We start from the raw sequence: 55,793 nt of genomic DNA on the forward strand, positions 1-55,793 counted from the left end.
AACGACAGTTACCTGGCCGCGTTTGCGGCGCAACGCGACGAGGTCATCGGCAAAAGCATTCTGGACGGCGTGCTCAGCAACACCGAAGAAGCCCTCGGCTACGTCGAGGATTACAAGCGCGTGATGTCCGAAAACGAGCCGCTGATTCTCGATCGCTCCCTGCACATCCACGGCAAACACCTGACGATCTATCACTGGATCCTGCCGTTTCGCGATTCACTGGGCAAAGTGCAGGGCATCATCGGCGGCTGGATCGACATCAGCGAACGCCGCCAGTTGATCGAGCAACTGCAGACCGCGAAAGACCTGGCCGATGACGCGAACCGGGCCAAGAGTACGTTTCTGGCGACCATGAGCCACGAGATCCGCACGCCCATGAATGCCGTGATCGGCATGCTCGAACTGGCGCTCAAACGCGCGGACACCGGGCATCTCGATCGCCCCGCCATCGAGGTGGCCTACAGTTCTGCCAAGGACCTGCTGGAACTGATCGGCGACATCCTGGACATTGCCCGGATCGAATCCGGACGTCTGAGCCTCAGTCCTGAACGGGCCAATCTGCGCCAGTTGGTGGAATCGGTGATCCGCGTCTTCGACGGTCTGGCGCGACAGAAAAGCCTGACACTGGTGCTGGATCTGGACGCGCGGACCAACACCGACGTGCTGATCGACCCTTTGCGCTTCAAACAGATCCTCTCCAATCTGATCAGCAACGCCATCAAGTTCACCGAGCAGGGGCAGATCAGGATCAGCCTGCAAACCGCAGACGGCCGCACCGAGCAGCAGATGCGGCTGCAGGTGGTCATTCATGACAGCGGCATCGGCATCACTGAAGAAGACCAGCAGCGTCTGTTCGAACCCTTTGCGCAGGTGGACCACTCCGCGCAACTGGCCCGGACCGGCGCAGGTCTCGGGCTGGTGATCTGCCGCAGCCTGTGCGAAATGATGGGCGGCGCGCTGACCCTCAGCAGTCAGCCGGGCGACGGCACCCGCGTGGAAATGACGCTGGACCTCACCACCCTCGAACCTCTCGCTGCCCAGGCGCTTTCCCGGGACAGCACGCCCGGCACCTCAAGGCAGCTCAATATTCTGATCGTCGACGACCACCCCGCCAACCGCCTGCTGCTGTTCGAACAACTGTGCTTCCTCGGCCATCGCTGCGACATGGCAATTCAAGGCGCGGACGGCCTGGAACGCTGGCGTGCCGAACGCTTCGACCTGGTGATCGCGGACTGCAACATGCCGGTCATGAACGGCTACGACCTGACCCGGGCGATCCGCGAACTGGAACGCAGCGAGCCACGGCCGCCGTGCACGGTGCTGGGTTTCACCGCCAATGCGCAGCCGGAGGAAAAGCAACGTTGCCGTGACGCGGGCATGGACGACTGCCTGTTCAAACCCATCAGCCTCACTGCGCTGAACGATCGCTTGAGCAACGTGGCGCCGCTGCCCCCGCTGCCGCCACCCGCCGAGACCAGGGAAACCGAGGTCTTCGATGCATTGAGCGTTGAAACCTTGACCGGTGGCCGCCAGGAAATGACTGACAGGTTGATCGGTCAACTGATCGAGAGCGCCCGTGAAGACCGCGCCGAACTGGCGGCACTGGTCCCCGCCGCACATCGCCAGCAGTTGCTGGATGTCGGTCACAAGATTCGTGGCGCAGCCCGGATCATCAGCGCAACCGACGTGATCACGTGCTGTCAGGCACTGGAAGAGGCCTGCGAGGCCGACGGGAACGATGGTGACATCGGCGCCCGTCAACACGCCCTTGACCTTGCGATGCAGACACTTGAGCGTGCACTCATCGCCTACAAGGCGAAAGGCAATCCACTGGAAAAAGGCCCGCAGCAATGATCCTGACGCCCATGACCGAGAGCGACTTCGAAGCGTTTCTCTCACACTCGATTGCAGGCTATGCGCAAGACGTGCAACGCACGTATCACGTGCCCGCGTCCTATGCGCTCGACAGCGCAACGCAGGCATTCAACGCCCTGCTCCCCGACGGCCTGCTGACGGAGGATCACCACCTGTTCCGGCTGGAGACGCTGACGGGACAGCACGTCGGAACGGCCTGGTTCGGCGTGCAGATCGATGCACCGCTGCCGGCAAAGCTGTTCATCTACGATCTGGAAATCCACCAGGCCTTTCAGCGCCAGGGTTTTGCAAGTCTGGCATTGCAGGCCATCGAGCGCTGGGCAGAGCAACGCGATATCCGGCGTCTGGAACTCAATGTGTTCGCCCACAACGAAGCGGCGCAGGGCCTGTATCGGCGTGCGGGAATGCAGGTCAGTGAAATGACGATGGGAAAGGATTTGCGGGGGGTGGCGAGCGCCGAATGAAGAACATTCAAAGGCCGGGCATTCAGGCCCGACGACGGGAGCAGGCCCATGGCCTGCCCCCGCGATGCATCAGGCTGCCGGATTGATCGGCTTTTCCGGATACCAGGCGTCCAGCAACGGGCTGACTTCAACCTTGGTCAGTTCGCTGCGGGCCTTGAGCCAGCTTTCAACGGTGGCGCGCTGCTCTTCGGTGACCGAGCCACGCTCAGCCAGGCAAACCAGACCGTAGTCATCGCCGCCTACGTAATCCAGACCGTTGGCATCCATCGCTTCTTCCAGGAAGGCGTCGAGGAATGCGTCAATCGCCGCGTCGTCCAGGTCTTCCTTGAACTCCAGGTTCAGTTCAAAGCCCAGCTCCTGGAATTCATCCACGCAGAGTTTTTTGCGCAGACGGCGGGAACGGTTAGTCGCCATGGAAACAATCCTCAAAAGTAAATATCGGGCGGCACTTTACCAGCTTGGCCCGACAAAAGCCCGAAACCGCATCGCGGGCCGGACGACATGCCGCAGAAAATCGCGTTTTAACGTGACAATCGGCTGACAACTGCAAAAAATAGCGGCGTTTGACGGCTGCACCCCGGCGCAAGTCACCAAAGCTTGGGGCATAATGCCGCTTTATCGAGGCGCACTGTGCCAGCCTGCCGGCGACGCGGTTTTTTTCAGCCTCCGTTTTTTTGTTGCGAGGGAATCCATCCCCTCTTCGTCTCCCTCTTTTCTGCAGTAGGGTTTACTGAATGATCAAGTCTTTGCGTCCGCTGTTCCTTGCCACCCTGCTCCTGCCGATTTCACTGTCCGTTTCCGCCGCCCCTATCAACACCGCGCTGCCGCCCAAGGTTCAGGAAGCCCTGAAGGCGAGCAAGCTGCAGAACGATGCGCTGTCGCTGGTCATGCTGCCGGTCAGCGGCCCGGGCACACCCACCGTTTTCAACGCTGACGTGTCGGTCAATCCGGCCTCGACGATGAAGCTGGTTACCACCTATGCCGCGCTGGAAATGCTCGGCCCCACCCATCAGTGGAAAACCGAGTTCTATACCGATGGCACGCTGAGCAATGGCGTCCTGCGCGGCAACCTGTATCTGAAAGGCGGCGGCGATCCGAAGCTGAACATGGAAAAGCTGTGGCTGCTGATGCGCGACCTGCGCGCCAACGGCGTTCAGCAAGTGACAGGCGATCTGGTGCTGGACCGTAGCCATTTCGTCCAGCCGCAGTTGCCGGTCTTCGATGACGATGGCAATGACAAGAACAAGCCGTTTCTGGTGCGCCCGGATTCGTTGATGGTCAACCTCAAAGCCCTGCGCTTCGTCACCCGAAACGACGGCGGCAAGATTCTGGTGTCGGTGGAGCCGCCGATTGCCGCGATTCACATCAACAATCAGGTCAAGGCGCTGTCCTCGAACAAGTGCACAGGCGATGTCCTCTATAACCCGGTGCCGGAAGCCGATGGCGGGATCACCGTGACCGTCTCCGGCCAGCTCGGCGACGGCTGCAACTCGCAGACGTATCTGTCGCTGCTCGATCACCCGACCTACACCGCAGGCGCAGTGCGTGCCATCTGGCAGGAGCTGGGCGGCACCATTCTGGGCAAGGACCGGCTTGATGTGGTGCCCGGCAGCGCGAAACTGCTGGCCAAGGCGTACTCGCCGGATCTGGCGGAAATCATCCGCGACATCAACAAATTCAGTAACAACACCATGGCGCAGCAACTGTTCCTGAGCCTGGGTTCGGAGTTCCGCAACGAAGCGGACGGTGATGACGCCAAGGCCGGGCAGCGCGTCGTGCGTCAGTGGCTGGCGAAGAAAGGCATCATTGCAACGCACCTGGTCATGGAGAACGGCTCCGGCCTGTCCCGTGCCGAACGCGTCAGCGCCCGGGAGATGGCGCAGATGCTTCAGGCCGCCTGGAACAGCCCCTATCAGGCCGAGTTCATGAGCTCGCTGCCCCTGGCCGGCATGGACGGCACCATGCGCAAACGTCTGAAACGCACCGCGTTGCGTGGCGAAGCACACATCAAGACCGGCACACTGAACACCGTACGCGCGATTGCCGGTTTCAGCCGGGACAGCAACGGCAGCACCTGGGTCGTCGTCGCGATCCTCAACGATCCACGTCCATGGGGCGCCTCATCGGTACTCGATGAAGTGCTGGTGAGCATGTTCAACCAGCCAAAACTGGCGAACACCACCATTTCCCTGCAGCAATAATCCGCTCCGAACCTGCGCGCCGCCGTCACTCACGGCGCGCGCAGCCCTCGCCTCACCAGCTCTCGCCCAACCCCAGCAACCCCAGAATCTGCTTGCGCAGATCGACCAGATACGGGTCATCGCGGTGCCGCGGATAAGGCCGTTCGATGGTCAGCTGGGCCTTGATCTTCGCAGGCCGGTCGCTGAACACGATCACCCGATTGGCCAGCAGCAAGGCCTCTTCAACGTCATGTGTCACCAGCAGCGCGGTATACCCCTGACGCTGCCAGAGATCGATCAACTCCTGCTGCATGGCGATCCGCGTGAGGGAATCCAGCTTGCCCAAAGGCTCATCGAGAATCAGCAGTCTCGGCTCGTTGATCAAGGCCCGGGCCAGCGCCACGCGTTGCGCCATGCCGCCGGACAGCTGACGTGGATAGGCCCGGGCAAACTGGCTCAGACCCACTTTGGCCAGTGCCTCGTCGACCTTGCCCTTGGTGGTTTTCAGCAAGCCCTGTGCTTCGAGCCCCAGGGCGACGTTGTCCCAGACCCTGCGCCACGGGTACAGCGTAGGGTCCTGAAACACCACGACCCGACTCGGGTCCGGCCCGGTGATGTCTGCCCCGTCGGCGGCCAGGGTTCCGCTGTCCGCGGATTCCAGCCCCGCCACCAATCGCAGCAACGTCGACTTGCCGCACCCGGAAGGCCCCAGCAGCGCGACGAATTCGCCCGGCTCGACGTTCAGCGAGACACGCTCAAGCACCGGCAACGTGTGCCCTTCGAGGGAAAACCCGTGGCTGAGGTTATCGATGCGCAGCGACAAACCCGGGCTGCCCCCAGCGTTCAATGCGCGTGCCGTACTCACCATTTCATTGCTCCTTGCTGCCAGGCCAATAGCCGGTCACGCACCAGAAAAAGCGCTGAAATCAGCCCCGAACAGGCCAGCGCCATGATCAACAACGCGGCGTACATGTTGGCGTACGCCGCCCAACCCTGCGCCCATTGCAAATACCAGCCGATGCCGGATTTCACGCCCATCATTTCCGCCACCACTAAAGTCGAGAACGATGCGCCCAGGCCCATGAACAATCCGACGAAAACGTGCGGCAAGGCAGCGGGAATGGCGACCTTGAAAATCAGGAAGCGCTGACTGGCGCCCAACGTACGGGCCACGTCGTAGTAGGCCTTGTCGACGCTGGACACACCGGACCACGTCAGGACGGTGACCGGAAACCAGGTCGCCAGGGCAATGAGAAAGACGCTCGCGCTCCAGCTGCTGGGGAACAGGAAAAAGCACAGCGGCAGCAACGCCGTCGACGGCACCGGTCCCAGAATCCGCAGCACCGGGTGAAGCCAGTAGCCGATGCTGCGCGACCAGCCGATGGCGACCCCGGCGATAAAGCCGGTGATTGCGCCCAGCGCCACGCCGCTGCCCAACAGGATGGCCGAGTGAAACAGGCTGTCGGCCAGTCGTGGCCAGTCTTCGACGTAGACGTCGAGCAATGCCTGGGGCGGCGCGAAGAATGGCACGGGCAACCAGGCGAGCTTGGCCGTGAGCAATTCCCAGAGGCTCAGCACCACGGGCAAGGCGATCAGCCACGGCCCAAGGTGTCGGGTCCGCGTCGACAGCCGTTGCGACCAGCGTGCGACGATGACCGCGAGCACGATCAGACCGGTCACCGCCAGACACACATTCGCCAGGCCCTGAGTCATCGGCCAGGTGCGCGTAGCGTTCGGCAGGTAAACGATCAGCAGCGCGGCGGCCAGCCAGAAGGCGGCGGCAACGAGCCCTTGCAGCCAGAGCCCGGACGTCGGGGATTCAGCCCGCGCCCGGATCGCGGACACCTCAACTGAAGACATCGGCAGTGATCTCCCCGGCAAAGGTATTGGCATCGGTGCTCTGGCGAATCACCTCGACCGTCTTGAGGTCACGCACGTAGGTGGCGATCTCGGCGGTCAGCGCGGCGCCGACGGCGTGATGCCCGTGGGTGTGATCGTGAAGAATGGCGACCACCTCCTCGGTCGTCGTATTGAGCGCGTAGGCCTGGAAACCTTTGGCCACTTCCTCCGGGTGCTTCACCGAGTAATCGTGGGCTTCGAGGATCGCCTGGGTCAGCGCCGCCACCACGCGCTTGTCGTCGCGCGCCAGTTTGCCGGTCACGCCCACCACGCAGCAGCTCAGGTTGGCGTACTCCTCCACAAGATTCGTCGACAACTCGCGGGCCTTGCCGGCCTTGATCAAGCGATACATGAACGGGTCGCTGCCGCTGACCGCCTGAACCTCGCCACGCTCCAGCGCCGTGCCGAGCAAATCGGCCGGATAGAGCCGCCATTCGACATCGCGGGTCGGATCGACACCGTGCTTCTTCAGCAAAATGGAAAAGAAATTGCGGTCAGGGCTGGCCATGTCCGTGACACCAATGGCCTTGCCTTTGAGGTCTTCAAGCCTGCTCACGCCGCCATTCGCGGCGCTCAGCAGACGAAGGCAGCCGCCATGAGTGCCTGCCGTCAGCTTGACGTCGAACCCTTGTTCGAGGGCCTTGAGCCAGCGCAGCGCCATGCCGATTCCCGCATCCGCCTTGCCAGTGGCAATCGCCTCGAGCAGCACCTCGGTGGAGTTGCCGAAATTGACCAGTTCGACATCCAGATTGTGCTTCTTGAAAAATCCCTGACCGTGGGCGATGACCACCGGCGCCAGACACACTGCATTGAGGTTGATCGCCAGCTTCAACGCACGCGGCTGGTCGAGCCGGATGAATTCGCCGGTGCCGGCCGGCTCCGCTGACGCCTCTGCGCCATGCGCTGCATGATCGGCATGCTCGTCGATGGCCCAGACGCTGCGTGGCAGCGACAGCAGAAACGGTGATGCCAGTGCGGCGCTTGCCAGCCCCAGCACACGACGACGGCTCAGATGATCGAAAACGGCCATGGGTGTTCCCTTACCAGATGAATGAAATGGACGCGTCAATCTGGAAGGTTCTAATAACCAATTCTAAGGTTCCAGCGACTGCTTAAAACCTTATCACCCGATCTTTAATTACTTAAATTCATTTTTATTCTATATGACTATGCAAACAGTCTATGTAACGCGGCAGTACCCGCGGCATGATGCGTAGTGTGGCCCATCGGCTTCGGAGGTTTCTGACAGCGATGTCATCCAGCGCATGCACCGGTGCGGCTAAGCTGGTGAACCAGAACAACCACTCGGGAATGTGAGACCCATGAGAACCCAGACTGGCAAACGAAAGCGCGACACCCTGCTGATTCCAGGCCTGCTGGCGGCTGCACTGTTCGCCTCGGGCGTGTCCTGGGCGGACGATGCCAAACCTACGCGTGTGCGCGGCGCGATCACGGCGGTTGAAGGCGACCATTTGAAGGTCCACAGCAACCGTGGCGAGGATGTTCAGGTCAACCTCACGCCGGACACCCAGGTACGCGGCGTGACGCTGGCTCAGGTGTCGGAAATCAAGCCTGGCAGCTACATCGGCTCGGCCGCCGTGCCAATGCCGGACGGCACGTTGAAAGCGCTGGAGGTGCATGTCTTTCCCCCGGAGATGGCCGGCACCGGCGACGGCCATCGGGCGTTCGACCTTGCCAAGGACAGCACCATGACCAATGGGTCGGTGGGGGATCTGGTCACCAGCGAAGGCCGCACCATCACGGTCAATTACAAAGGTGGCCAGAAGAAGATTCTGATTCCGGATGACGTCCCGATCGTCAACCTCGTGCCGGGTGATCGCAGCCTGCTCAAGCCTGGCGTAAAGATCGTGCTGCAGGCACAGAAAAATGCAGACGACACCCTGACCGCGCTGTCGGTTTCTGCCGGAAAAAATGGCGTGACGCCGCCGATGTAGGACCTGAAACCGTTGCGCGTGGTGTGCCAGTGATGCACCGTGCGAAGGTGCCTTTGCAGGGCGCCTTCGAACGGTCGGTCAACTGAGGCTGATCACAGACAGGTCGCCAGCACTGCGCCGCGCTGGTCGACCACTTTGGCACCCGGTTTGGCGTAGAAATTGATGGTGGTTGAGCCGCCCTTCCCCAGCACGTCGGCGAAATACTCGCCTTCGGTGGTGTAAACGGTGAACTCGCCCGGCTTGCCCGTTTCCATGAATACGTCGGCGACATCCCCGAACAGCTGCACATTGGCCCAGGTGACTTTGATGCATTCAGCCACCGCAGCGGCCGGTTTCTGGCTCGCGTACACATGCGCAGGTCCCGCAGACCGCGTTTGATTCAAGCTCATGCAGCCGGCCAGCATCATTAGCGCAACCGCGCCCGCCCAATGTTTCATGACATTCCTTATCGCTAAAAAACCGCGATCTTAGCAGCATGCCTGAGGATTCCCTACCGCCACGGATCAACATGACGACCCTCGAAGCGTGGCTGCATGATGCTTGTCGTGCAGCCACCAGGCGAACCGTTGCAGGGTCAGTCATCCAGCCCGGCAGGCGGAGCGGCGGGCGCGTTTTTGCCGGCCTTGCCTGGCTTGCCAGCCGGCGCTGCCGCCTTGGGTTCGGCCACCGGCGCGCTTGGCGCGGCAGCCGCTTCTTTTTCAGCCATCGGCATCTGGTCGATGGTGCTGAAAATTTCCTTGGGATCGATCGAACCTTTGTGGTCGATCTTCGTTTCGCCGTCCTTGCCGACGAGAATCACCTGCGCCTGATCGCCCGGCCGCGCACCCAGCTTCAGATCACGAATCAGCGACATGGTCGCCTGCGCGTCCATGTCCTTGCCGTTGCGCTGGCCGATCATGTTCACGACCGTATAGAGGACCATGTTGCGCTTGGCGAAGGCTTCTTTGTTGGCAGGTTCGTCGAGGCTTTTCTTGAGGCTCACCAGCGTCGGGTCGACCGAGCTGGAAGCGATGATGATCAACGGACGAGACTTGCCACGCTCCTGAGTCAATGGGGTATCGCCGTCAGCGGCAAACAAAGGGCCTGCAACGGCGAACAGAATGGCAAGGGTCAGCGACCGACTAAACATACACACCTCCTTTCGATTTCCATGCACTGATGATCGCGCATCGTGGCAAAAGGTCCAGCCGATAGCTTGAAAAATCAGGAATTTTTTTCGTCGAGAGCCAGGTTTGGTGAGTGGAACGCGAAACCACACGCCGGGAATCCGGAGAGGAATGAAGGACGTGCTGGCCCATTTAGGACGGTAAACGGACACAAAAAAAGGGTGACCCTCTCGGATCACCCTTTTCGCACCGCCCAGCAGAGCGGATTTTATCTGGTAGGCGCGATTGGACTCGAACCAACGACCCCCACCATGTCAAGGTGGTGCTCTAACCAACTGAGCTACGTGCCTGCTGTGGGTCGGCATTCTACGGATATTCAAATGTGTGTCAATGTCTTTTTCGCGCCTTAAGCCTATGAATATGCGAATTTTTTACGAGGCGTCGCCGGACAAATGCCGCTGGTCGCCATGATGGCACGATGTTCGTGTCACAGATGACCAAGTTCAGGTAAGGACCACGACAAGGAGATCACCTGATGAACAAATCAATTGCGGCACTGGCGCTTGGCTGCGCCCTGACCTGCACTTCATTCATGGCTGCCGCAGGTTCGACCGCTCCGGGCATGGGGCCGCCACCCTCGCAGACGGGTGTAGACCCTCGCCAGCAGGGTCAGGATCCAGCCCGACAAGGCACCGACATGGACAGCGGCTCGGGCGTAGGCATCCGCAGTGGCATGGGCACCTCGATGAGCAATGGGACAGGCAACGACAACGATGCCGATCTTCCGGGCGGCGACACCACGGGCGGCGGTTCGGCAGGCAGCTCGAAAGGTTCGGGCGGCAGCTCATCCAGTGCGGGCGGCGCAGGCGGCTGATCAATCTGAAGTTCCACTCTGCGACGGATGATCCACAAAGGGCGCTCCACGAGCGCCCTTTGTCATATCCGCACGGTTATGACTCGACTGTTATTGCTCGACTGCTATTACCCAAGCCGTCATGCCGCACGCCACCTCGAGGCTTTGCTATATTCCGCGCCAACTAGGGCGACGAGATGAACGCCTTGGAACGAATGCAGGCTGAAGGAGAGCAATACCGTGGGGATGAAGAAATCGGCGCTGGAACTCAAGCGCGACCTCAATACGATCGCCGGCAATCTCGAACGTACGGCCGGGGAGATCAGTCGCCTGGCAGAGCGCGTGAAAGACGTTGACGTGGTGGCGGTGCTGCACCTGATGAACCAGCAGTACAAAGACGCCGATCGGCTGCGCGCTTACGTGGATGAGATCAAGGCCGGCCGGATCACTCGCGCCAGGTCCGAATAACGCCAGGATTGCCCGGGCAACGCAACGGTGGTGAAAAGGCCAGACGCCTCGGGCTCGTCCGTTGCAGCTGCATTGCTTGCAAACAAAAAAGGGTGACCCTTTCGGATCACCCTTTTTTGTTACCGCCCAGCAGAGCGGATTTATCTGGTAGGCGCGATTGGACTCGAACCAACGACCCCCACCATGTCAAGGTGGTGCTCTAACCAACTGAGCTACGTGCCTGCTGTGGGTCGGCATTCTACGGATATTGAAATCCGTGTCAACACGAATTCTCGCTAACCTCCTGAATATCCGAAGTTTTTAGACACCCATCGGTTTCTCTTCTGCGGGATGTGCGCTGCTGCCTGGCTGGTGGCCGATTTTCTTCTCAGGTACGATCGGCGGATTCGTAAAAAATATAGAACGGGAGTTTACAGGATGACGAACACTCCATATCCACAGTCCTATTACGCCGCGTCGGCCAATTCCGCACCTGCCCGCCCGGCGTTGCAAGGCGACGTCCAGACTGACGTGTGCATCATCGGCGCTGGCTACACCGGACTGTCCAGTGCTCTGTTTCTCCTGGAAAACGGATTCAACGTCACTGTGCTGGAAGCTGCAAAAGTCGGCTTCGGCGCTTCGGGCCGCAACGGCGGACAAATCGTCAACAGCTACAGCCGCGACATCGACGTGATCGAACGCACCGTCGGCGGCAAAGAAGCGCAGCTCATGGGGCAAATGGCATTCGAGGGCGCAAGCATCATCCGCGAGCGCGTCTCCCGATACGGGATCAAGTGCGACCTCAAGGATGGCGGCGTTTTTGCCGCGCTGACGGCCAAGCAGATGGGCCATCTGGAATCACAGAAAAAGCTTTGGGAACGCTACGGCCACACGCAACTTGAGCTGATGGACCAGCGGCGCATACGCGAAGTGGTCGCATGCGATCAGTACATCGGCGGCATGCTCGACATGAGCGGCGGCCATATCCACCCGCTGAACCTGGCGTTGGGCGAAGCGGCCGCGGTCGAGTCGCTGGGTGGCGTCATTCACGAACAGTCGGCAGCCGTTCGTATCGAACGCGGCGCCAACCCTGTGGTGCACACCGCCCAAGGCTCGGTGCGGGCGAAGTTCATCATCGTCGCCGGCAACGCCTATCTGGGCAATCTGGTGCCGGAACTCGCGGCCAAATCGATGCCCTGCGGGACGCAAGTGATCACCACCGAGCCACTGAGCGAAGAACTGGCCAGCACCTTGCTGCCGCAGGATTACTGCGTCGAGGACTGCAACTATCTGCTCGATTACTATCGACTCTCAGGCGACAAGCGTCTGATCTTCGGTGGCGGCGTGGTGTACGGCGCGCGCGACCCGGCGAACATCGAGGCGATCATCCGCCCGAAGATGCTCAAGGCCTTCCCGCAGCTCAAAGACGTGAAGATCGATTACGCCTGGACCGGCAACTTTCTGCTGACGCTGTCGCGCCTGCCCCAGGTCGGCCGGCTGGGCGACAATATTTACTACTCTCAAGGCTGCAGCGGTCACGGCGTGACCTATACGCATCTGGCGGGCAAGGTGCTGGCCGAGGCGCTTCGGGGTCAGGCAGAACGTTTTGACGCGTTCGCCGGGCTGCCGCACTACCCGTTCCCCGGCGGACAATTGCTGCGCACACCGCTGACTGCGCTGGGCGCGTGGTACTACAGCCTGCGGGACAAACTGGGCTTCTGACTGAGAGCACCTTGCCGACAGCGCACCTCATGCGCTGCCGTCGGCAAGTGTCACAGGCCTCAATGCGCGTTGTTGATCGCTTTGACTGCCTCACCCGCTGCCTGCTCCTGACCCGCCTGGGCCAGTTCGTTGGCGGACTTCAACCAGCGCTCCCGATCCACGGGCGCAGGCAGTTGACGCGGCCCCTGCACCAGCACCGCCCAATTGTCGGCGCTGTTCCAGTCGGAGGTAAACTCCTCGAAACTGACCGTCAGACGCCCCAGCCCGGTGTAAATCAGCACCGTACGCTTGTTCTGGTTGTAGCCCACCAGCACGCCGTAGCGTTGCTCTTTCCACCACATCGACCCTTCCGAAAAGCGCACCATCACTGGATAACCCGCAGCGACCTGGGCCAGCAAATCGGGCAGTTGATGATCGACCGGATAGACCACGAAGCCGTATTCACGCGCCAGATCGAGCATGCTGCGCTCCAGCCGGTCCTCGGCCCCCGGCAGTTTCAGCGGCTTTTCCAGCAACCCCGGCGTGGTCTGTACGCCATGCACGGTCAGCATGCTGGCGAGCGCAAAAGGCCCGCTCTGATAATCCTTGCCCCGAAAGAAAGGGACCGCATTGATCTCCACCCGGTCCGGCAAGCGTTTGTATTGCGCGGGATAACCCGGCTTCCAGTCAGTGGAGCTGGAGCAACCGCCAACGGTCAGTAACACCGCGAGCGCCAGCCATTTGCGTTTCCCTGCAGCGACATCCAACCGAGACAGTACCGACACGTTGTTCACTCACTCATCTGACACCGGGCAACCCGCGACCCGGCCTGGACGCCGATCATAGAGCCGCGCTGACCTTGGGTATAGCCTCAATGCGCAGTCCGCGTGCGCGCATAGAACAAAACGGTCATGGGTTTAATACCATCGGTCAATTTTCAGCAACAACCCACGTACTAGACTGTCGATTACAGAGAGACGAAGAGCAGAAGACCGGAGGAACCCATGAGCCTCGGAATGACCATTGTGATGTTGATCGCTGCCTGGCTCGCCGTCGCTGGCGCCATGTTGTGGGGTGTGATGCGGATTTCCCGCCGTCACCATCCGCACCACAGGCAACAGGCAGATACCGCCAAACCCGCCCGCGCGCTGGAGCGCAAGCACCGTCACGCCACGGCGCACTGACACTCGGCAGAAATAGCGGCAAAAAAAAACGGTCGGTGATGGAGTCCCCATCCCGACCGTTTTGCATTGCGTCAGCTGTACCGGATGATCAGCCCTTCTGCGTCTCAGCCCCGGCCTCGGCCTCCAGGCGTTTCTGACGAGCGCGGCGTACCAGCATGTTCAGGCCCTCGATCAAGGCAGAGAACGCCATGGCGGTGTACACGTAGCCTTTCGGCACGTGGGCGCCGAAGCCTTCGGCGATCAGGGTCATACCGATCATGATCAGGAAGCCCAGGGCCAACATGACGACGGTCGGGTTATCGTTAATGAACTTCGCCAGCGGTTCCGACGCCACCAGCATCACGACTACAGCAGCAACGACGGCGATGATCATGATCGGCAAGTGTTCGGTCATGCCGACTGCAGTCACGATGCTGTCGATGGAGAAGACCAGGTCGAGCATCAGGATCTGGCCAATTGCGGCGGCCATCCCCAGGCTGACGGTGTTGGAGACGGCTTTCTCCTCCTCGCTCTTGATGTCCACGCTGTGATGGATCTCAGTCGTGGCTTTCCAGACGAGGAACAGACCACCGGCGATCAGGATCATGTCCTTCCACGAAAAGGTCTGCCCGAAGACTTCAATGACCGGCTCGGTCAACTGGACAATCCAGGCCACGGTGCTCAACAGGCCCAGACGCAGAATCAGCGCCATGCTGATGCCGATACGCCGTGCTCGGGTGCGTTGATGCACCGGTAATTTGTTGGTCAGAATCGAAATGAAGATCAGGTTATCAATGCCCAGCACGATTTCCATCACCACCAGCGTCGCCAGCGCGATCCACGCAGTGGGGCTTGCCACCAATTCCAGAAGGTATTCCATATAACGGTTCGTCCAGGTTCAGTTCAAAGAAGACAGTCGGCATTCTAGGGACGGAAACACTTCAGCAAAATTCGTATTTTCAAGGTGTATACTTCGGTTTTCCCGAAGTGTTCATCAGCATGCTCAACTACCGTCAACTGCACTATTTCTGGGTCGTCGCCAAGACCGGCAGCATCGTGCGTGCCTGCGAACAGCTGAACCTCACGCCGCAAACCGTCAGCGGGCAGATCAGCCTTCTGGAGCAGACCTTCGGCGTGGAGCTGTTCAAGCGCGTCGGTCGCCAGTTGGAGCTGACCGAAACCGGGCGCGTCGCCCTGCCCTACGCCGAACAGATGTTCCAGCTGGGCGGCGAACTTGAGGCCGTGCTGCGTGCGCAACCGGACGAACAGCAGATTCTGTTTCGGGTGGGCGTAGCGGACGTTGTGCCCAAGTCCATCGTCTATCGGCTGATCGCGCCGACCATGGCCTTGAGCGAGTCGATCCGTATCAGTTGCCGCGAAGACCAGCTCGAACGGCTGCTGGCGGACCTCGCGATCCAGCGCCTTGACCTGGTGATTTCCGACAGCCCCATGCCCTCTCATCTGGACATTAAAGGCTACAGCCAGAAACTCGGCGAATGCGGGATCAGCTTTTTCGCCACGCGAAGCCTGGCGCAGACTTATGGCCGGGATTTTCCCCACGGCATGCAGGGCGCGCCGTTGCTGATTCCGGGGCAGCAGACCGTGGTGCGCAGTCGTTTGATGCGCTGGTTTGCCGAGCAGAACGTGCAACCGAAAATCGTCGGTGAATTCGACGACAGTGCGCTGATGAAGGCATTCGGTAAATCCGGCAGCGGGATCTTCATCGCGCCCAGTGTCATCGCCGACGAGGTCATGGAGCAATATGACGTCGAGCTGATCGGCCAGACCGACGCAGTGACCGAGTCGTTCTACGCGATCTCGGTCGAGCGCAAGGTCAAGCATCCCGGCATCGTCGCCATCACCGAAGGTGCCCGACGCCAGCTGTTCACCGACTAAGCCTCACAACGCCGGGCGGCCGGTCTTGCGGCCATGAGCAGCAGCGCCAGCAGAATTGACAGCAGAATGATCCCGGCAGCCGCGAACCCCAGGCTGCCCAGGCCCAGTCGATCAATGACCCGCCCGCCAATGATCGCGCCAATGCCGATCCCCAGGTTGGCCCCGGCGATGTTCAGCGAGGCAGCGAACGCAGGCGCCTCGGGCGCGGCTTTCATCAGCCGCACGTGACTGACCAGAAACAGCGCGGCCTGGGTCACGCCCCATACCGCCAGTGCCAATGCCAGCGCAGGCAACGAGTGCATGCTCGGCACCACCATCACCATGCCACCGATCATGAACGTGCAGAACGTCAGGCTGGCGATCAGTGGATGACGATCAACCAGCCGACCGCCCAGCGAATTGCCCAGCAGGCCGACCGCGCCGAACCCCATCAGACACCACCCCACCACCGTGCCGTTGAAACCGGCCAGCCGTTCGAGCATGTCGGCCAGGTAGGTGTAGGCCGTGAACATGCCGCTGAAAACCAGCACCGACAGCAGCACGTGCCCCTGCATCAGCGGGCTGCGCAGGATGCGGAACTGACTGCGAAAAGAAGCCTGATCCTTGTGCACGCTGCGTGGCAGATAAATGAACAGCAACAGCGCCTTGGCAAACGCCACCACCGAGAGAATGGCGAACGCGCTGCGCCAGCCGAAGGCATCGGAAATCAACGTGCCCACCGGAATGCCGAAGACCGTGGCGCAGACGATGCCGAATCCGATCTTGGCGATCGCACGACCGGCGTGATCGGGGCCGACGATGTCGACGGCGGTTTCGCTGGCCAGCGCCCAGAACACAGGCAGGCCAAGGGCAGGAATCAATCGCGCGATGGCCATGACCCAGATATTGGGCGCTATCGCGGCCACGGCGTTGGCGACACCGAACATGATCAGCACCGAGATGAACAGGCGCTTGCGCTCGAATCGCGAAAACCAGGCTGTCAGGAACGGGCCGAAGCAGGCGACGGTAAACGCGAACAGGGTGACCAGAAGGCCGGCCTGCGGGATCGTCACGGCCAGATCGCGGGAAATCGCCGGGAGCAACCCGACAATGACGAACTCTGTCGTCAGCACGGTGAAACCGGCAGCCGATAACAGGTAAATGGGAAAGAACATGAACACTCCAGAACGACGAAACGACCAGTCCTTGCGGAGCGGCCGATCGGGGATGACATACAGCAGAATGCGGATATTAACAGAGACCGGCGACAGCATCGCCATCGCGCGGCCTGCAAGCAGGACCGCCGCCTGAACAGTCAGACGGCGGCGAGGATCAGGCGTTCACGCCCGTCCGGGAATCGGCGATCAGTAAGCGCCCATGTAATCGCGTTTGCCGACTTCAACGCCGTTGTGACGCAGCAGGTCGTACGCCGTGGTCACGTGGAAAAAGAATTGCGGCAGCGCGTAGTGAACCAGGTAAGTCTGGGTACTCAGACGCTTCTCCTTGTCGGTGCCGGGGCGCAGCACGATCTCGCGCTCTTCGTTGCCGTTGATTTGCTCAGGCGTCAGGGTGTCGAGGAACGCCAGGGTCTGGGCGAGCAAGGCCTGCAGATCGGCAAACGTGGTCTGCGCGTCGGCGAAGGTCGGTTGTTCGACGCCCGCCAAACGAGCGCCGGCGCCCTTGGCGAACTCGACGGCGATCTGGACTTGCCGGGTCAGCGGGAACATGTCCGGGAACAGCCGCGCCTGCAGCAGCGCATCGGGCTGGATATTTTTCGCGGTGGCGTGGGCTTCGCCTTTGGCCAGCACATTGCCCAGGGCAGTGAGCATTTGTTTGATGACCGGAATCGAAGCGGCGTACAGAGAGATCGTCATGGCAGTTCCTGAAAAGAGGGGCGTGTTGAGGCGCATGTCGCGCATGCGAACGCGGCTTGTCTTTTACCTCATCCAGCCCCTACCCTCATAGCCTTTTCAACGCGTGGGGAAACGACCATGTCCGCCGATCTGGATTCCGGCAATACCGCAGACGCAGCCGATGCGCTGCAACTCGACAGTACCGAAGTGCGCATCCTGGGCTGCCTGATCGAGAAGCAGGCGAGCAACCCTGAAACCTATCCCCTGACCCTCAACGCGCTGGTGCTGGCATGCAATCAGAAAACCAGCCGCGAACCTGTGATGAACCTGACCGCCGGCCATGTGGGTCAAGGCCTTCGCGCCCTTGAAAGCCTGCAACTGACACGGCTGGTCATGGGCAGCCGCGCCGATCGCTGGGAACACCGTGTCGACAAAACCCTCGAGCTGGTCCCGGCGCAGGTGATTCTGACCGGCCTTTTGCTGCTGCGCGGTCCGCAGACGGTCAACGAACTGCTGACCCGCAGCCAGCGCATGCACGATTTCGAAGACGGCGAAGCGGTCGTCCATCAGCTGGAGCGATTGATCGGCCGCGGCCTGGCGCTGATGATTCCAAAACAGGCCGGTCAGCGCGAGGACCGCTACACCCACGCACTGGGCGATCCGGCCGACATGCAGGCGCTGCTGGCGGCGCGGCAGCAGTCGCCGGAACGCTCCAGTGGCGGCAGCGCGGCCCTGACGGACCGGGTTGAAGCACTGGAAGCGCGGATTGCCGCACTGGAAGAACGGCTGGCGAAACTCGAAGGCTGAGGCCGCAGCGACCCTCGGCTCAAACTGCGCTGGCAAAACAGCGCCATTCGGATGCGCCTGATTACTAACGTAAATCGGGTGGCCGCTGTGATCGAGCCAGCGGCTTTATCCCCGGGCAAACGCGGCGGCGGCTTGATATTGCTCCTCGGTCGGCGTCACCCCGGTGTACAAAATGAACTGTTCCAGCGCCTGAATGGCCGCCACTTGATCACCTGTGATCAGACGCTTGCCGGCGCTTTCGGCGTGAACAATGAACGGCGTGCGTGCGGGAGTCGCCACGACGTCAAATGCGGTGTCCGCGGCCTCGATAGCCGCTTCTTCGAAGGCCAGGGCGTCGGCCTGATCGCCCGCCATGCCGAGCGGCGTGACGTTGACCAGCAACGGCGGGCGCTCGCTGCCCAGTTCCGCCTGCCACTCCAGGCCACAGGTGCTCGCCAGCGCGCGACCGGCCGCCTCGTTGCGCGCCACGATAAGACCCTCGGTGAATCCGGCATCACGCATCGCGCACGCCACCGCCTTGGCCATGCCGCCACTGCCGCGCAAGGCAAAGCGTGTGCGCGGAACGGCGTGCGCCTCCAGCAACTGCGCGACAGCGATGTAGTCGGTGTTGTACGCCTTGAGATGGCCGTCAGTGTTCACGATGGTGTTGATCGACTGAATCGACGCCGCCGACGCATCCATTTCATCGATCAGGGCGATGCTCGCCTCCTTGAACGGCATGGACACGCCACAGCCGCGAATACCCAGTGATCGCATGCCGGCGATGGCAGCCGGCAGGTCATTTGGCGCAAAAGCCTTGTAATAAAAGTTAAGTCCCAACTGCTGATAAAGATGGTTATGAAAGCGCACGCCGAAGTTGCCGGGCCGCCCGGCCAACGACATGCATAACAGTGTTTCTTTACTGGCAGTGACCAACATGAAATCTCCCGAACGGTATTAGGTGGCGCCTCAGGAAAGGCGTAGAATTGCGTCGCTTGTGGTGGTTAGAACAAGCAATTGTCAGCAAAGTTGTCGAAGACCTTACACAAAATTTACCCAACGGCGCCGCAGAAATTTCGCAACCCGTTGTCTGAGTAGTTATCCCGTGGCAGTGCCTGAGCGTAACGCAGGCCCGCGACAACGGGACTGAACACCGAGGAACAGTCATGATTCGTCACATCCCCAAGGTTGCCTTGTTGTTAGGTGCCCTCGCCCTTGCAGGCCAGGCTGAAGCCCATGGCGGCGGCCCAGGCTGGGGTGGAGCGGCCGTAATTGGCGCAGTCGTTGGCGGCGTGGTCGGTGCAGCCGTCGCGTCGGGCCCGACCTACGTGGCGCCCGCTCCGGTGTATGCAGCCCCGGCTCCGGTGTATTACGCACCGCCACCACCGCCACCGGTTTACTACCAGCCTGCTTATGTCGTTGAGCGTCCCGTGGTTTACGGTCCACCCCGCTACTATGGCCCGCCACGTTACTACGGCCCGCCACCGGGCTATTACCATGGCGGCGGTCGCTGGTAACAGCGAGCCGACCCTGACATGAGCGCTGCTGCTTACAGCGCCGCGCTCGATACCAACCCCGCCGATCAGGCGGGGTTGTCGTTTCCAGCCCGCCGAAGATGTACAGAATACGCGGGTGAAGTTTCTCCAAGGCCTCACGGGTAGGCATTGCGATAAAAGAGGTCGTTCCCGGAACATTAACGCCTGCCCAAACGTACATACTTCAGGCATCGTCTTACTGGCGACTGTCGCGTCAGCCTTCAATAACAACAGGTACGCCCAATGCCGACACAGAATCCGCACCGCACCGCCGGACTTTGCACTTCTGGCAAGGTCTACAACGCGCTCACCGAACTCAAGAGTCTGGAAGGTCACCGCACGGCGAAGTTTCTGTCGCTGCTGGCGCAGAACCTGGTGGAACAGGGCCTGCTGTCAGAGGAAGAAGTGGTCGCCATGCTTGATCAGGTCGTTGACTGACGCGCCGCACGTCGCGCAGTTGCAGCCACGCCTCGCCTCCCTTGCGCACGCCCCGCCCTGCCGCCACCGCTGACGGCTTCAGGCGGCTGCACCCGTCCCACGTCAATGACGACTATCGAGAGCAGTGATTTCTGCCTGCGGACCCGGCCCCGTAAAGTAGCCCCATAGATTGATGGAGGCACTTATGACCAAGGTTCAAATCATGTCGGTAATCGGCAGCGCAGTTCCCGCTCAACTTCGTGAACGTGGCCTGTTGGCGTGCTGGTACTTGATGCAGGACGGTGAGCCCGTCAGCGGCCCGCTGCTGTCGCTGCCAGCCGCACAGGCGCTCTCGCAACAGATTGAAACCCGTCAGCTCAATAGCTGAAACCGAATTCGCTCTTCCCTGAAATCGTGCGTTGCTCCGCACTTCCCTTTAGCCCGCATCCCCTGACGCGGGCTTTTTTTTGCCTGAAATACCTGGCCGGATTCAGCCTCGTTCAGCGAGGGCGACATTGACCTGGCACCGATGGGCGAGCTTCTGCAAGCGCTTTTCCAGGGCAGCAAGCACGACGCGATCCGAGCGACCGCTTTCCATTTCGTCGATCAGGTCGTTGGCGACCAGACGCAGTTCATGGGCGATGACGATGCGGTCGTCGTTCTGATCCAGCTTGTGCGACTCGAACAGCCGATGCAGGAAGTCGTCGAGCGTGCGTTGCTGGCGGTGCCGGTCGCTGGCGCGCAGATGCACCAGATTGACGGTGATGCGTGCCACCAATTCGCTCAGTTCGCCACACAGGTATTGCATGCGCCGGGCATAGCCGGTCTCGCGGTCACGCACCTGCTTGCGCTGGAATGCAAGGTCGTCGCGCTTCTGAATGGCGGGCACGGCAACGGCTGCCATCAGCCCTGCAATCAAGCCGATGGCCTGAACCCAACCGGCCCAGTCCGAAGACCTGGCGAACAGACCGATCGCAAGCAAGAGCACCGCGACGATCACTGCGGCGAACACCGACACGGTGTAATCCTTGCTGATAAACCCCTTGGGCATTGCACAACTCCTGATCAAATGTGGCAAGACGATTCAATGGCGTGGAATGCTAATCGGTGGCTGTCGCGAGTGCCATGAATATTCGATCCAACCCTTTTAAATACAGGCTTTTTTAACCGGTAACCTGAACGCCACCCATACGAGCTGCTTTTATTGACGAAACGGCACGGAGCCCCATCGACATCTCTGGAAACATGCTCCTAAAATGCGCCGATCTTGTTGTCGTCCTTTAATAAGTACGGCGTTCCATGGTGTTTCCATCAATAAGTGAGCTCTGCTCTTGAAAATTCGCACATCACTCATCGGCCTATTATTTGCACTTACAGGCTCGGCACTTTCCACCGGTGCCCTTGCGAACGAACCCGCCGCTTTCAATCGCGACCCTGCCAACCTTCATCTGGCGTCCGGCAGCGCCATGATCACTGACCTGCAGACCGGTCAGGTGCTGTATTCGAGCAACCCGGACGTCATCGTGCCGATCGCCTCGGTGACCAAACTGATGACCGCCATGGTCACCCTTGACGCCAAGCTGCCGATGGACGAGATGATCAAGGTCGATATCTCGCAGACCGCTGAAATGAAGGGCGTGTTTTCCCGGGTCAAGCTGGGCAGCGAGTTGAACCGCCACGACATGCTGCTGATTACCCTCATGTCTTCGGAGAACCGCGCGGCAGCGAGCCTGGCGCACAGCTATCCGGGCGGCTACCCGGCCTTCATCAAGGCCATGAACGCCAAGGCCAAGGCATTGGGCATGAGCCACACCGTTTACATGGAGCCGACCGGTCTCTCGGTGTTCAACGTATCGACTGCGCGCGATTTGACCAAACTGGCGCTTGCCGCCCGCAACTACCCGATGCTGCGGGAATTGAGCACCACGCCGGAAAAGACCGTGACCTTCCGCAAGCCCACCTACACCCTGGGCTTCAGCAACACTGACCACCTGGTGCGCAAGTCGAACTGGGACATCAAACTGACCAAGACCGGTTTCACCAACCAGGCCGGGCACTGCCTGGTGCTGCTGACCAGCATGGCCAACCGTCAGGTGTCGGTGGTAATCCTCGATGCCTTCGGCAAATACACCCATTTCGCCGATGCCAGCCGCATGCGTCTGTGGATGGAGACCGGCAAGAGCGGTCCGGCGCCGGAAGTGGCGCTGCAGTACAAGAAGGAAAAGAACCTGGTGATGAAGCAGAAAGGGCTCCAGGCGTCGGATTGATCGCCTGCAGTCATTGGCGGCGTGTAGGGCCGGCTTTAGCCGGGAAGATGGCAGTGCGCAGGACATCACGTTTGCAGCGCGGCCAGCTACGCCTTCCCGGCTAGAGCCGGTCCTGCAGGTCTGCGCATTGTCTCGGTAGAGCCGGATAAAGCCGGCGCGCCTTCCCGCGTGGCGATGTGACCTTCACCGGTCCGGTGAGGCCTTCAACTTCAGCTGCGAATCCTGGCCATGCGCTTGAGCACCACCACCATGGCCGTGCCCAGCCCGGCCATGCCGACCAGCAGGGCCGGGTAGCTGATCCACCAGGGCAGCGGCGTGGTCATCATGCTGTATTCGGACATCCCGCCAATGCCCGCCAGCAGGTTCAGCGGCAGGAACACCACGTTGATCAGCGTCAATTTGCGCAGCAGGTTGTTGGTGTTGTTGTTGACCAGATTGCCCCGTGCGTCCATCAGGCTGGCGAACACTGTGGAATAGATGTTCGCCTGTTTATGGCACTGCTCGTTCTCGATGATCATGTCTTCGATCAGCGCCAGGCTGTCACTGGAAAAGTGGTGCTTGTGCGCATGATTGCGCAGCCGGGTCAGCACCGAGCCATTGCTGTCGATGGCGTTGATGTAATAGACCAGGCTCTCGCTGAGGTTGAACATCTGCACCAGATGGCGGCTGTCCATCGAGGCGTTGAACTGCTGCTGCAATTCCCGGGCGATCAGTTTGATCACCTTCAAGTGGCCCAGGTAGTGATGGATATTGTTGAACAGCACCTGCAGCAACACGTCCAGCGGCTCCTGCATTGGCCGATGCTGATCCAGCTCGCCGAGCTGGCGGTCATCGGCGCAGATCAGCACCATCTGGTCGTGGCTGAGCAGCAGGCCGAATGAGGACACGTCAAAGCAGAAGCTGTCCTGCCCGGAATAATTTTCCGGACGCTTCCAGATCATGAACAGCCCGTTGGGGTGAAACTCGATCCGCGCGACTTCGTCCGGATCCAGCGCCGACGCCAGCGCATGGTCATCCAGTTGAAAACGCTCCAGCAGACGCGCCCTCTCCTGCGCATCCGGCTGGCTGAACCAGAGCACAGTAGCGTCCGGCTCGGCACACTCGCGCAACGCGCCCGCCTCAAGGCGATGCCCCTTGATCACGGCATCAGCCCGCCAGGCCGCGACGCTTGACGTCGAGACGGCGGATGAATTCCTCGAGCACCAGCGCGTACAGATCGTCCTGCAACCAGGCGTCTTCGATACCGGCATCAAGGTTGGGGTTGTCGTTCACTTCGATCACCACCACCCGATCGCCCGATTGCTTGAGGTCGACACCGTACAAGCCGTCGCCGATCAGGTTGGCGGTCTTCACGGCCAGCTCCACAACGGCCTTGGGCGCGTCATGAACCGCCAGGGTCCGACACTCGCCGTTGATCTCGGCGCCCTTGGCCTTGTGGTTATAGATCTGCCAGTGGCCCTTGGACATGAAGTACTGGCAGGCAAACACCGGCTTGCGGTTGAGCACGCCGATCCGCCAGTCGTATTCGGTGTAGAGGTATTCCTGCGCCAGCAACAGCACCGACTGCTCGAACAACTGGTCGGCGGCGTCCTGCAGCTGCCGGGCGTCCTGCACCTTGATCACACCTTTGGAGAAGCAGCCATCGGGGATTTTCAGGACCAGCGGAAACCCCAGCCGGCTGGCCACGCGCGTGAGGTCGTCCGGTCGCTCCTTGTACAGAATCTCGGTGGCGGGCATGCCCAGGTTGCGGCGCTTGAGCAAGTCGGTCAGATAGACCTTGTTGGTGCAGCGCAGGATCGACGCGGGGTCATCCATCACCACCAGCCCTTCGCTCTCGGCCTTTTTGGCGAAACGGTAGGTGTGGTTGTCGACGCGGGTGGTCTCGCGGATCAACAGGGCGTCGTATTCACCCAGGCGTGAATAGTCCTTCTTCTCGATCAACTCGACGTCCATGCCCAGTTGCTGACCGACGCGAATGAAGTTCTCCAGCGCTTTGGAATTGGATGGCGGCAGCGCCTCCTGCGGGTCGTGGAGAATCGCCATGTCGTAACGGTAGGTGCGACGCGATCGCGGCTGGCGCCAGATCTTGCGGCTGAAGCTGTCCAGCGACTGGGCGAACTGATCCTGCTGATCGTCACGCAGACGCGTCATCGCCCCCGTCTTGATGCCGACCACGTGCCAGTGCTCGCGTTTGCGAAACTGCACCAGCAGGATCGGCGCGGGAAAGGCTTCGAACAGCTGGCGCGCCAGATCCTGCAACGGCACGAGGTCGGTCTGGCCGAAATACAGGCTCAGCGTGAAGCCCTCGGTCTCGTCATAGGGATGGTCACGCAACGCGTGCTCCAGCCGTTTGTCCAGGTCGTCCAGCGCCAGACCGTACAGCGATTTGCGCGCCAGCTCACTGATGGTCTTCACCGAAGGAATCACGTGATGACCCCGTGCTTCGGCCAGCAGCGAACAATAATAACCATGGCCCAGGTACCGGTAACTGCGACACAGGTTGATGACCTGCACACGCTGTCCGACATGGGTCTGTGGCGGGCTTTCCATATAATCCTGCGCCGTGATCAGGTCATCACTGGGCAAGTAGGAAGACCAGTCTTCCAGGCGCTCGACCACGATCAATAGTTGACTCTGTGTGGAGAGCGCTTTCAGCGGTTCAATATTAAATGTTGCCGAACGCTGAGAGTGTGTCGATACTTCATCGGTCTTCACCGGCACCGCATTCATGAGTAGATCCTTCGGGAACCAAGTCCTTTCTATTAACCATGGCGTTGTAGAAATGTCCCGTTTCGTTACTCACTCTTTACGGTTGTCGACATGAACTTTATTTATCGCCTCGCCGAACTTTCCGATGTAGATGAGTTGTTGGTCCTGGAAAACCAGTGCTTTGAATCCGACCGACTGAATGCGCGCAGTTTTCACTGGATGGTCAGTCGCGCCAATGCCCGGTTGATCGTCGCCCAAGGCGATGGCCATCTGGCCGGCTATGCGCTGCTGCTGTTTCATCGCGGCACCTCGCTGGGACGGCTCTATTCGCTGGCGATCAGCGAGCGTGCGCGCGGCCAGGGCCTGGGCCAACAGTTGTTGGCCCAGGCGGAGCGCCATGCGCGGGAGCGCGACTGCGCCTACCTGCGCCTGGAAGTACGGCCCGACAACACCCCCGCCATTCGCCTGTACGAACGCAACGGGTATCGCCTGTTCGACCGGATCGACGATTACTACGAAGACCACGCCTGTGCGCTGCGCTACGAAAAGCGCATCCGCGAGCATGCCGTCGGCGTCACCCGCCATGTGCCTTATTACGCGCAAACCCTGGATTTCAGCTGCGGCCCGGCCTGCCTGCTGATGGCGATGAAGGCGCTGCAGCCCGAACGCGCGATGCAGCGCCAGGAAGAACTGCAGCTATGGCGCGAAGCGACCACGGTGTTCATGACCTCCGGCCACGGGGGTTGCAGCCCGCAAGGCCTGGCACTGGCCGCGCTCAGACGCGGGTTTGATGTCGGTCTGCAGGTGTCGGTGCAAGGGCCGTTGTTTCTCGCCGGCGTGCGCAGCGAAGAAAAACGCGAAGTGATGCGCCTGGTGCATCAGGAATTCACCCGCGAACTGAGCCGGAGTCCGGTGCGTCAGTTGGGCAATCTGCCCCTCGACCTGCACGCGCTGCAACAGCACAACGGTCTCGCCCTGGTGTTGATCAGCAGTTACCGACTCACGCGCTCCAAAGCCCCTCACTGGGTACTGGTAACAGGTTGCGACAGCGATTTCGTCTACTTGCACGACCCCGATATCGATCACAGTCAGCAACGTCAGGCGATGGATTGCCAATACATGCCGGTCAGTCATAAAGAGTTCGATGGCATGAGCTGTTTTGGCGCCGACAAACTCCGGGCCGCCGTTGTTTTATACCGTCCGGAGGTGGCCGGCGTATAACCCGCATTAACATTATCCAATCATGCGTAAAGAGTTCGTCGTATTCATTGAAGTGTCTCGCTTCAACGCGCATGAATAGGACGTCGGCCGGTGGCCAGTCTGGAATGACTCACGTGGAAAACTCGGAAATCGGCTTCATGATTATTTGCGCGATTGCAGTATTGGGGATGACAGCGTTTTATTTCGACTTCGTGCATCCGCGCACGCGACGCCCTCGGCACAGCCGCGAAGAACATGACAAATGACAACGGTTTGCATCCTGCCCGGTGCTTCGTTTCTTTCATCTTGCCGGGCGCGCATTACGCCAGCCACCCGCTACGCTTGCTCTGTTGAAGTTCGCTTCAGAAACGGCTCGGGGGAGTTGCGCCATGGTCATCAAGTGGGTACTGGCTGCTTTGCATTTACTGGCGTTCGGGTTTGCGTTGGCAGCGGTACTGGCTCGGGGGCGAGCACTGCGGCGACTGCGCGCCGACGATCCCCGATCCTTTCGCGACGTGTTCGTGGTGGACAACATATGGGGCGTTTCGGCGGGCATCCTGCTCATCACCGGCGCCTTTCGCGCGTTCGGCGGGCTGGAGAAAGGCTCGTATTACTACCTGCACCAGCCGCTGTTTCACCTGAAAATGACCGCCTTCGTCGCCATTCTGGCGCTGGAGATCGTGCCGATGTTCGCCTTGATCAAATGGCGCATCGCGTTCAAGCGGCAACAGACCATCGACATGTCCCGGTCACGTCGCTTCGCCCGCATCAGTCACATGGAGGCAGCGCTGATGGTCATCATCGTGATCGCTGCCACCGGCATGGCCCGGGGCATCATGCTGAGTTGAGGCACGGCGTCCGCCCCGGCACCCGTGTACGCGCGGCGGCGAGCCTGTCGCCGCTCAACTCACCCAGAAGTACATGAGCGCCAGATTGGCCGCCGAGATCAGGCCGAACAGCCCCCACGCCAGGATTTTGGTCAGGGTGCTGTTGGCGAACGGCCCCATCAATTGCCTGTCGCTGGTGAAGCGAATCAACGGCCAGAGCGCGAACGGCAGCTGCAGGCTGAGCACCACCTGACTGAGCACCAGCATCTTGCCCACGGCGCCGTCGCCGAACCAGATCACGCCCGCCAATGCCGGAATCAATGCCAGTGCGCGTGTGATCAGACGGCGCTGCCAGCACGGAATCTTGGCGTTGAGAAACCCTTCCAGCACCACCTGGCCGGCAATCGTCCCGGTGAACGTCGAGCTCTGCCCGGCGGCCAGCAATGCCACGCCAAACAGGATGCTGGCCAGCGTGCCGCCCACCAGCGGATCGAGCAGATGATAGGCGTCCTGAATCTCCACCACGTCGGCGTGGCCGCTGCCGTGAAAGGCTGCGGCGGCCAGAATCAGGATCGCCGCATTGATCACCAGCGCCAGGCTCAGCGAGGCGATGGTATCGACCCGCGCGTAGCGGATGGCGCTGGCCTTGCTCTGTTCGGACGTGCCGTTGACCCGGGTCTGCACCACTGACGAGTGCAGGTAAAGGTTATGCGGCATCACGGTTGCGCCCAGAATGCCGATGGCGATGTACAGCGGCTCCTGATTGCTCAGCACGTCCCACGAGGGCTTGAGGCCGGCCGCGACATCCGGCCAGAACGGCTTGATCAGCACCAGCTCGATGAAGAAACACGTGGCGATCGTGGCAATCAGGCCGAGCACGATGGCCTCCAGGCGCCTGAAATTGGCGCCCTGCAAGGCCAGCACGATGATCGTGTCGAACGCCGTCAGCGCCACGCCCGTGGTAATCGACACGCCCAGCAACAGATGAAAGGCCAGCGCGGCGCCGAGCACTTCGGCCAGGTCCGTCGCCAGAATCGACAGCTCGGCGAGAATCCATTGCCCCATGCCGACCCGATGGCTGTAGCGCTGCGCAGAGAGCTGCGCCAGATCGCGACCGGTCGCGATGCCCAGGCGCGAGCACAGATTCTGCAGCACCATGCCCGACAGGCTCGCCAGCACCACGACGAACAGCAACGCGTAGCCAAAGCGCGAGCCGGCCTCGATGGCGGTCGCCCAGTTGCCGGGGTCCATGTAGCCGATGGAGATGAGCAGCCCGGGCCCGACGAACAGCAGCAATTTGCGCAGGAATGACGCATTGGCCGGGATGTCGACGCTGTCGGTCACCGCGGACGGACAGAAAGGTGCAGTGGCGGTAGTGGGGAGTTTGTACTTCACAGGAATCCGATACAGGGTGGCGTTCAGCCACGGAGCTTAAACTCGCAGAAATGTTTTGTCTTGAATCTCTGTCGCTCTAACATGCGTCGTCCCCTGGATCCGGAAAAACAATAATGCATTCCCCTACTCACGTTTCAGACACCGCCGACGCCACCGCCGACGGCATCGACCCGATCCGCGCCGCGCAGATTTCCGCCCGCATCGACCGGCTGCCCGCCGTAGCGACCCTCTGGAAGCTGGTGGCGTTGTTGTCCATCGGCGGCTTTTTCGAGCTGTACGACCTGTTCCAGACCGCCTACATCAGCCCCGGCCTGATCCGCAGCGGGCTGTTTGCCACCGGCGCGCAAGGCGTATTCGGCTTCTCCGATCAGGCCGCGTTCGCCTCGGCGACCTTTCTCGGCCTGTTTCTGGGCGCCAGCCTGCTCAGCCCGATCGCCGACCGCTTCGGCCGCCGCGCGATCTTCACCTTCGCGCTGATCTGGTACACCGTCGCGACCGTGCTCATGGGCCTGCAGACCACGCCGCTGGGCATCATCTGCATGCGCTTTCTGGTGGGGATCGGTCTGGGCATCGAGCTGGTGACCATCGACGCCTACCTGTCCGAGCTGGTGCCCAAGCGCATGCGCAGTTCGGCGTTCGCGTTCGCTTTCTTCGTGCAGTTTCTGTCGGTGCCGTCAGTGGCGCTGATGTCGTGGTGGCTGGTGCCGCAGGATCCGTTCGGGATCGCGGGCTGGCGCTGGGTGGCGTTTGCCAGTGCCGTGTTCGCGCTGTTCATCTGGTGGCTGCGCTCGCGCCTGCCGGAGTCGCCGCGCTGGCTCGCCCAGCAGGGCCGCTTCGCCGAAGCCGAAACGATCATGGATGACCTGGAGGCGCGCTGCCTGCGTGACCACGGGCAGGCGCTGGACGCCCCGGAAACCCACAACGTCGCAGTCGAAGGCAATGGCCGTTTTGCCGACATCTGGCAGCCGCCTTATCGACGTCGCGCACTGATGCTGATCGTCTTTCATGTGTTCCAGGCGATCGGCTTCTTCGGCTTCGGCAACTGGCTGCCAGCGCTGCTCTCAGGCCAGGGCGTCAGCGTGACGCACAGCCTGGCCTATGCGTTCATCATCACCCTCGCCTACCCGCTGGGCCCGCTGCTGTTCGTCAAGTTCGCCAACCGTTTCGAGAACAAATGGCAGATCGTCGGCTCGGCCCTGGGCGCGATGATCTTCGGCACGCTGTTCGCGCAGCAGAGCACGGCGGCAGGGCTGATTTTCTGCGGGGTCATGATCACGTTCTGCAACGCCTGGCTGAGCTTCAGCTACCACTCGTATCAGAGTGAGCTGTTCCCGACCAACATCCGCGCCCGTGCCGTGGGCTTCTGCTATTCGTTCAGTCGCCTGTCGACCGTGTTCAGCAGCCTGTTGATCGGGCTGTTTCTGGACCATTTCGGTACGCCGGGCGTGCTGACGTTCATTGTCGTCAGCATGCTGATCGTGATGATCACCATCGGCGTGTTCGGCCCGAGAACCCGCAACCTGGCGCTGGAAGACATCGCCCATCGCTGACGCGGCGCGCAGAGACCTGTGAACGGCACAGGTCTCTGGCGCCCTCCAGCCAGACAGCGGACGTCAGCCGTTCAGCGAATCCCCAGTCGACGGGCAAGGCGGCTCAGGTTGGCGCGGTCGACGTTGAGCTCGCGGGCGACCTGCGCCCATTTGCCCTGATGGCGGTTCAGTGCGTCGTTGATCAGCACCGTCTGAAACGCGTCGACGGTTTCTTTGAGCCCTTCTCCCGGTTTGATCACCGGTGCAGGGCCGATCACCTCGGGCGTCACCACGCCAGACGTCGGCAACTCGTCCAGGCCGAGCGCCTGAGGTTCGATGGTGAGGATGCGCGGCCGCTCGGCGTGCGCCGACAGCGCCTTGAGCACGGCGCGGCTGATCAGGTGTTCCAGCTCGCGAACGTTGCCCGGCCATGGGTAACCGAGCAGCACTTTCTGCGCATCGGCGCTCAGGCGCAGGCTGCGCAGGCCCATGCGTGCACGGTTCTCTTCAAGAAAATACCCGGCCAGCAGCAGGACATCGCGCCCGCGTTCGCGCAGCGGTGGCACCACCAGCGGATAAACGCTCAGGCGATGGTAGAGATCGGCGCGGAAACGCCCGGCACGCACTTCTTCGGCCAGGTCGCGGTTGGTGGCGGCGATGATGCGCACATCCACATGGTGTTCCTGATCGGAACCGACCCGTTGCAACTGGCCGCTCTGCAGAACGCGCAGCAGCTTGGACTGGACCGGCAGCGGCAGTTCGCCCACTTCGTCGAGGAAGATCGAGCCGCCGTCGGCCAGTTCGAACTTACCGCTGCGCCCACTGACCGCGCCGGAAAAAGCGCCTTTGACGTGGCCGAACAGTTCGCTTTCTACCAGCAGTTCCGGCAGCGCCGCGCAGTTCAGGCTGATCAGGGGTTTCTGCGCGCGGGGTGACTGCAGGTGAATGGCTTCGGCAACCAGCTCTTTGCCGACGCCCGTTTCACCGGTGATCAGGACGGTCAGCGGACTGTTGCCGACCAGCTGGATCTCCTGCTGCAAACGCCGGTGCACGGCGCTCTGCCCGATCAATTCGCGGGGGCCGCGCCCGCCGGCTGCCCGCTTGTAGACCTCGGCCAACTGGCGCTGGTCCTCGACGTTGCGGGCGAGCTGGCTGATCCGCTCACTGGCCATCACGGTCGCCGCTGCCAGGCTGGAAAACGCCTGCAGGTTATCCAGATCGACGCTGCCGAACCGGGCGGGATCGAGTGAATCGAGGGTGATCAGCCCCCAGAGCTTGTCCTGCACATAGAGCGGGCAGCCCAGGCAGTCATGCACTTCCAGGTCCCCGTGCACCCCTTCCACCAGGCCGTCGTAAGGGTCCGGGAGGTCACTTTCGGCACAGAAACGTGTGGGTTCGCGGTTCTGCACGATGATGTCCAGCCGCGGATGCTCGCCCAGCCGGAAACGCCGACCCAGGGTATCCGGGCTCAGGCCTTCGACCGACAGCGGCACCAGCACATCGTCTTCGAGCTTGAGCAGCGCCACTGCGTCGCACGGCAGCAATTGCCGCAGAGAACGCAGCAGCCGGCGATAACGCTCGTGGTCAGGCAAGTCGCGAGACAGGTCGGCGACCAGCGGTATGAGTGCCAGCAGAAGCGGATTGGTCATCGAGACTCCAGATGCGGACAAGCGAACGGGTGAATAAAACGCGGTCATTATGACTGCGATTGCCGCTATGAACGACAGCCTGTTGCCCTGTTTTTTTTGCCCGCTATACCTGCCTCGAAGGGAAACCCCTGAATTCAGCACACTTTCACGCAGTCATTAGTTGGTCGCCAATTAACTGGCATCCTACTGTTTCAATATCGAAACAACTTTGATCGAGAGAACGACTTAAACCGTCTTTTTATTCTGGCGCCAAGTGCCCGACGGGGTTTGTACAGCCCTTTAATTTAAATGAAGTTGCTGAAAATCAATTTTGTTTATAGTCGGCTCGACCCTAAAGGAGCACTCGCTATGGCCAGAATTCAGGGACGAGTTCTTGAAACTTTCCCACCCTTGGTTGTCGATCTGGACGGTACGTTGTTGCGTTCGGATCTGCTCATGGAAACGGCAATGGCCTTTGTCCGAAGCCAGCCGCTGAAAGCGTTCAAGTTGCTCGGCTGGTTGTTCAAAGGCAAGGCGGCGTTGAAGGAAGGCCTGGCGCTGAATACCGAAATCGATGTGTCCGTCCTGCCTTACGACCCACAGATCATCGAAATGATTCAGCGCGAAAAAGCCAGCGGACGCATGGTGGTTCTGGCCACCGCGAGCCATGTCAGTCTGGCCGAGCGTATTGCCGAACACTTGCAGTTATTTGATCTGGTGCTGGCCTCCAATACCAATCGAAACTTGTCCGGGCCGCATAAACGCGACTTGCTGGTTGCCCACTTTGGCGAGGGCGGATTCGACTATATCGGCAACTCCAAAGATGACCTGCCGATCTGGAAAGTGTCGCGTCAGGCGTATGTGGTCAATCCCGATTCCGGCGTCGAATCCCGTGTTGAGGCCATGACCCAGGTCGAGCCGACCCTTCACACCAACACCCCGGCGCTTCGGGACTGGCGCAAAGCATTGCGCTTGCACCAGTGGCTGAAAAACGCGCTGATCTTCGTTCCCCTCCTCGCTTCGCATCGTCTGGCGCAACTGGAGCTGATGAGCGACGGCGTCATTGCATTCCTCTGCTTCGGCCTGTGCGCCTCCAGCGTCTACGTGCTCAACGACCTGCTCGATCTGTGCGACGACCGCCACCACAAGAGCAAATGCAACCGTCCCTTCGCCAGCGGCCGGCTGTCGATCAAGGCCGGGCTGATGCTGGTGCCGACGTTGCTGATCGTCTCTTTCGGCGCCGCTCTGTTGCTGCTGCCCTGGCAATTCGCGGCGGTCATGGCCGCCTATTACGGCCTGACACTGGCGTACTCGCTGAAGCTCAAACGCCTGATGGCCTGGGACGTGATCGTCCTGGCGATGCTCTACACCGCGCGGATCATCGCAGGCGTCGCCGCCTTCAACCTGACGCTGACGTTCTGGATCCTTGCGTTTTCAATGTTCATCTTCCTCAGCCTGGCGATGGTCAAGCGTTATGCCGAACTGCGCGATGCGCGGGCCAGGGAGGTCAATACCTTCGCCCGCGGTCGCGGCTATTACCCCGGCGATCTGGACATGATCGCCTCGCTTGGCGCGTCATCGGGGTATCTGGCGGTGATGGTCCTGGCGCTGTACATCCAGGACGCCAAGACCACCGAGCTGTACGTGACGCCGCACGTGATCTGGCTGGCGTGTCCGCTGCTGTTGTTCTGGGTGACGCGGGTGTGGATGCTCACCCATCGTGGGCAGATGAATGAAGACCCGGTGGTGTTCGCCATCCGCGACCGCACCAGCCAGTTGATCGGCCTCGCCTTCCTGCTGATGTTCTGGATCGCCGCATGAGTGCGCCGCTGTATTCCTGGGGACGGTTTCCCCGCAGTCCGCAGCGAGGTCACAGCTGCGTGTGGCTGGACGAATTGCCGAAGCATCTTGACCGCGTGATTGGCGACCACCGCAGCAGTCTGCCCTATGGCAACGGCCGCAGTTACGGCGACAGTTGCCTGGCCGCCAGCGACCAGGTGCTTCACATGCGTTCGCTGGACCGCCTGATCGAGGCCGACTGGGCCACGGGGGTGATCAAGGTGGAGGCTGGCATCACCTTGGCCGAAGTGCTGGCCGTCGCGATTCCGCAGGGCTGGTTCCTGCCGGTCACGCCAGGCACGCAATTCGCCACGGTGGGCGGCGCCATCGCCAACGACGTGCATGGCAAGAACCACCACGTGCGCGGCACCTTTGGCCGCCACGTGCTGAGTTTCGGCCTGTTGCGCCACGGCGAGCCCCAGATGACCTGCGCGCCCGGCACCAATGCCCCGCTGTTCAGCGCCAGCATCGGAGGCCTCGGGCTTACGGGGATCATCCATTGGGCGCAGATTCAGCTGATGCCGATCCGCGCCAGTCAGATCGACACCAGCACCGTGCGCTTCGCCAATCTGGCGGAGTTTTTCGCCCTGTCGGCCGAACTCGACGATCATCACGAATACAGCGTGGCGTGGATCGATTGCCTGGCCAAGGGCGCCGACACCGGACGCGGCGTGTTCATCGTCGGCGACCACGCGCAGTACGGCTCGCTGGAAGTCGGCCAGCGCAAGAAACTCAGCGTGCCGCTGACGCCGCCCGTCTCGCTGATCAACAAACTCTCCCTGAGCGCCTTCAACAACCTGTACTGGCGCGTGCACCCGAGCCAGCGCACCTGTGGCCGCAGCGCCTACGAACCGTTTTTCTATCCGCTGGACCGGGTCCTGCACTGGAACCGCATCTACGGCCGGCGCGGCTTTCAGCAGTACCAGTGCGTCGTGCCACAGGCCAGCGCGGAGCCGGCCATGGCTGAATTGTTGCGCGCCATCGCCGACGCCGGACAAGGCTCGTTTCTGGCCGTGCTCAAGCGCTGTGGCGACCTTCGCTCGCCGGGCTTGCTGTCGTTCCCGATGCCAGGCACCTCGCTGGCACTGGACTTTCCGCAGAGTGAACAGCTGGAGAACGTCGTGTTTCCACGCCTGGACGACATTGTCCGGGCTGCGGGAGGCCGCTTGTATCCGGCCAAGGATGCCCATATGAGCGGCGCCGACTTTCGTCAGGCGTATCCCGCCTGGGAGCGACTGGAAGCGCTGCGCGATCCGTCCCTGATGTCCCGTTTCTGGAGCCGTGTGATCTTATGAAGCAGATAGCCGTAAAGAAAGTCCTGATCATCGGTGCCACGTCGGCCATCGCCAGCGCCTGCGCCCGTCTGTGGGCCAGTGAGGGCAGCGATTTTTTCCTGGTGGCGCGCAATGTCGACAAACTTCAGCAGACCGCCGCTGACCTCAAGGCGCGTGGGGCGAGCAACGTGACGTTGCATGAGATGGACGCCAACGACATCGATGCCCACCCGCTGATGCTCGGCCGTTGCCTGACCGCGCTGGGCCAGATCGACATCGCCCTGATCGCCCACGGTACCCTGCCCGATCAGAAGGCCTGCGAACGGGACGTGAACCTGGCGCTGCGCGAGTTTGCCAACAACTGCACTTCGGTGATCGCGCTGCTGACCTGTCTGGCCATGCAATTCGAAACCCAGCGTTGCGGCAGCCTGGCGATCATTTCGTCGGTGGCCGCCGATCGCGGCCGGCCGTCGAACTACCTCTATGGCAGCGCCAAGGCGGCGGTTTCCACGTATTGCGAGGGCCTGCAGGCGCGCCTGTTCAAGGTGGGCGTGCACGTCACCACCATCAAGCCGGGCTTCGTCGACACGCCGATGACCCAAGGCCTGTCGCTGCCGGCGGCGTTGCTCGCGCAACCGGCCCAGGTCGCGCAGCGGATCGTCAAAGGCATCGCCAACAAAGTGCCGACGCTTTACGCGCCGGGCTTCTGGGCGCTGATCATGTGGGTCATCCGCTCGATCCCGCAGCCGGTTTTCAAGAGGCTCAACCTGTGAACGGCTCGCCGCATCTGTCCGGCTGGCGTTACCAGGCGGTGGTGCTGTCGGTGGTCGGGTCGGCGCTGGGCTATCTGGGCTTTTCCCTATGGGGCGGCTGGCAGGCGGTGGGGGCCGCCGTGAGCGAGGTCGGCCTGATAGGCATCCTCATCGCGCTGTTCATGTCCTCGGTGAATTACGGCCTGCGCTTCGTCCGCTGGCAGGCGTACCTGAAGGTGCTCGGCCATCCGATGCCGTGGCGCCCGAGCCTGAATATCTACCTGGCCGGCTTCGCCCTGACCACCACGCCCGGCAAGGCCGGCGAAGCCCTGCGCGGCGTGCTGCTCAAGCGCTGGGGCGTACCGTATCCGCAGAGTTTCGCGGCGTTTTTCAGCGAGCGCCTGTCGGACCTCTTCGCCGTGGTGCTGCTGACCCTGTTCGGCCTGTCGCTGTACCCCGAAGCGATGCCGATGATCGTCGTGGGCGTGGCGCTGGTGGTCGTCGGGCTGGTGGTGCTGTCGCAGCGTCGTCTGCTGGAACGTCTGACGCTGATGGTGCCGACCGAGGGCGGCAAAGTGATCAGCCTGCTGCGCCATCTGTTGCAGGTACTGATGCACGCCCAGCAATGCCATCGACTGCGCCTGATGCTGGGCCTGACGATCCTCAGCGTCATCGCCTGGAGCGCCGAGGCGCTGGCCTTCGACTGGATCCTGCAATGGATGGGCGCGGACATTCCGCTGACGTTCGCGGTGTTCGTCTACGCGCTGGCGATGCTGGCGGGGGCGGTGAGCTTCATGCCCGGCGGCCTCGGCGGCGCGGAAGCGGTGATGGTCGGCCTGCTGGTCTGGAAAGGCATGAGCAGCGCCGATGCGGTCGCCGCCACCGTGTTGATCCGCCTGGCCACGCTGTGGTTCGCCGTGGCCATCGGCGCAGTGATGTTACTCAAGCTCAAAGGCGAGGCAACGCCTCAGGGCCAACCGGTTCAGTAACGCTTCCAACGTAAAAAAGGGACAAGGAGTGCAAGTCATGGTGGCAGTCATGCGTTATCGAGCGTCGGTACTGATTCCCGCGCTGTTGGTGATCGGGGCGATCGTCGCCAGTTTTCTCGCATCCAGCGGTCCGATTCAGTGGATGGACAACGGCATGTTCCTGGCCGACGCCTCCGAAGGCCGCTATTTCAGCCAAACCCTGGGGCCGCTGGATCACCCGCTTTACCTGTTCGTCACCACCGCGCTCTTCGCAGGCTTCGGCCCTTATGTGCTGAGCCTGATGAACTCGCTGCTGCTGATTCCGCTGGGCTGGGCGATCTTCCGCCTGGCCAGAGGCGTCGGCGCCAACACCCGGCAGGCGCTGCTGGCCGTCGCTGCCGCCGTGCTGTGTCACTGCGTGTTCTGGGTCTCCACCAAGGCCGAGGTCTACCTGCTGCATACGCTGCTGGTAACGCTGGCGTATATGCTGCACTTCTGCGACCGGCAACGCCTGGGCGCGCTGCCTTCGCTGTTCGTCATCGGCGTGCTGACGGGCCTGGCGGCTGGCATCCATCAACTGACGTTCATCGTGCTGTTCCCGCTCTACCTGCAGCTGCTGTGGCAGCACAAGGCGCGAATCCTGATGGCCGTTCCGGGCTTCGCGCTGGGCTTTGCCGTGGCGATTCCGGGAATCCTTCACGAGATGCAAAGCGGTCTGGGGCTGATCGATATCGCCCATCGCTACCTGATCGGCATTCCCGACAAGACCACCGAACAGAGCTGGCAGGGGTCGCTGTTCCGCTTCGATGACATGTGGCACGAGAAAAATTCCGTGGCCCTGCTGATGCTGTCGCTGATCGGGCCGCAGCTGGTGGGTCTGCTGCTGTTCCCCAAGCGCCCGCAGCTGCGGTTGCTCTGGTGCGCGGCGATGATGAACTTCATCTTCGCGGTGTCGTACAACGTCACCGACCGCTTCACGTTTTTCCTGCCCGGCGCGGTGTTGCTGAGCATTATCGGTGTGGTGCAACTGGACGCCTGGCTGCAGCGCAGAAACGCAGACGGTCTGAGCAATGCCGCGCCGCTCAGCGGGCCGGTGACGATTCTGGCGGTGTACGCGATCTACGCCAGCGGCATCGTCACGCTGCCCACGCACAAGGAAGCGCTGCCGTTCCGCGACGACATTCACTACTTCATGGCGCCGTACTTGCGCGACCGGTCGGCCGAGCAGTTCGTGCGCAGTTACGAAAAATCCGCCCCGGAAGGCGCGCTGATCATCGCCGACTGGACGCCCAACGGCGCCCTGCGCTCGGCACAGGCCAGCGGCCTGCTCAAAGGGCGGAATTTCGAGTCGTGTGAAGAAGTGGCCAACATCGATGCCTACCTCAACGGGCCGGGCGCGTACCTGGCGCGAACCAGTTATTGCGGGATGATCGCCGACCGCTTCACCTTGGAAACCCTGGCCGTCGGGTATGAGCTGAGGGCCAAATAGACCGGGCGAAAGACGGGCGCGGCGCTCGGGCTAGACCTTCTCCAGCGCCGCTTCCTTGTGCAGCGCCGAATGCCCGGTCTTGTCGCTCTTCACCTCGTATTGCGGCTCGTCTTTGGAAGCGGGGCGATGGCGCCCCATGAATTCGACATCCTGGGTGTGCACCTTGGTAACTTTGCCGACGACGTGGCCGACGTCCGAGTTCCAGCGCACGTGGTCGCCGACTTTAAAAGCGTGAGGCATGTGAGATCTCCTTGCTTCAGGGCTTGTGGTTCAGGGGCTCAGGGCTGCCAGAGCGTCTGGCTGCCTTCGAGTTTGCGATCCAGAAAACTCGCGGCGCTGATCAAAGCCAGATGACTCAACGCCTGTGGCGTGTTGCCCAGGTGGTGGCCGTGTGCGTCGAACTCTTCAGCGTAAAGCCCCAGCGGGTTGGCGTAGCGCAGCAACTGCTCGAATTCCAGGTGCGCCTGCGCCACGCGTCCGGCCCTGGCCAGGCACTCGACGTACCAGAACGAGCACGCGACGAACGCGCCCTCTTCCCCTTCCAGGCCATCACCGTAGTCATCGTCATTGCGATAGCGGAACACCATGCCATCGCGTACCAGCGTGCGTTCGATGGCGTCCAGGGTCTGGAGCCACTTGGGGTCGCTGGCACCGACGAACCTCACCAACGGCATCAGCAGCATCGAGGCATCGAGGTTCTTGCTGCCCTTGTGCTGGACGAAATGCCCAAGATCGTGATCCCAGAAGTTCTCCCAGATATCATCGTGAATCGCCTGACGCTCCCTGTCCCAGCGCTCGAACGGCGCAGGCAGCGAACGCTTGAGGGAAAGTCGCAGCGCCCGGTCCAGCGCGACCCAGCACATCAGCCGCGAATGCAGGAAATGCTGATCGTCGCCGCGCATCTCCCAGATGCCGACGTCCTTGCTGCGCCAGTTCTCGCACAACTCGTTGACCAGCCGCGTGGTGTGTTTCCAGCCTTCGTGAGAAATTGCTTCCCCGTATTTGTTGGCCAGATAAACCGCATCGAGCAGTTCACCGTAAATGTCCAGTTGTGTCTGCTTGTACGCTTCGTTGCCGATGCGCACCGGCGTCGCGCCGCCGTAGCCGGACAAATGCGTGAGGTCTTCTTCGGGCAATTCCTCGCGACCGTCCAGCGAGTACAGAATGCCGAGCTTGTTGGCGTCTTCGCAGCAGTCGCCCATGCGCTCGCGCACCCAATGCATGAAGCCGTTGGCTTCTTCGGTGTAACCCAGGCGCATGAAGGCATAAACGGTGAACGAGGCGTCGCGGATCCAGGTGTAGCGATAGTCCCAGTTGCGCCCGCCGCCCTCTTCTTCCGGCAGCCCGAAGGTGGCCGCCGCCACGATGCCGCCGTGCTTGCGGGAGGTCAGCAGTTTCAGCGCCAGTGCCGAGCGATTGACCGTTTCCCGCCAGCGGCCACGGTAATTGGAGTGCCGACTCCAGTGCTGCCAATAGCTCACGGTGCTCTTGAGGTCGCAGTCGCATTGAGAAGCCTGGACCGCCTCATCATCGGCGCCGCCGAGCATGAATTCGACGATGTCGCCTTGCTTCATCTCGAAGTCAGCAACCGCCGCGTGATCGTCGATCTGCAAAGGTGTGGTCGCAGACAGTCTCAAGGCCGGCTGCCCCGGTGCTTCGAACCGGACATCCTGATCGTCCATCCGCGCGACCGTATCAGCCCGGCTGTAATCATGTCGCACCCGGCAAAACATGCGCACCGCCGTGTTGCCATGGCGCACATGAATACGCCGTACCAACCGCGGCAGGCTGTCGACTTCCGATGCAATCGGCATGAGGTCAGTCACTTCGACCACGGCATCCTTGGCAATCCAGCGGGTCATCAGCACGTTGGTTTCCGGCAGGTACAGCTGCTGCCGACGGGCATCGGGGAGGATGGGCGACAGCTGGAAAATCCCGGCCTTGGGCGAATCCAGCAGCGCAGTGAAGATGCTTGGGCTGTCGAAATCCGGCCAGCAGCAGAAATCGATGCTGCCCGTATCCGCCACCAACGCGGCGCTGCGCATGTCGCCGATGATGCCGTGGTTCTCGATGGCGTTCTGCGCTTCGTCGCGCAGGTCGACGGGGCGTTGCTGGGTGGGCTCAACCATTGTGACGGAACTCCGGGTACAGGCTCATGCCGCCGTCGATGAACAGCGTGGTGCCGTGCACATAGTCGGACGCGTCGGATGCCAGCCAGACGACAGCGTTGGCGACGTCCTCGGCTTCACCCACCCGCCCGTAAGGGATCAATTCCAGCAGCTTCTTCTCGGCGTCGCCGCTGGTGGCCTGAGTGTTGATGGCCGTACGAATGGCCCCGGGCGCGATGCTGTTGACCCGGATACGCTGCTCGCCGACTTCCTGGGCGATGCTGCGCATCAGCAGATCGACGCCGCCCTTGGAGGCCGCGTAATTCACATGCCCGGCCCAGGGAATGACCTGATGCACCGAACTCATGTGAATGATCTTGCCCAGCGCGCGGGAGATGTCCGGCCGGATTTCCTGTTGTGCAAACTGACGCAGCGCCGCGCGAGCACAGAGAAACTGGCCGGTCAGGTTAACGTTGATCACGGTGTTCCAGTCGTCAAGGCTCATCTCGGCGATGGATGCGTCCTTCTGCAACCCGGAATTGGCAATCAGAATGTCCAGTCGCCCGAACGCCTTGAGGGTCTCGGCGAACAGCTTCTCGACCTCGCGCTCGTCCGACACATCAGCGCCAATGGCAACGGCCTGGCCACCGGCGGCTCGTATTTCTTCAGCCAGCTTTTCAGCCGGTTCAGGCTGAGAGTGATAGTTGACCACCACTGCCGCGCCGGACGCCGCCAGCCCCCTGGCCGCCCCCGCGCCCAACCCGGAACTGGCGCCAGTGACCAGCGCGACCTGGCCCTTCAAGGAAATCTGCATGGAATGTCGAGCCTCATCGTGAGCGTTTCAATGCTGACTGACGGGGCTTGGCGGAAGTTCAGAAAACCCGGCACGCAGCGTGACTGCGTCTACGCCTTGGCGAGGCGATGCAGGCGAAATGGGGCATGAGCCAGCGTGCTGGCGAGGACGGATTTTCAACCACTGCATCTGCACAACCTGCACCGGCCCCTTCCCGGCTGAAGCCGGTCCTACAGACACTGCAAGTTTTCCGTAGGACCGGCTTCAGCCGGGAAAGCGTCGGGTGTCACGCCGTTGATCGAAGGACGCGTCGAAGACCGTTGGCGCCCTCCCACCGGCCATTGGCCGGGCTGGCACCTCTCCTGACCTTGACCCGTCGCGGGCCGCCTGAGGACTGCGATTAACCGGCCAGTCCGCGAAACATGCCGTCAGGCTGGACGTGCACCAATGGCGGTCCATAAACTGTCGTCCATCATTTCGTTACAAAATGGATGACACATGCCGGGCAACGGGGACGTTTTATGAATCGCAATGAGCTGCGCAAGGCGGACATCAACCTGATGGTGGTGTTCGAGACCTTGATGCAGGAGCGCAACGTGACCCGTGCCGCCGAGAAGCTGTTCCTCGGCCAGCCCACGATCAGTGCGGCGCTCAACCGGTTGCGGGCGCTGTTCAACGACCCGTTGTTCATCCGCGTCGGCCACCGCATGGAGCCCACGGCGCGGGCCAACGAAATCATCCATCACCTGTCGCCGGCGCTGGACGCAATGTCGGTGGCGTTGAGCCTGACCCGGGATTTCGACCCGGCCAGCAGCGACATGACCTTTCGCATCGGGCTTTCCGACGACGTCGAATACAGTTTGCTGCCACCCTTGCTGCGCGCCATTCGTGAGGAGGCGCCGGGCATCGTCATTGTCATCAAGCAGGTCAACTACTGGAATGTGTCCGAACTGCTGATGTCCGGCGAGATCACCGTTGGCGTGTGCCTGACCCGGGAATTGCCGGCCAATGCCAAGCGCAAGTTGCTGCGCAGCGTACAGCCGATGGTGGTGCGGGCAGATGCGTCTTCCGAGCCGATCACCCTGGACGAATACTGCTCGCGGCCTCACGTGGTGGTGTCCCACGTGGCGAACATCTCAAGCTTTGCCGATGAGTGGCTGGCGGCGATCGGCCGCAAACGCACGGCGGTTCTGTCGGTGCCGCAATACAGCACGTTGCCGGCGTTGATGGAAGGCACTGATCTGCTGTGCAACCTGCCGGATCATCTGACCCTGGCGATGAGCAAGGCAGGATTGCTGCGCGGCGAACCTTTGCCCTTCATCACGCCCAACCTGGAGCTGTCGATGGTCTGGCTGAGCGTGATGGACACCGACCCCGCCGAACGCTGGCTGCGCAAGCGGCTGGAGCAATTCATGGGCGATCACAGCGCGATCCCGCCGGCGCCGCTCTGACACACCACGTTCAACGTGATGGCTGACGCTGCTGTCAGGAAACTGCGCGCGCCGGTTTCCACGCTGTACACCTCCCGCCCCATGCGTTGACGGCGTCCCTGCCCTCGACTGCCGGGTCGATCAACCGAACCGACCGGTGATGTAGTCTTCGGTCTGGGTCTTGGACGGTTTGGTGAAGATGGTGTCGGTGTCGCCATGCTCGATCAGCTCACCCATGAACATGAACGCGGTGTAGTCCGAGCAGCGCGCGGCCTGTTGCATGTTGTGGGTCACGATGACCACGGTGAACTGCTCCTTGAGCTCGGTGATCAGCTGTTCGATACGGCCGGTGGAGATCGGGTCGAGTGCCGAGGTCGGCTCGTCCAGCAACAGCACCTGTGGGCGCAACGCGATGGTTCGGGCGATGCACAGACGTTGCTGCTGACCACCGGACAGGCTTTGTGCGCTCTGCTTGAGCTTGTCCTTGACCTCATCCCACAGGGCCGCGCCGCGCAGGGCTTCTTCGACACGTTCTTCCATTTCGCGACGCGAGAGCTTTTCGTGGTGACGCACGGCGTAGGCGATGTTGTCGAAAATCGACATCGGGAACGGCACCGGCTTCTGGAACACCATGCCGACATGGCTGCGCAGGCGGTTCATCGAATAGCCCGGCGCCAGAATGTTTTCCCCGTTGAGCATGACTTCGCCCTTGGCTTCCTGCTTCGGGTACATCGAGTAGATCCGGTTGAACACGCGCAGCAGGGTCGACTTGCCGCAACCCGAAGGGCCGATGATCGCAGTGATGCGCTTCTCGGGAATGTTCATGTCGATCGATTTGAGCGAACGATGGCCGTTGTAGAAAAACTCGAGGTTGCGTACCTGGATTTTGGTTTTTTCGTCGGCAAGGGAAAGGTTATTCATCAGGACGCCCTATTGCGCAAAAGGAGAAGACGGGAGCTGAGGCTCAGCACCAATACAAACAAGGTCAGAATCAAGGCACCGGCCCAGGCCAGGGAATGCCAGTCATCGAACGGGCTCATCGCGTACTGGAAGATGACCACAGGAACGCTCGCGATCGGCTTGAGCAGGTCGCTGCTCCAGAACTGGTTGCCGAAGGCGGTGAACAGCAGTGGCGCGGTTTCGCCGGTGATACGTGCCAGTGCCAGCAGAATGCCGGTGACCACGCCGGCCTTGGCGGCCCGCAGGACAATCTGCAGCGTCAGCTTCCACTGTGGCACGCCCAGCGCCAGCGCCGCTTCGCGCATGGTCGAAGGCTGCAGTTGGAGCATTTCATCGGTGGTACGGACCACCACGGGAATCACCAGCAGCGCCAAGGCCAGCGCACCGGCGAAGGCCGAGAAGCCCACCTGATGGTTGGTCACCGCGCTGAGCGGCAGGATCACAGCGGTGTATACGAACAGGCCCAGCACGATCGACGGCGCCGACAGCAGAATGTCGTTGATGAAGCGCACGGCATTGCCGAGTTTCGAGTGGCGGGCGAATTCCGCCAGCCAGATCCCGGCCATCAGCCCGATCGGCGTGCCGATCAGCAGACCGATGCCGGACATCAGGAAGCTGCCGTAGAACGCGTTCGCCAGACCACCGGCCGAACCCGGCGGCGGGGTCATTTCGGTAAACAGGCGCAGATTCAGTGCCTGGAAGCCGTTGACCAGCGTGGTCAGCAGGATCCACACCAGCCACAGCAGGCCGAAGACCGTGGCGCCACAGCTGAGGACCATCGCGATGCCATTCTTGATCGCGCGGACCCGGTACAGGTTTTCGTTATCGACCTTGCTCATACACCCTCCTTGCGCGACAGACGAGACAGCATCAGACGGGCAAACGCCAGCACGATGAAGGTGACGACAAACAACAGGAAGCCCAGCGCGATCAGCGACGAGCGATGCAGGTCGGTGTAGGCCTCGCTGAACTCGTTGGCGATGACCGAGGCGATCGAACTGCTCGGCATCATCAGCGATGCCGAGAACTGGTGGGCGTTACCGAGCACGAAGGTGACCGCCATGGTCTCGCCCAGCGCGCGGCCAAGGCCGAGGAAAATACCACCGACCACGGCCGAGCGGGTGTACGGCAGGACGATGTCCCAGACCACTTCCCACGTGGTTCCGCCCAGCGCGTAGGCGGATTCCTTGAGGGCAACCGGCACGCTGCGGAACACCTCGGTCATCACCGAGGTAATGAACGGCGTGATCATGATTGCCAGGACGATGCCGGCGGTGAGCATGCCGATACCCAGCGGCGGCCCCTGGAAAATCGGACCGATCAGCGGCAGCGCGCCCAGATTGTCGTTGATCCAGGGCGCCATGTTTTCGGCCATGAACGGGCCGAACACGAACAGCCCCCACATGCCATAGATAATCGAAGGAATGCCCGCCAGCAGTTCGACCGCGGAGGCAATCGGCATCCGCAACCAGGGCGGCGCTACTTCAGTCAGAAAAATCGCGATGCCGAAACTCACCGGAACGGCGATCAGCAGCGCGAGAAAGGATGTCACCAAGGTGCCGTAGATCGGGACCAACGCGCCGAAATGGCCGTTGACCGCATCCCATTCAGTACTGGTAAGAAATTCGAAACCAAACGTCTTGAACGCCAGGGCTCCGCCCCAGAGTGTCGAGCCGGCGATGCTCGCCAGCAACAGCAGCACCAACAGAGCCGCTCCCAGCATCGTGCGCCGGAACCAGGCGTCGTGTCGGTGATCGCGGGCCGCGCGTCTTTCGCTCTCGGACGTGACATCCGGAATCACAGCGGACATGTATTGGGTGTTTTCAGTCATGGTGGGTCCACTCGCAAGGAAACCCTGTCACCGAGCGCTCGATGACAGGGGTAAGCCGGATTACATCGAGTTACTTGGTGAACTCGGTCTTCCAGTAGTCTTCGATCTTGCTGACCAGCTCTTTAGGCAGTGGCACGTATTCCAGCGACTCGGCCTGGGCCTGACCTTTTTCCAGCGACCACTTGAAGAAGTCGAAAGCAGCAGCGCTCTTCTCGGCGTTCTTCGGTTGCTTGTACATGATGATCCAGGTGGTCGCGGTGATTGGCCATGCGTCAGCGCCCGGGGCGTTGGTCATGATCAGGTTGAAGTCCTTGGCGCTTGCCCAGTCAGCGGTTGCAGCGGCGGCGGCGAAGGCCTTGGCGCTTGGCTCGACGGTTTTGCCGGCAGCGTTTTCCAGCTTGGCGTAGGCGATGTTGTTGGTTTTGGCGTAGGCGAATTCGACGTAACCGATCGAGCCCTTGATCTGCTTCACGTAAGCGGCCACACCTTCGTTACCCTTGCCGCCTACACCGACTGGCCATTGCACGGCTGAGCCTTCGCCAACGGCTGATTTCCACTCCGGGCTGACCTTGGCCAGGTAGTTGGTGAAGTTGAAGGAAGTGCCCGAGCCGTCCGAACGGTGAACCACGGTGATGTTGCTGTCAGGCAGTTTCAGGTCCTTGTTCAGTGCAACGATCGCTGGATCGTTCCACTTGGTGATCTTGCCCTGGAAGATGTCGGCCAGAACCTTGCCGCTCAATTCCAGCTTGCCGGTTTCGATGCCTTCCACGTTGATGACCGGAACGATACCGCCGATCACGCTCGGGAACTGACCCAGGCCGCCGGCCTGCAGGTCTTCGGCTTTCAAAGGAGCGTCGGATGCGCCGAAGTCAACGGTCGCAGCCTTGATTTGAGCGATACCGCCGCCCGAACCGATGGACTGGTAGTTGATCTTGGTATCAGTGCTCTTGCTGTAGTCTGTCGCCCATTTGGAGATGACTGGGAAAACGAAGCTCGAACCAGCACCAGTGACGTCCGTAGCGTGTGCCATTCCAGTCAGGCACATCGAAGCCAGCAGGAGTGACAGGCGAGTTTTTGTCAGCAGATTCACGGCAATACCTCAACAAGAGAATTTTGTGTGTGTGGTCCGGTTGAAGACCCGATGCAGATTAAAAACCCGAAACATTTCTGTTTGATGACAGTCTCTAGACACTCACGAAAATCTCGGCCGCTCTGTAGGCAATTACCTACACCCTGCAAACGCAAAACCCCCGGTTTCATTGAGGAAACCGGGGGTTGTCTAGTGCAGGACGATTTAATATCAACGGGCCATATCGGCGCCTTTCACAGCCGCTTCACGGCACATTCAGTCGCTAAAAAGCGCCTGAGGCGACACATTTGTGACAGCAATCCCTGCGTTTGCCGCGACGGTTCCCTTCCCGGCTCTTGCCAAAAATGAGAAACGCCTTACTTGGCGATCGCGTCTTTGGGTTCAAGTGTTTCGAAGTTTTGCGATGGCGATTTTTCGTCCGCTACGAAGGCATTTTGCGGCTTCATCGTGAAGGTCATCAGCACCCCAAAAGCCAGCACACCGATGGAGATCAGAAACGGCAGCGTCCAATTGCCGGTCACGTCGATGAGATAGCCCGCCAGCACAGGGCTGATGATGGTCGCCGTTGCAGCCGTGCCGTTCATGATGCCGCTTGCCGTACCGGCGCGGTCGGACGCGATGTCCATCGGCACTGCCCACATGGGCCCCACGGTCATCTCATTGAAAAAAAGCGCCATGGCCAGGAAGATCAGCGAATACAGCGGTTCCTGGAAAAGCAGGACCGGGATCAGCGACAGGCCGGTGCACGCCATGCACACCGCCACCAGATAACTGCGCGCCAGGCGCACGTTGCCGGTGCGGCGCAGCAGCTTGTCGCTGATCATGCCGCCGAGCAGATCACCCACCACCCCGGCGAAGAACACGCCGGAAGTGAACAGCACTGCATCTTTGATGTTCAGGTGGTAGTTGTGCATGAAGTACATGGGTATCCAGCTGAGCATCAGCCAGAGAATCCAGTTGTAGCAGAAGTACACGCTGGAAACCGGCAGCATGCGGCGGAACAACCGCATATAAGTACCGGGCGCGTCGACACGGCGAGGTTTGGGCGCTGGCAGCGCGGCCAGTTCCTGCGCCGTGATGCGCGGATGATCGGCTGGTTTTTCGGTGTACGTGACATACCACAACACCACCCAGCCGAAGCTCAGCGCGCCTAACAGATAAAAGGAAAAGCGCCAGTCGTACGCGGTCATCAGCGCGGCGACAATCAACGGCGCGCAGGCATTGCCCAGGCGGGCGGCGGCGTGCGTGATGCCCTGCGCGAAGCCACGTTTGTCCTTGGACACCCAGGCGGCCATGGCACTGGTCGATGCCGGAAACGTTGCGCCCTCGCCCAGACCGAGCAACATGCGCGCAGCCACCAGGCTGAGGAAACCGCCCGCCATGCCGGTCAGCACGGTGGCCGCCGCCCAGATGAAGGCGCACACAATCAAGGTGCGCTTGGCGCCGTAGCGATCACTGACCCAGCCACCGATGAACTGAAACACCATGTACGGGTACGCGAACGCAGAAAAGATGAAACCCAGTTGCGTGTTGCTCAGCCCCAGTTCGCTGCTGAATTGCCCCGCCGCCGTGCTGACATTGACCCGGTCGACGTAGGTAATGAAGTACATCAGGCACAGCATCATCATGACGACGGTAGTGGCCTTTATTTTTAGCCTGCTCATGATTGCGATCCTCAGCGTTATTTTTGTAGTTGTTCACACCAATGCGCTTATCAGGGTTCAGAGCTCGAGGATGGCGCCCTCTCGCCGCAGCTCGGCGATCTGGCCGGTGTCGTACCCGTACTCGGCAAGGATTTCCAGGGTGTGCTCACCCAGCAGCGGTGACGGTCGGCTGACGTGTCGTGGGGTTTCCGAGAAGCGGATCGGCAAGGCAATGCTGCGCGCCGCGCCGGTGAGCGGATGGTGGGTTTCGACAATCATCTCGCGTTCCAGAATCTGCGGATGCTCGACCGCCTGCGAAATGTCCAGCACCGCGCCCACCGGCAGGCCGGCAAGATCCAGCCGCGCGACCCAGTTATCAGTGGTGTCTTGCGCCAGGCATTCGGTGATCAGCGCAACCAGCGCCTCGCGGTTGTTCATGCGCAACACGTTGGTGGCGAAACGCGGGTCTTCGCTGATGTGTGGCGCGTCGAGCACCTGCAGCAAGCGTTCGTAATTGCCCTGGTTCGCCGCGCCGATGTTGATCCAGCCATCCTGAGTGCGGAACGCCTGATACGGCGTGCTGGTGGAGTTGGCCGAGCCCATCTTCGGCAGGATCACGCCCTCGGAGAAATAATTCGCCGCAGGCCAGTACATCTGCTGAAAGCCGGCTTCCAGCAACGAGGTATCGACCACCTGACCCAACCCGGTTTTCTGCTTGTGCGCGTAGGCGGCGGCGATGCCCAGCGCCGCGAGGATGCCGGCGTTGATGTCGGCAATCGGCGAGCCTGCCTTGATCGGCGCCTGCCCCGGCTCACCGGTCGCGCTCATCAGGCCCGACAAACCTTGCGCGATCAGGTCAAAACCGCCTCTGTCGGCATACGGCCCCGTGCGTCCATACCCGGACACCGAGCAATAGATGAGCCCGGGATTGAGCTGCCTGAGCGTGTCATAACCCAGCCCGAGCTTTTCCATCGTGCCTTTGCGGTAGTTCTCGGTGACCACGTCCGCGTCGGCCAGCATGCGCCGCAGCACATCCTTGCCGCCATCGGTCTTCAGGTTCAAGGCGATGTCGCGTTTGTTGCGGTTCAGGATCATGAACGAGGCGGACTCGCCGTGTTCCAGAACAGGTGCGAAACGGCGGCAATCGTCACCGTCCATTTTCTCGACCTTGATCACGTCGGCGCCCATGTCGGCGAGCATCATCCCGCAGATAGGGCCGGACATGATGTGCGACAGCTCGATGACTTTCATGCCTTGCAAGGGACCGGCCATTTCATTTACCTCCGAAAACAGGTGTGCGTTTGGCCAGGAAGGCCTGGTAACCGATCTGGAAATCCTCGGTGGCGAAGCAGTCGAATGCCTCGTCGTATTCTTGCGCCGTCAGCGGTGCGGGATCAGTGCAGCGCTGCACGAACTGCTTGTGCCACCGGGCGACCAGAGGCGCGCCGTCGGCAATGCGACGGGCGCTTTCCATGGCCTGCTCCTCCACCTGCGCATCCGCCACGACGCGGGTGACGATGCGCTTGTGCAATGCCTCGGCAGCGCCGAAAACACGGCCTTCCAGCAGCATTTCCAGGGTCACGTCAGGGCCGGCAATGCGCATCAGCCCGGCCATCTCGTCATGGGCCATGGCCAGACCGAGCTTGTTGACCGGTACGCCGAAACGGCTCGACTCGCCGCAAATCCGGATGTTGCACAGCGACGCAATGCCCAGGCCGCCGCCGACGCAGATGCCGTGGATCATCGCCACCAACGGATGGCGGCATTGGGCGATCGCGCGCAGTGCGCTGTGCATCACCGGCCCGTAGTGCCGGGCCAGTGCCTGATTGCCGCGATGGGTTTCGAACTCGGAAATATCGTTGCCCGGCCCGAATGCTTTGGTGCCGGCGCCACGAATGACGATGCAGCGCACGGAGTCGTCGGCGTCCAGCTGGCGAAGGGTGTCGTCCAGCAATTTCCACATCGATAAGGTGGTGGCGTTGAGTTTTTCAGGACGGTTCAGCACGACTGTGGCGAGGTTGCCGTCACGCAGGAGGAGGATTTCGGAAGCGGGCCGCTCGTGCTGGCTGCGAGCGTCGGAGTCGGGCGAAACATGCGTATTCATACAAGCACCTTATTATTTTTGGGATACCATTTCGTGCGTTTGGTATCCCAAATATAGACTTTGCTTTCCGCGACGCAAGTGCTTTTTGCGAGAAATCAGCGGGAGTGGACGAAACGCATCTGCCTTGCAGTTCACGTGAATCGGGCCTCAGGCTCTTCAAGCGGCAACTCGCGTAGATAATTTTCCGATTCACCGGGATAATCGTCGCGGCCTGTGCCGACAGCGCAGCGGGCGGATCCGGGATACCGATGGAGAGGTTTGATGTCCGAACACAACAATCTGGCGAACATCAACGAGGCGGCTTATGCCGCGTTGCGGGAGCGCATCATCAGCGGAGACCTGATGCCCGGCGCCCCGCTGTCCGAACGTGCCTTGTGCGAGCAGCTTGCGGTGTCACGCACCCCGCTGCGGGAGGCAATCAAGATGCTGGCCCGGGAAGGGCTGGTGGAGATTTCCGCGACCCGTCGGGCGAAAGTCGCCAGCGTCAGTCTGGAAGAAGCGGCCAACATGCTGACATTGCTGGCGGCGCTGGAGGGTCTGTCGGGGGAACAGGCCTGTCAGAAGATTTCGGCGGCCGACATCGCCGAACTGGAGGCCTTGCAGGCTGCGATGCGCCTGTCCCATGAGCAGAACGACCTGAGCAGTTATTTCAGCCTCAACCAGCAGATTCACCTGAAAATCCTCGACGTCGCAGACAATCGAGTGCTGTCGGAGATGTTCAATAACCTCAACGCCCGGCTGCGCCATGTACGCCGTCGCCTGAACCCGACTCCGGGCCGATGGCAGCAGGCGATCAACGAACATGAACAGATGCTCACGTACCTTAAAAAAGGCGACAGCAAAAAACTGCGCGCCCTGATGGAAGATCATCTGCGCAACAAAATCGATGTGTTTCTGGCGACGATGCTGGAACATGGCATTGTCAGCGCGCGGCGTTCGGCTTGATGGCGAGGCGCGGCATGACGCTGGGGGTCTGATGACCGTCTGTCGGCAAGAATGCACCTCTGCACAGCGACGACGGACCAATGTGTATCCATGACAACAAAGGGATTCACATCATGATCAAGACTAAACTGACTGCCCTGACGCTTGCCGGCCTGATGGCTGTTGCAACTGGATCTGCGTTCGCCGCCGAGTCTACCGGTCCAACCAATCCGGACAGCACCACTGGCCCGCGTCCTAGCAGCGCCGGCCCGAACACGGATGGCACGCCTAAGACCCCGAACAGCTCGACCCCAGGCACCAAAGGCATGGGCAGCAGCGACGGCAACGGCGCTACGGGTGAAGGCGGCGGCATGAGCAACGGCAACGGCATGGGCGGCAGCGGCGGCGGCGCAGGTGGTGCGGGCGGCTCGGGTGGTTCGGGCAGCAAGTAACAGCCCGTGAATAAAGCGCGCAGACTGGCTGTCTTTTTCGCCTGACACCCTGTTCGAGCGCTTGGCACTGTGTGTCGAACCAAGTGCCTCTCAAGTGCGGCTTGTTCTCTGTAGTCACTCTGAATGACCACAGTAGACAAGCCGCATTTTCGTGAGCATCACGCCCTCCAGATGCGTTCTCACGAACGCCATCTCCCGCCCCGTTTCCCTTCTTCGCTTGCTTGAATTGGTCTGCTGCTGATTCCCCGGATTGGTCATTGGCCGCTTGCCCCTTTGCGCCCTACCCTCAACGCGCTGGAAATCATGTGCCAGCCAGGCGGAAAAATCCGCGAGTGACGCTACTATTGAGAGCTGCGTATCGCCCTGCCCCTTTCTAACGCCCCCGAACCTGTTGCGACGGAGACATCCTGCATGACCGAGGAAGCCAAGAACACTGTACGTATTTATGCGGCTCATGGCCGATCGGAAGAACTGGGCGCCTACCTGGCGTCGATTGTCGAACGCCTGCCATCGATCCCCGGCTGCGTGTCCAGCGTGCTCAATCGTGACGCCCTCGATCATGATCTGTGGACCATCGACGTCTGCTGGCAGTCCTGTCAGGCGATGAACGCGCATTTCGCTCAACCCAGCAACGAGGGCCTGAATGGATTACTGAGCAACCGCTTCGTCCGGCATGTTGCCTTCGACAGCGACTCGGAGCGATGCAACTTGCCCGGTGCGCGCTGACATGAGCCACCCGTGACAATCTGAATTTCCACTTTAACGATTGGCGATAATTGGCTGTTTACTAAACCAATCGTCAGAAAAACCCCGATTGGAGGACCGATTGCGCCCATGAACTGGCGAAGCGTCTGACAGGGATTATCCTTTGCGTCTTGCGGGCAAGTTGGTGCTATTGCCACTCGTGTAATAGCGAACTGCCTCAAAGACCCAAGAGGTAATGCCATTATGAGAGTGATGACTCTGAGCCTGATTGCCCTGGCGGTCTCGGCTGGATATGTCCAATCAGTAGAAGCAGAACCCTTCGTCAGTGATCAGGCCGACGCCAAAGGGTTCGTCGAAGACGCCGGTTTCGACGTCCTGTTGCGCAATTACTACTTCAACCGAAACGGCAAGAGCGGTGCCGATGACCAGCGCGACTGGTCTCAGGCAGCAATGGCCAACTTCAGCTCCGGCTTTACGCCGGGAACGGTCGGGTTCGGCGTCGATGCCTACGGCTGGTATGGCTTGAAGCTGGACGGAGGCGCCGGACACTCTGGCACCGGCAACATTCCGGTGGACAGCAGCGACAGCCCCGAGGACGAATTCTCCACGGCGGGCGGCGCGCTCAAGGCGCGCATTTCCAGAACTGAGCTCAAATGGGGAACGATGCAGCCCACTGCGCCTGTCTTCGCCGCTGGCGGCACCCGGCTGTTCCCTCAGACGGCCACCGGCTTCAGCCTGCAGAGCAGTGAGTTTGAGGGACTGGACCTGGAAGGCGGTCACTTCACCGCCGGCAACGGCCCGCAACACACCCGCTCCAGCGGCGAACTCTATGCCGCGTATGCCGACGTGACCACCAGTAGCGTCGACTTCGTCGGCGGCAAATATTCGGTCAACGACAGCCTTTCCTTCCAGCTGTATGGCTCGGAATTCAAAGACGTCTGGCGTCAGTACTACGGCAACGCCAACTACGTGCTGGCACTGCCCGCCGAGCAGTCACTGACCTTCGATTTCAATATTTACCGCACCACGGACGAGGGCCAGGCCAAGGCCGGCAGCATCGACAACACCACGTGGTCCCTCGCCGCCGCCTACGATTTCATGCCCGGTCACACGTTCACCCTCGCCTACCAGAACGTCCACGGCGACGAGCCGTTCGACTATGTCTCGTTCGGTGACAATGGGCCTGGCACCACAGGCGACTCGATTTTCCTCGCCAACTCGATTCAGTATTCGGACTTCAACGGCCCGGGCGAAAAATCCTGGCAGGCACGTTATGACCTCTCCATGAGCACCTACGGCGTACCGGGTTTGAGCTTCATGGCCCGTTATGTCAACGGCTGGGACATCGATGGCACCAAGATGGCCGCCGACAGCCCCTATCGTGATTACGGCTACGGGGACAACGGCAAGCATCACGAAACCAACCTGGAAGCCAAGTATGTGGTTCAGAACGGGCCCGCGAAGGATCTGTCTTTTCGCGTCCGTCAGGCGTGGCATCGGGCGAATGCCGATCAGGCCGAAGGTGATCAGGACGAGTTTCGGCTGATCGTCGACTACCCGATCTCCATCCTCTGATCTTGAGCGCAAGCTGATTGGCCTAACGATCTTTCCGCAGATTGGGAGTGTGACCCGTGCCTGGCCAGGCCTAACGTGTCGGCTGTCACTCTCATTCACAGGACCGATCATGAACGCTCTGAAACTGCTCGCTGCCGCCCTCTCCTGCGCGGCCCTTTGGCTGCCGCTCGGCGCGCTGGCCCATGACGCCGGACAGGAAAAAGTCACCGTGCTGGAGAGCCACCCGATGCTCAATGCGCCAGGCAAGAAGGCGATGGTGCTGACGGTCGATTATCAGCCCGGACAGGTCTCGATTCCGCACAGCCACAGCGGCAGCGCGATCGCCTACGTACTCGAAGGCGCGGTCATTTCCCGGGTCAACGAGGGCAAGGCGACCACCTACAAGGCTGGCGAAACGTGGTACGAGCCGGCCGGTTCGAAACACTATGAATCGCGAAACGCGAGCACCCGCAAACCGGCGAAACTGCTGGTCTTCATCCTGCTGGACGACAACGCCGAGATCCTCACGCCGCTGCCGAAATGATCGACCGTCCGCTGCGCGGAGGCTCTGGCGTGCGGCGCCGTCGGTCAGCAGGTGAACGTGGCGACCTCAATTTTTCCGCTCGACTGTCGATAAGCCATCAGTAGAGCCCGCATTCGGGCCGGACTTGATAAGCAAAAGGCACAGGCATGTACAACATTTTTCTGCTGGTAGAACACGGCCGCGATCAGGGCGAAGTTTCAGTGCTTGGCTGGTTCGATGACGAACGTGCGGCGAAGGACACCGCAGAAGCCATGGAATGGAAGGCCTACCGCGAAGAGGCCAAGCGTCATCACCAATGGTCGGCGCAGCCGCTGCTGCCGCCGGACCAGACCCCGCATCGCCGGTTCTGGGTCAAAGGCATCTCCAAGTTCACCCACACCCCGGCTCCACGCTCGTGGGCGGTGCATTAAGGTCGCAGTCGATTCCCGCAGGGGCTGATCGCGCCCGCGCCTTAGCCGTGCAGCGCCTGCGCAGCGGACAGTAACCCGCGAAACTTCGCGTAACGCTCGCGCAGCGCAGGCTGGGTCGCGGCGATTGGCCGATAGCGCGCTTTCACCGGCATGCCTTGCTGCAGCAACTCCCCCTGCTCGATCGCCAGAAAGCCCAGTCTGGCCGCGCCGATGCAGGCGCTCAGCTCGCTGCCCTCCAGCGTATACACCTCGCGGTCGAGGATATTGGCCAGCAGCTGCGCCCAATAGTCACTGCGCGCACCGCCACCGACCAGCGCGCAGGCGTTGACCGTCGCACCCGCTGACACGCACGCGTTCATCGCGTCCAGCAGGCCAAAACCCACTCCTTCGAGCACCGCATAACCGAGCATGGCGGGTGTGCTGTCGTGCCCCAGATTCATGAAGCCGCCACGCAGCAACGGGTCGTTGTGCGGCGTCCGCTCGCCAGCCAGATACGGCAGAAAAACCGGACTGGAAATCGGCACCGGGCGGTCCGCTGGCAGGCCGAGCCGGACAAGTTCGAGCAACGTCTGCTCATCCGGCTGGCCCAGCAGACGCGTCACCCAGCGCAGGCAACTGGCGCCTGCGAGCATGGCGCCCATGGTGTACCAGCGTTGCGGGAGCGCGTGGCAGAAGCTGTGCACCGCTTGCGCCGGGTTGCCAGCGGGACGATCGGTAATGGCGACGATGGCCGCGCTGGTGCCAAGGGTGACGAACGTATCGCCCGCCTGGATTGCGCCGATCGCCACTGCCGAAACGGGATTGTCGCCGCCACCGGCCGCAACGGCGAGACCGACCGGCAGCCCGAGCTGCGCAGCGGCCTCGCGGGTCAGGGTGCCGCAGCGCTGATCCGCTTCCAGCAGCGTCGGCATGTGTTCACGGGTCAGGCCGGTGGCGTGCAGCATGGGTTCGTACCACTCGCGGCGCGCCACATCCAGCCACAAGGTCCCCGCGGCATCGGACATGTCACTGACACGTTGGCCGGTCAGCAACAGGCGCAGGTAATCCTTGGGTGAGAGTACGCAGTCGATCCGCGCGAACAGTTCCGGTTCCTGCTGGCGCATCCACAGCAACTTCGGCGCGGTCAGCCCTGCCATCGCCAGGCTGCCGGTCACTTCAGCGTAGTGCGGGTAATCGCGGTTGAGTTGGGCGGCCTGCGCCACGGCGCGGGAGTCGTCCCACAGAATGGCCGGGTACAACACCTGCCCTGCGCCATCGAG

General features: G+C 61.3%; 56 protein-coding genes and 2 tRNA genes (2 of these 58 only partly in view). 29 read left to right on the forward strand and 29 right to left on the reverse strand.

From position 1 onward, the window contains the following. On the forward strand, positions 1 to 1,854 hold the 3' portion of the coding sequence (locus QRN36_RS15825; RefSeq protein WP_373568756.1) for a transporter substrate-binding domain-containing protein. It extends 1,818 nt beyond the left edge of the window; only the last 1,854 of its 3,672 coding nucleotides appear in the window; its start codon lies off the left edge, out of view; its stop codon occupies positions 1,852 to 1,854. Further along, complete coding sequence (locus QRN36_RS15830) at positions 1,851 to 2,339, forward strand: GNAT family N-acetyltransferase (RefSeq protein ID WP_285424912.1); 489 nt, start codon at positions 1,851 to 1,853, stop codon at positions 2,337 to 2,339. The genes QRN36_RS15825 and QRN36_RS15830 overlap by 4 nt, the downstream gene beginning before the upstream one ends. Positions 2,340 to 2,408: 69 nt before the next feature. On the opposite strand, the gene QRN36_RS15835 is transcribed toward QRN36_RS15830, so the two are convergent. After that, positions 2,409 to 2,753: a YggL family protein gene (locus QRN36_RS15835; RefSeq protein WP_093459109.1), complete on the reverse strand. Its 345-nt coding sequence runs from the start codon at positions 2,751 to 2,753 to the stop codon at positions 2,409 to 2,411. A gap of 320 nt (positions 2,754 to 3,073) precedes the next feature. Here QRN36_RS15835 and dacB point away from each other — a divergent pair, with 320 nt between their 5' ends. Beyond that, positions 3,074 to 4,540, forward strand: a complete 1,467-nt coding sequence (gene dacB, locus QRN36_RS15840; protein WP_285424913.1) for a D-alanyl-D-alanine carboxypeptidase/D-alanyl-D-alanine-endopeptidase — start codon at positions 3,074 to 3,076, stop codon at positions 4,538 to 4,540. A 52-nt stretch (positions 4,541 to 4,592) separates the two neighbouring features. Here dacB and QRN36_RS15845 read toward each other — a convergent pair whose 3' ends face one another. The 3 genes from QRN36_RS15845 to QRN36_RS15855 are packed head-to-tail and all read right to left on the reverse strand — an operon-like array spanning position 4,593 to position 7,448. Next, a complete protein-coding gene (locus QRN36_RS15845) occupies positions 4,593 to 5,387 on the reverse strand; it encodes an ABC transporter ATP-binding protein (protein ID WP_285424914.1) in 795 nt (264 codons plus the stop codon). Next, on the reverse strand, positions 5,381 to 6,379 hold the full coding sequence (locus QRN36_RS15850; RefSeq protein WP_285424915.1) for an ABC transporter permease: 999 nt from the start codon (positions 6,377 to 6,379) through the stop codon (positions 5,381 to 5,383). Before QRN36_RS15850 ends, QRN36_RS15845 begins: the two co-directional genes overlap by 7 nt. Beyond that, complete coding sequence (locus tag QRN36_RS15855; RefSeq protein WP_285424916.1) at positions 6,366 to 7,448, reverse strand: ABC transporter substrate-binding protein; 1,083 nt, start codon at positions 7,446 to 7,448, stop codon at positions 6,366 to 6,368. Before QRN36_RS15855 ends, QRN36_RS15850 begins: the two co-directional genes overlap by 14 nt. 292 nt (positions 7,449 to 7,740) lie before the next feature. Here QRN36_RS15855 and QRN36_RS15860 point away from each other — a divergent pair, with 292 nt between their 5' ends. Next, on the forward strand, positions 7,741 to 8,373 hold the full coding sequence (locus QRN36_RS15860) for a DUF5666 domain-containing protein (RefSeq protein WP_285424917.1): 633 nt from the start codon (positions 7,741 to 7,743) through the stop codon (positions 8,371 to 8,373). A gap of 92 nt (positions 8,374 to 8,465) precedes the next feature. Here the strand turns inward: QRN36_RS15860 and QRN36_RS15865 are convergent, their stop codons facing one another. From QRN36_RS15865 to QRN36_RS15875, 3 genes are all read right to left on the reverse strand, one after another. Continuing rightward, the gene (locus tag QRN36_RS15865; RefSeq protein WP_285424918.1) at positions 8,466 to 8,762 is read right to left on the reverse strand and encodes a 2-oxoacid ferredoxin oxidoreductase; all 297 of its coding nucleotides are present in this window, start codon (positions 8,760 to 8,762) and stop codon (positions 8,466 to 8,468) included. Positions 8,763 to 8,947: 185 nt separating this feature from the next. After that, a complete protein-coding gene (locus QRN36_RS15870) occupies positions 8,948 to 9,502 on the reverse strand; it encodes a DUF4174 domain-containing protein (RefSeq protein WP_285424919.1) in 555 nt (184 codons plus the stop codon). Positions 9,503 to 9,752: 250 nt separating this feature from the next. After that, positions 9,753 to 9,829: transfer RNA gene (locus tag QRN36_RS15875), tRNA-Val, on the reverse strand. A gap of 185 nt (positions 9,830 to 10,014) precedes the next feature. Here QRN36_RS15875 and QRN36_RS15880 point away from each other — a divergent pair. Together QRN36_RS15880 and QRN36_RS15885 are read left to right on the forward strand one after the other, a co-directional pair. After that, on the forward strand, positions 10,015 to 10,353 hold the full coding sequence (locus tag QRN36_RS15880) for a hypothetical protein (protein ID WP_285424920.1): 339 nt from the start codon (positions 10,015 to 10,017) through the stop codon (positions 10,351 to 10,353). Positions 10,354 to 10,578: 225 nt separating this feature from the next. After that, positions 10,579 to 10,800: a hypothetical protein gene (locus tag QRN36_RS15885; RefSeq protein WP_256214435.1), complete on the forward strand. Its 222-nt coding sequence runs from the start codon at positions 10,579 to 10,581 to the stop codon at positions 10,798 to 10,800. A gap of 145 nt (positions 10,801 to 10,945) precedes the next feature. Here QRN36_RS15885 and QRN36_RS15890 read toward each other — a convergent pair. Continuing rightward, a tRNA-Val gene (locus QRN36_RS15890) sits at positions 10,946 to 11,022 on the reverse strand. Positions 11,023 to 11,217: 195 nt separating this feature from the next. On the opposite strand from QRN36_RS15890, the gene QRN36_RS15895 reads away from it, so the two are divergent. Then, positions 11,218 to 12,501 carry an FAD-binding oxidoreductase gene (locus QRN36_RS15895; protein ID WP_285424921.1) on the forward strand — a complete coding sequence of 428 codons (1,284 nt, stop codon included), beginning with the start codon at positions 11,218 to 11,220 and terminating at the stop codon, positions 12,499 to 12,501. A 59-nt stretch (positions 12,502 to 12,560) separates the two neighbouring features. Here QRN36_RS15895 and QRN36_RS15900 read toward each other — a convergent pair whose 3' ends face one another. Further along, entirely contained in the window at positions 12,561 to 13,265 is a 705-nt protein-coding gene (locus QRN36_RS15900; RefSeq protein WP_285424922.1) for a cysteine peptidase family C39 domain-containing protein, read from the reverse strand. Positions 13,266 to 13,484: 219 nt separating this feature from the next. Between QRN36_RS15900 and QRN36_RS15905 the strand changes: the two genes are divergently transcribed. Then, positions 13,485 to 13,664, forward strand: a complete 180-nt coding sequence (locus QRN36_RS15905) for a hypothetical protein (protein ID WP_285424923.1) — start codon at positions 13,485 to 13,487, stop codon at positions 13,662 to 13,664. Between the two features lie 88 nt (positions 13,665 to 13,752). On the opposite strand, the gene QRN36_RS15910 is transcribed toward QRN36_RS15905, so the two are convergent. Then, entirely contained in the window at positions 13,753 to 14,523 is a 771-nt protein-coding gene (locus tag QRN36_RS15910) for a TerC family protein (protein WP_093459121.1), read from the reverse strand. A gap of 119 nt (positions 14,524 to 14,642) precedes the next feature. On the opposite strand from QRN36_RS15910, the gene nhaR reads away from it, so the two are divergent. Continuing rightward, positions 14,643 to 15,539 carry a transcriptional activator NhaR gene (nhaR, locus tag QRN36_RS15915; protein ID WP_285424924.1) on the forward strand — a complete coding sequence of 299 codons (897 nt, stop codon included), beginning with the start codon at positions 14,643 to 14,645 and terminating at the stop codon, positions 15,537 to 15,539. Here the strand turns inward: nhaR and QRN36_RS15920 are convergent. Beyond that, the gene (locus QRN36_RS15920) at positions 15,536 to 16,693 is read right to left on the reverse strand and encodes an MFS transporter (RefSeq protein ID WP_285424926.1); all 1,158 of its coding nucleotides are present in this window, start codon (positions 16,691 to 16,693) and stop codon (positions 15,536 to 15,538) included. The genes nhaR and QRN36_RS15920 overlap by 4 nt on opposite strands. A gap of 189 nt (positions 16,694 to 16,882) precedes the next feature. Then, entirely contained in the window at positions 16,883 to 17,392 is a 510-nt protein-coding gene (locus QRN36_RS15925; RefSeq protein ID WP_285424927.1) for a DUF1993 family protein, read from the reverse strand. A 117-nt stretch (positions 17,393 to 17,509) separates the two neighbouring features. Here QRN36_RS15925 and QRN36_RS15930 point away from each other — a divergent pair, with 117 nt between their 5' ends. Then, positions 17,510 to 18,178, forward strand: a complete 669-nt coding sequence (locus QRN36_RS15930) for a YceH family protein (protein WP_285424928.1) — start codon at positions 17,510 to 17,512, stop codon at positions 18,176 to 18,178. Between the two features lie 105 nt (positions 18,179 to 18,283). Here the strand turns inward: QRN36_RS15930 and QRN36_RS15935 are convergent, their stop codons facing one another. Continuing rightward, on the reverse strand, positions 18,284 to 19,096 hold the full coding sequence (locus tag QRN36_RS15935; RefSeq protein ID WP_285424929.1) for a shikimate 5-dehydrogenase: 813 nt from the start codon (positions 19,094 to 19,096) through the stop codon (positions 18,284 to 18,286). Positions 19,097 to 19,323: 227 nt separating this feature from the next. Here QRN36_RS15935 and QRN36_RS15940 point away from each other — a divergent pair, with 227 nt between their 5' ends. From QRN36_RS15940 to QRN36_RS15950, 3 genes are all read left to right on the forward strand, one after another. Further along, complete coding sequence (locus QRN36_RS15940) at positions 19,324 to 19,674, forward strand: hypothetical protein (RefSeq protein WP_093459125.1); 351 nt, start codon at positions 19,324 to 19,326, stop codon at positions 19,672 to 19,674. Positions 19,675 to 19,935: 261 nt separating this feature from the next. Continuing rightward, a complete protein-coding gene (locus QRN36_RS15945) occupies positions 19,936 to 20,130 on the forward strand; it encodes a hypothetical protein (protein WP_093459126.1) in 195 nt (64 codons plus the stop codon). Between the two features lie 184 nt (positions 20,131 to 20,314). Beyond that, on the forward strand, positions 20,315 to 20,497 hold the full coding sequence (locus QRN36_RS15950; protein ID WP_285424930.1) for a hypothetical protein: 183 nt from the start codon (positions 20,315 to 20,317) through the stop codon (positions 20,495 to 20,497). Positions 20,498 to 20,599: 102 nt separating this feature from the next. Here the strand turns inward: QRN36_RS15950 and QRN36_RS15955 are convergent, their stop codons facing one another. Further along, entirely contained in the window at positions 20,600 to 21,160 is a 561-nt protein-coding gene (locus QRN36_RS15955; RefSeq protein WP_285424931.1) for a hypothetical protein, read from the reverse strand. Between the two features lie 280 nt (positions 21,161 to 21,440). Between QRN36_RS15955 and pbpG the strand changes: the two genes are divergently transcribed. Next, positions 21,441 to 22,376, forward strand: coding sequence for a D-alanyl-D-alanine endopeptidase (gene pbpG / locus QRN36_RS15960; protein WP_373568757.1), 936 nt, complete (start codon positions 21,441 to 21,443; stop codon positions 22,374 to 22,376). Positions 22,377 to 22,585: 209 nt separating this feature from the next. On the opposite strand, the gene QRN36_RS15965 is transcribed toward pbpG, so the two are convergent. Then, positions 22,586 to 23,518: a magnesium transporter CorA family protein gene (locus QRN36_RS15965; RefSeq protein ID WP_177182051.1), complete on the reverse strand. Its 933-nt coding sequence runs from the start codon at positions 23,516 to 23,518 to the stop codon at positions 22,586 to 22,588. 4 nt (positions 23,519 to 23,522) lie between these two features. Continuing rightward, positions 23,523 to 25,106: a RimK family protein gene (locus QRN36_RS15970; RefSeq protein ID WP_285424932.1), complete on the reverse strand. Its 1,584-nt coding sequence runs from the start codon at positions 25,104 to 25,106 to the stop codon at positions 23,523 to 23,525. Positions 25,107 to 25,196: 90 nt separating this feature from the next. Here QRN36_RS15970 and QRN36_RS15975 point away from each other — a divergent pair, with 90 nt between their 5' ends. Further along, entirely contained in the window at positions 25,197 to 26,306 is a 1,110-nt protein-coding gene (locus tag QRN36_RS15975) for a GNAT family N-acetyltransferase/peptidase C39 family protein (protein ID WP_285424933.1), read from the forward strand. A gap of 368 nt (positions 26,307 to 26,674) precedes the next feature. Further along, complete coding sequence (locus QRN36_RS15980) at positions 26,675 to 27,133, forward strand: DUF2214 family protein (RefSeq protein WP_285424934.1); 459 nt, start codon at positions 26,675 to 26,677, stop codon at positions 27,131 to 27,133. Between the two features lie 54 nt (positions 27,134 to 27,187). Here QRN36_RS15980 and QRN36_RS15985 read toward each other — a convergent pair whose 3' ends face one another. Further along, the gene (locus QRN36_RS15985) at positions 27,188 to 28,456 is read right to left on the reverse strand and encodes an Nramp family divalent metal transporter (protein ID WP_373568759.1); all 1,269 of its coding nucleotides are present in this window, start codon (positions 28,454 to 28,456) and stop codon (positions 27,188 to 27,190) included. 164 nt (positions 28,457 to 28,620) lie between these two features. Here QRN36_RS15985 and QRN36_RS15990 point away from each other — a divergent pair, with 164 nt between their 5' ends. Further along, positions 28,621 to 30,057 carry an MFS transporter gene (locus QRN36_RS15990; protein ID WP_285424936.1) on the forward strand — a complete coding sequence of 479 codons (1,437 nt, stop codon included), beginning with the start codon at positions 28,621 to 28,623 and terminating at the stop codon, positions 30,055 to 30,057. 71 nt (positions 30,058 to 30,128) lie between these two features. Here QRN36_RS15990 and norR read toward each other — a convergent pair whose 3' ends face one another. After that, positions 30,129 to 31,685, reverse strand: coding sequence for a nitric oxide reductase transcriptional regulator NorR (gene norR, locus QRN36_RS15995; protein ID WP_285424937.1), 1,557 nt, complete (start codon positions 31,683 to 31,685; stop codon positions 30,129 to 30,131). A 348-nt stretch (positions 31,686 to 32,033) separates the two neighbouring features. On the opposite strand from norR, the gene QRN36_RS16000 reads away from it, so the two are divergent. The 5 genes from QRN36_RS16000 to QRN36_RS16020 are packed head-to-tail and all read left to right on the forward strand — an operon-like array spanning position 32,034 to position 37,986. Then, positions 32,034 to 33,485 (forward strand): UbiA family prenyltransferase, encoded by a 1,452-nt coding sequence (locus tag QRN36_RS16000; protein ID WP_285424938.1) that lies wholly within the window; start codon positions 32,034 to 32,036, stop codon positions 33,483 to 33,485. Further along, the gene (locus tag QRN36_RS16005) at positions 33,482 to 34,798 is read left to right on the forward strand and encodes an FAD-binding oxidoreductase (protein WP_285424939.1); all 1,317 of its coding nucleotides are present in this window, start codon (positions 33,482 to 33,484) and stop codon (positions 34,796 to 34,798) included. The genes QRN36_RS16000 and QRN36_RS16005 overlap by 4 nt, the downstream gene beginning before the upstream one ends. Beyond that, on the forward strand, positions 34,795 to 35,550 hold the full coding sequence (locus QRN36_RS16010; protein ID WP_285424940.1) for an SDR family oxidoreductase: 756 nt from the start codon (positions 34,795 to 34,797) through the stop codon (positions 35,548 to 35,550). The genes QRN36_RS16005 and QRN36_RS16010 overlap by 4 nt, the downstream gene beginning before the upstream one ends. Continuing rightward, on the forward strand, positions 35,547 to 36,518 hold the full coding sequence (locus QRN36_RS16015; RefSeq protein WP_285424941.1) for a lysylphosphatidylglycerol synthase transmembrane domain-containing protein: 972 nt from the start codon (positions 35,547 to 35,549) through the stop codon (positions 36,516 to 36,518). The genes QRN36_RS16010 and QRN36_RS16015 overlap by 4 nt, the downstream gene beginning before the upstream one ends. A gap of 37 nt (positions 36,519 to 36,555) precedes the next feature. Further along, entirely contained in the window at positions 36,556 to 37,986 is a 1,431-nt protein-coding gene (locus QRN36_RS16020) for a glycosyltransferase family 39 protein (protein WP_285424942.1), read from the forward strand. Positions 37,987 to 38,016: 30 nt separating this feature from the next. Here the strand turns inward: QRN36_RS16020 and QRN36_RS16025 are convergent, their stop codons facing one another. From QRN36_RS16025 to QRN36_RS16035, 3 genes are read right to left on the reverse strand one after another with little or no spacing between them, the layout of a single operon-like run. Continuing rightward, the gene (locus QRN36_RS16025; RefSeq protein ID WP_285424943.1) at positions 38,017 to 38,226 is read right to left on the reverse strand and encodes a DUF2945 domain-containing protein; all 210 of its coding nucleotides are present in this window, start codon (positions 38,224 to 38,226) and stop codon (positions 38,017 to 38,019) included. Between the two features lie 38 nt (positions 38,227 to 38,264). Next, entirely contained in the window at positions 38,265 to 40,115 is a 1,851-nt protein-coding gene (locus QRN36_RS16030; protein WP_285424944.1) for a glycoside hydrolase family 15 protein, read from the reverse strand. Beyond that, the gene (locus QRN36_RS16035) at positions 40,108 to 40,908 is read right to left on the reverse strand and encodes a glucose 1-dehydrogenase (RefSeq protein WP_285424945.1); all 801 of its coding nucleotides are present in this window, start codon (positions 40,906 to 40,908) and stop codon (positions 40,108 to 40,110) included. Before QRN36_RS16035 ends, QRN36_RS16030 begins: the two co-directional genes overlap by 8 nt. A 500-nt stretch (positions 40,909 to 41,408) precedes the next feature. Here QRN36_RS16035 and QRN36_RS16040 point away from each other — a divergent pair, with 500 nt between their 5' ends. Further along, positions 41,409 to 42,338, forward strand: coding sequence for a LysR family transcriptional regulator (locus QRN36_RS16040; RefSeq protein WP_285424946.1), 930 nt, complete (start codon positions 41,409 to 41,411; stop codon positions 42,336 to 42,338). Between the two features lie 120 nt (positions 42,339 to 42,458). On the opposite strand, the gene pstB is transcribed toward QRN36_RS16040, so the two are convergent. The 7 genes from pstB to QRN36_RS16075 form a co-directional block, all read right to left on the reverse strand. Then, the gene (gene pstB / locus QRN36_RS16045; protein ID WP_285424947.1) at positions 42,459 to 43,238 is read right to left on the reverse strand and encodes a phosphate ABC transporter ATP-binding protein PstB; all 780 of its coding nucleotides are present in this window, start codon (positions 43,236 to 43,238) and stop codon (positions 42,459 to 42,461) included. After that, positions 43,238 to 44,116 carry a phosphate ABC transporter permease PstA gene (gene pstA, locus QRN36_RS16050; RefSeq protein WP_285424948.1) on the reverse strand — a complete coding sequence of 293 codons (879 nt, stop codon included), beginning with the start codon at positions 44,114 to 44,116 and terminating at the stop codon, positions 43,238 to 43,240. Before pstA ends, pstB begins: the two co-directional genes overlap by 1 nt. Continuing rightward, complete coding sequence (pstC, locus tag QRN36_RS16055) at positions 44,113 to 45,108, reverse strand: phosphate ABC transporter permease subunit PstC (RefSeq protein WP_285424949.1); 996 nt, start codon at positions 45,106 to 45,108, stop codon at positions 44,113 to 44,115. The genes pstA and pstC overlap by 4 nt, the downstream gene beginning before the upstream one ends. Before the next feature lie 70 nt (positions 45,109 to 45,178). Beyond that, a complete protein-coding gene (gene pstS, locus QRN36_RS16060) occupies positions 45,179 to 46,198 on the reverse strand; it encodes a phosphate ABC transporter substrate-binding protein PstS (protein ID WP_285424950.1) in 1,020 nt (339 codons plus the stop codon). Between the two features lie 356 nt (positions 46,199 to 46,554). Continuing rightward, positions 46,555 to 47,862: an MFS transporter gene (locus QRN36_RS16065; protein WP_285424951.1), complete on the reverse strand. Its 1,308-nt coding sequence runs from the start codon at positions 47,860 to 47,862 to the stop codon at positions 46,555 to 46,557. A 57-nt stretch (positions 47,863 to 47,919) separates the two neighbouring features. After that, entirely contained in the window at positions 47,920 to 49,113 is a 1,194-nt protein-coding gene (locus QRN36_RS16070; protein ID WP_285424952.1) for a CaiB/BaiF CoA-transferase family protein, read from the reverse strand. Between the two features lies 1 nt (position 49,114). Further along, complete coding sequence (locus QRN36_RS16075) at positions 49,115 to 49,945, reverse strand: enoyl-CoA hydratase/isomerase family protein (protein WP_285424953.1); 831 nt, start codon at positions 49,943 to 49,945, stop codon at positions 49,115 to 49,117. Between the two features lie 261 nt (positions 49,946 to 50,206). Here QRN36_RS16075 and QRN36_RS16080 point away from each other — a divergent pair, with 261 nt between their 5' ends. The 6 genes from QRN36_RS16080 to QRN36_RS16105 all read left to right on the forward strand — a co-directional run bounded on the left by QRN36_RS16080 (position 50,207) and on the right by QRN36_RS16105 (position 54,534). After that, a complete protein-coding gene (locus tag QRN36_RS16080) occupies positions 50,207 to 50,890 on the forward strand; it encodes a GntR family transcriptional regulator (RefSeq protein ID WP_093459160.1) in 684 nt (227 codons plus the stop codon). A gap of 113 nt (positions 50,891 to 51,003) precedes the next feature. Then, complete coding sequence (locus QRN36_RS16085; protein WP_285424954.1) at positions 51,004 to 51,321, forward strand: hypothetical protein; 318 nt, start codon at positions 51,004 to 51,006, stop codon at positions 51,319 to 51,321. Between the two features lie 411 nt (positions 51,322 to 51,732). Next, the gene (locus QRN36_RS16090) at positions 51,733 to 52,047 is read left to right on the forward strand and encodes a putative quinol monooxygenase (protein WP_285424955.1); all 315 of its coding nucleotides are present in this window, start codon (positions 51,733 to 51,735) and stop codon (positions 52,045 to 52,047) included. Between the two features lie 222 nt (positions 52,048 to 52,269). Further along, complete coding sequence (locus QRN36_RS16095; protein ID WP_285424956.1) at positions 52,270 to 53,601, forward strand: OprD family porin; 1,332 nt, start codon at positions 52,270 to 52,272, stop codon at positions 53,599 to 53,601. A gap of 109 nt (positions 53,602 to 53,710) precedes the next feature. Continuing rightward, the gene (locus QRN36_RS16100; protein ID WP_285424957.1) at positions 53,711 to 54,124 is read left to right on the forward strand and encodes a cupin domain-containing protein; all 414 of its coding nucleotides are present in this window, start codon (positions 53,711 to 53,713) and stop codon (positions 54,122 to 54,124) included. A 146-nt stretch (positions 54,125 to 54,270) separates the two neighbouring features. Further along, positions 54,271 to 54,534, forward strand: a complete 264-nt coding sequence (locus QRN36_RS16105) for a hypothetical protein (protein ID WP_093459165.1) — start codon at positions 54,271 to 54,273, stop codon at positions 54,532 to 54,534. A 41-nt stretch (positions 54,535 to 54,575) separates the two neighbouring features. Here QRN36_RS16105 and xylB read toward each other — a convergent pair whose 3' ends face one another. Continuing rightward, positions 54,576 to 55,793: the 3' portion of a xylulokinase gene (gene xylB / locus QRN36_RS16110; protein ID WP_285424958.1), read on the reverse strand. The gene runs 264 nt beyond the window's last position; only the last 1,218 of its 1,482 coding nucleotides appear in the window; the start codon falls outside the window, past its right edge — the gene reads right to left on this strand; its stop codon occupies positions 54,576 to 54,578.

The sequence above is a fragment of the Pseudomonas sp. efr-133-TYG-103a genome (genome assembly GCF_030209235.1).
Classification (GTDB): domain Bacteria; phylum Pseudomonadota; class Gammaproteobacteria; order Pseudomonadales; family Pseudomonadaceae; genus Aquipseudomonas.

Coding starts and splice junctions, on each gene's coding strand:
- QRN36_RS15950 (WP_285424930.1), top strand. CDS start 20,315: ATGACCAAGGTTCAAATCATGTCGGTAATCGGCAGCGCAGTTCCCGCT.
- QRN36_RS15835 (WP_093459109.1), bottom strand. CDS start 2,753: ATGGCGACTAACCGTTCCCGCCGTCTGCGCAAAAAACTCTGCGTGGAT.
- QRN36_RS15895 (WP_285424921.1), top strand. CDS start 11,218: ATGACGAACACTCCATATCCACAGTCCTATTACGCCGCGTCGGCCAAT.
- QRN36_RS16100 (WP_285424957.1), top strand. CDS start 53,711: ATGAACGCTCTGAAACTGCTCGCTGCCGCCCTCTCCTGCGCGGCCCTT.
- QRN36_RS15905 (WP_285424923.1), top strand. CDS start 13,485: ATGAGCCTCGGAATGACCATTGTGATGTTGATCGCTGCCTGGCTCGCC.
- QRN36_RS15920 (WP_285424926.1), bottom strand. CDS start 16,693: ATGTTCTTTCCCATTTACCTGTTATCGGCTGCCGGTTTCACCGTGCTG.
- QRN36_RS15945 (WP_093459126.1), top strand. CDS start 19,936: ATGCCGACACAGAATCCGCACCGCACCGCCGGACTTTGCACTTCTGGC.
- QRN36_RS15830 (WP_285424912.1), top strand. CDS start 1,851: ATGATCCTGACGCCCATGACCGAGAGCGACTTCGAAGCGTTTCTCTCA.
- QRN36_RS16040 (WP_285424946.1), top strand. CDS start 41,409: ATGAATCGCAATGAGCTGCGCAAGGCGGACATCAACCTGATGGTGGTG.
- nhaR (WP_285424924.1), top strand. CDS start 14,643: ATGCTCAACTACCGTCAACTGCACTATTTCTGGGTCGTCGCCAAGACC.
- pstA (WP_285424948.1), bottom strand. CDS start 44,116: ATGAGCAAGGTCGATAACGAAAACCTGTACCGGGTCCGCGCGATCAAG.
- QRN36_RS16065 (WP_285424951.1), bottom strand. CDS start 47,862: ATGAGCAGGCTAAAAATAAAGGCCACTACCGTCGTCATGATGATGCTG.
- QRN36_RS15990 (WP_285424936.1), top strand. CDS start 28,621: ATGCATTCCCCTACTCACGTTTCAGACACCGCCGACGCCACCGCCGAC.
- QRN36_RS15855 (WP_285424916.1), bottom strand. CDS start 7,448: ATGGCCGTTTTCGATCATCTGAGCCGTCGTCGTGTGCTGGGGCTGGCA.
- QRN36_RS15970 (WP_285424932.1), bottom strand. CDS start 25,106: ATGAATGCGGTGCCGGTGAAGACCGATGAAGTATCGACACACTCTCAG.
- QRN36_RS16035 (WP_285424945.1), bottom strand. CDS start 40,908: ATGCAGATTTCCTTGAAGGGCCAGGTCGCGCTGGTCACTGGCGCCAGT.
- QRN36_RS15930 (WP_285424928.1), top strand. CDS start 17,510: ATGTCCGCCGATCTGGATTCCGGCAATACCGCAGACGCAGCCGATGCG.
- QRN36_RS16090 (WP_285424955.1), top strand. CDS start 51,733: ATGACCGAGGAAGCCAAGAACACTGTACGTATTTATGCGGCTCATGGC.
- QRN36_RS15865 (WP_285424918.1), bottom strand. CDS start 8,762: ATGAGCTTGAATCAAACGCGGTCTGCGGGACCTGCGCATGTGTACGCG.
- QRN36_RS16105 (WP_093459165.1), top strand. CDS start 54,271: ATGTACAACATTTTTCTGCTGGTAGAACACGGCCGCGATCAGGGCGAA.
- QRN36_RS15940 (WP_093459125.1), top strand. CDS start 19,324: ATGATTCGTCACATCCCCAAGGTTGCCTTGTTGTTAGGTGCCCTCGCC.
- QRN36_RS16095 (WP_285424956.1), top strand. CDS start 52,270: ATGAGAGTGATGACTCTGAGCCTGATTGCCCTGGCGGTCTCGGCTGGA.
- pstB (WP_285424947.1), bottom strand. CDS start 43,238: ATGAATAACCTTTCCCTTGCCGACGAAAAAACCAAAATCCAGGTACGC.
- QRN36_RS16030 (WP_285424944.1), bottom strand. CDS start 40,115: ATGGTTGAGCCCACCCAGCAACGCCCCGTCGACCTGCGCGACGAAGCG.
- QRN36_RS16020 (WP_285424942.1), top strand. CDS start 36,556: ATGGTGGCAGTCATGCGTTATCGAGCGTCGGTACTGATTCCCGCGCTG.
- QRN36_RS15975 (WP_285424933.1), top strand. CDS start 25,197: ATGAACTTTATTTATCGCCTCGCCGAACTTTCCGATGTAGATGAGTTG.
- QRN36_RS15980 (WP_285424934.1), top strand. CDS start 26,675: ATGGTCATCAAGTGGGTACTGGCTGCTTTGCATTTACTGGCGTTCGGG.
- QRN36_RS15870 (WP_285424919.1), bottom strand. CDS start 9,502: ATGTTTAGTCGGTCGCTGACCCTTGCCATTCTGTTCGCCGTTGCAGGC.
- pstC (WP_285424949.1), bottom strand. CDS start 45,108: ATGACTGAAAACACCCAATACATGTCCGCTGTGATTCCGGATGTCACG.
- QRN36_RS16085 (WP_285424954.1), top strand. CDS start 51,004: ATGATCAAGACTAAACTGACTGCCCTGACGCTTGCCGGCCTGATGGCT.
- QRN36_RS15910 (WP_093459121.1), bottom strand. CDS start 14,523: ATGGAATACCTTCTGGAATTGGTGGCAAGCCCCACTGCGTGGATCGCG.
- QRN36_RS15850 (WP_285424915.1), bottom strand. CDS start 6,379: ATGTCTTCAGTTGAGGTGTCCGCGATCCGGGCGCGGGCTGAATCCCCG.
- QRN36_RS15860 (WP_285424917.1), top strand. CDS start 7,741: ATGAGAACCCAGACTGGCAAACGAAAGCGCGACACCCTGCTGATTCCA.
- QRN36_RS16010 (WP_285424940.1), top strand. CDS start 34,795: ATGAAGCAGATAGCCGTAAAGAAAGTCCTGATCATCGGTGCCACGTCG.
- QRN36_RS15955 (WP_285424931.1), bottom strand. CDS start 21,160: ATGCCCAAGGGGTTTATCAGCAAGGATTACACCGTGTCGGTGTTCGCC.
- QRN36_RS16075 (WP_285424953.1), bottom strand. CDS start 49,945: ATGAATACGCATGTTTCGCCCGACTCCGACGCTCGCAGCCAGCACGAG.
- QRN36_RS16070 (WP_285424952.1), bottom strand. CDS start 49,113: ATGGCCGGTCCCTTGCAAGGCATGAAAGTCATCGAGCTGTCGCACATC.
- QRN36_RS16005 (WP_285424939.1), top strand. CDS start 33,482: ATGAGTGCGCCGCTGTATTCCTGGGGACGGTTTCCCCGCAGTCCGCAG.
- norR (WP_285424937.1), bottom strand. CDS start 31,685: ATGACCAATCCGCTTCTGCTGGCACTCATACCGCTGGTCGCCGACCTG.
- QRN36_RS16000 (WP_285424938.1), top strand. CDS start 32,034: ATGGCCAGAATTCAGGGACGAGTTCTTGAAACTTTCCCACCCTTGGTT.
- QRN36_RS15880 (WP_285424920.1), top strand. CDS start 10,015: ATGAACAAATCAATTGCGGCACTGGCGCTTGGCTGCGCCCTGACCTGC.
- QRN36_RS15925 (WP_285424927.1), bottom strand. CDS start 17,392: ATGACGATCTCTCTGTACGCCGCTTCGATTCCGGTCATCAAACAAATG.
- QRN36_RS15935 (WP_285424929.1), bottom strand. CDS start 19,096: ATGTTGGTCACTGCCAGTAAAGAAACACTGTTATGCATGTCGTTGGCC.
- QRN36_RS15885 (WP_256214435.1), top strand. CDS start 10,579: ATGAAGAAATCGGCGCTGGAACTCAAGCGCGACCTCAATACGATCGCC.
- dacB (WP_285424913.1), top strand. CDS start 3,074: ATGATCAAGTCTTTGCGTCCGCTGTTCCTTGCCACCCTGCTCCTGCCG.
- QRN36_RS16080 (WP_093459160.1), top strand. CDS start 50,207: ATGTCCGAACACAACAATCTGGCGAACATCAACGAGGCGGCTTATGCC.
- QRN36_RS15845 (WP_285424914.1), bottom strand. CDS start 5,387: ATGGTGAGTACGGCACGCGCATTGAACGCTGGGGGCAGCCCGGGTTTG.
- QRN36_RS16025 (WP_285424943.1), bottom strand. CDS start 38,226: ATGCCTCACGCTTTTAAAGTCGGCGACCACGTGCGCTGGAACTCGGAC.